This window comes from Pseudomonas lini (assembly GCF_001042905.1).
GTDB classification, from domain to species: Bacteria; Pseudomonadota; Gammaproteobacteria; order Pseudomonadales; family Pseudomonadaceae; genus Aquipseudomonas; species Aquipseudomonas lini.
In genome coordinates, this window is the sequence record NZ_JYLB01000003.1 from 57672 (window position 1) to 115342 (window position 57671).

The window sequence follows — 57671 nt, forward strand, 5'->3', positions numbered from 1 at the left end:
AACGGGTCGGCCAGCGCTTCACTCCGCTGCAACACGAGAGCGAGCAACAGGCTGTCAGCCAAGTCCTGCGCGGCACCGGCCGCTCGCCAATCAGTCGCCGCCACACGCTAAAGAGCTTGCTGATACTCACCGCCGGCAGCCTGACGGGATGGGCGGCATGGCGCGGCACGCCGTTGCCGGAAACACTCGGCCGGCTCACTGCCGATCTCGCTACCGGCACCGGGGAAACCCGCGAAACCGTGCTCAACGATGGCAGCCGGATCTGGCTGAATGCACTCAGTGCGCTGAATGTCCGCTTCGATGCCACGCAACGCTTGCTGCAGTTGCAGTGCGGCGAAGTGTTGATCGACACCGACAAGGACCCCGGTCGACCGTTCCTGGTGGAAACCGCCCAAGGGCGACTGCGGGCGCTGGGTACCCGCTTCAGCGTTCGCCAAGAGGATCGACAGACCTTGCTGAACGTCTATGAAGGCGCTGTCGAAGTTCGCACCCGCCACGGCGCGGTACAGGTTGTCGAGGCCGGTCGGCAACTGGCGTTCAGCGACAGCACAATGGCGCTGAGCACCGCCGCCAGCCCCTCACGGGAAGCCTGGCGCCATGGCCTGCTGCTGGCAGACAACCTGCCACTGGGCCAGTTGATCGACGAATTGAACCGCTACCGTCCGGGGCATTTGCACTGCGATCCGAAAGTTGCCGAGCTGCCGGTCATGGGCTCGTTCCCGCTCAAGGACACCGATCAGGCATTGCGCCTGCTGGAAGCGGCATTGCCGATCCGGGTGCAAAAGACCTTCCCCTGGTGGGTCAGCGTCGGCCCGAAAGCCTGAGTGGAAAACTTTTTTCGGCAATCGGTTCCCTTTTGTCTTTCTCGTTCGGTTAACCCCTCAGAAGCACCTCACATTGCCGATCGAACTGATTCCAGGGAACGCCATGTCACGCAACGCCTTCACTCGCACTCGTTTTGCCCTGCGCCCCTTGGCGCTGGCCCTCCCGGCCGCATTCCTGAGTTTTTCAGCGCCGCTCGCTCAAGCAGACACCACGGGCGCCAGTGAACAGTCCAGCCACCGGACACGCCATTACTCGATAGCGGCGGGCCCCTTGGCAAGCGTACTCAATCGCTTCGCTGAGCAAAGCGGTGTCTTCCTCGCCGGTCACAACGACCTCGCCGCCGGCAAGCGCAGCCCCGGCCTCGACGGCGACTACACCGACTCGCAAGCGTTGCAGCGACTGTTGCAAGGCAGCGGCCTGCAAGCCAGCCCCCAAGGCAACGGCGGCTATGTGTTGCAAGCAGTGCCCGCCTCACAAGGCGCACTGGAACTGGACGCCACGAACATTTCCGGTCAGGGGCTGGGCGCCACCACTGAAGACACTCATTCCTACACCACCGGCTCGACGTCTTCGGCCACAGGCCTGTCGCTGTCCCTGCGCGAAACCCCACAGTCGGTGACCGTCATCACCCGTCAGCAAATGGACGACCAGGGTTCCACCAGCATCGCCGACACCTTGCGCCGCGCCCCCGGCATCAGCGTGCAGAACTACGACAGCGAACGCTGGGAGTTTTCCAGCCGTGGCCTGCCGATCACCAATTTCCAGTACGACGGCGTCAATACCGACTACGACGGCGTCTACGATTACGGCACCACCAGCACCGACATGGCGACCTTCGACCGCGTGGAAATCATCAAAGGCGCAACGGGCCTGATGACCGGTTCGGGCGATCCCTCGGCCACCGTCAACCTGATCCGCAAGCGCCCGACCAAAGAGTTCAAGGCATCGATTGCCGGCACGGTCGGCTCCTGGGACAACTATCGCAGCGAAGGCGACATTTCCGGCCCGCTGACTGAAAGCGGCAACGTGCGCGGGCGGTTCGTCGGGGTCTATCAGGATCGCAGCGCCTACATGGATCACTATCAGAACACCAAGGACATCGCCTACGGCATCCTCGAAGCGGACCTGACCCCGGACACCCTGCTGACCTTCGGCATGGACCAGCAAAATACCCGTTCGCGCGGCGCCAGCTGGACCGGTTTCCCGATGTACTTCAGCGACGGTTCGCGCACCAACTTCTCCCGTTCCTTCAACCCGGCCACCGACTGGAGCCGTCGCGACTTCACCAACCAGACAATTTTCGCCTCCGTGCAGCAACGACTGGCCAACGACTGGACGCTGAAAGTCAGCTACGACCGCAAACACCGCCAGCACGACACCCTGCTCGGCTCGGCCAGCGGCGGTAATCCGGACCCGGTCACCGGTAACGGCATGTTCATGTACATGGGTAAATTCAAGGGCGATCAGGTTCAGGACAACATCGACATCAACCTCACCGGCCCTTTCAGCCTGTTTGGTCGCGAGCACGAATTGATCGCCGGCTTCATGTCGATGAACGCCCGCCAGGACATCCCGGTGCACGGCTCGGTCTATCCGGCCCTAAACAGCAGCGTCTTCGACTGGCGCGGCGAGTTCCCCAAACCGGACATCCCGCGCATCGGCGATAACGACATCGTCCAGCGCCAGACCGGAGCCTACCTGGCGACCCGGCTCAAGCCCACCGATGATCTGTCGGTGATCCTCGGCGGCCGGGTCAGCGACTTCAAGGGCAGCGACCACCTCGACTACAACGACCCGAACACGCCCGACGTGCGCGACGGTTATCGCCAGACGGGAGTGGTCACCCCTTACGCCGGGCTGATCTACGACCTCAACGACACTTATTCGCTGTACACCAGTTACACCAGCATCTATCAGCCGCAAATGAGCAAGGACGCCGCGCGCCAACTGCTCGACCCGGTGGAAGGCGACAGCTACGAAGCCGGCATCAAGGCCGAATACTTTGGTGGGCGCCTGAACGCCAGTTTCGCGGTGTTCCGCATTGAACAGGACAACGTCGCCCAATACATCAGCGGCTTCGAGACCGAGTCGGTGTACAGCGCCGTTCAGGGCGCGACCACCAAAGGCTTCGAGTTCGAGCTGGCCGGTGAAGTGATGGAAGGCTGGAACCTGTCAGCCGGCTACACCTACAACCATACCCGCGATGCCAAAGGCGATTACGTCTACGGCTCGGTGCTGCAAACCACCGCCCCGGAACAAGTGGTGCGCGTGTTCAGCACCTATCGACTGCCCGGCGCATGGGAAAACCTGACCGTCGGCGGCGGTGTGAACTGGCAAAGCGAGTTTTTCGGCAACGTGTTCCAGCCCAACCCCTCCGACACCGTCAACTTCGGCCAGTACTCACGCATCACTCAGGACAGCTACTACCTGGTGGACCTGATGGCACGCTATCGCTTCAACGATCACTTGAGCGCAACCGTCAACGTCAAGAACCTGTTCGACAAGACCTATTACACCGGACTCGGCAACTTCGGCACCGGTTTCTACGGCGAACCGCGCAGCCTGCAACTGACGACCAAGTGGGATTTCTGATCCCTGCTCCAGGCGCTGCCGAGGGATCGGCAGCGGTTTTCTTGTGAGTTATCGATCTACGGTGCCACCGGGCGATCACAGGCTGACTACGCTGATAATCCAGAGTGATTAACCCGCAGAGGAGCGACGCCATGCACCGCGTTCAAAAACTCACGCCCTGCCTATGGTTCGACGATCAGGCCGAAGAAGCCGCGAAGTTTTACTGCGCGATCTTCGATCATTCAAAAATCACCGGCGTCACCCATTACGGCAAGGCCGGTCAGGAAATCCATGGCCGGCCGGAAGGTTCGGTGATGACCGTCAGTTTCGAACTCGATGGGCAGAGCTTCACCGGCCTTAACGGTGGCCCGGTGTTCAAGTTCAATGAGGCGATCTCATTCCAGGTCAATTGCCACACTCAGGAAGAAGTCGACCACTTCTGGGGGCGCCTGTCTGCGGGCGGCCCCGTTGAAGCCCAGCAATGCGGCTGGCTCAAGGATAAATTCGGCGTGTCGTGGCAGATCGTGCCGGTGGCGCTGATGCACATGATGCAAGATCCGGACACGGCAAAATCCCAGCGTGCCATGCAAGCGATGTTGCAGATGAAAAAGCTCGACATCGCCGAACTGGAACGAGCCTTTGCCGGCCAGAGCTAATACACTCAGGCGCTGGCCTGCCGAGGATCCCGAGATGAAGCACACCGTCGCCAAAGATGCAGACAAAGCCCCGCGCTTCTGGCGTGACGACGCCCTGCCCTTCATCGAAGCCCGTTCCATCGCCGACGGTCGCGAGGTCTGCTACAGCCGGCATTCCCACGCGCATTTTTCTATCGGGGCGATCACCGCCGGGCGCAGCACCTATATCCACGAGCAATCGGAGTTTCAGGTCAGTGCCGGCACCGTGGTGCTGATGAATCCGGGCGATGTGCATGCCTGCAATCCGATCGACGACCAGCCGTGGTCGTACCTGATGCTGTACGTCGAGACGCCCTGGCTGACCGATTTGCAGCATCAGCTCGGCTTCAGCCAGGACTTGGCATTTCGCCGGTTCTCCATCACCCACAATCGTGATGTCGAGCTGTTTGCCGGCCTGAAGAATTTGTACGAGATATTGGTCGATCAGCAGCAAGACGTGCTGTGCAAGCACAGCGCGGCGGTGGAGTTTTTCACCGAGGTGCAACAGCGGCTCAACCCCATCGATCAACCGCTGCGCGAACCCAATTTCAAGCTGGAACGGGCCGCCGACTATATCCGCGACAACTGCACACAGATGCTCAAGCTCGAGGACATTTGCGAAGCGGCGCAACTGTCGCCGTCCTACCTGATCCGCGCGTTCAAGCAGCATTACGGCATGACGCCTCATGCGTTTCTGGTCAACCAGCGCATCCAGTTCGCCCGGGATCGGTTACGCAGCGGCAAGTTGATCGCCGATGTGGCGCTGGAAGCGGGGTTTGCCGATCAGGCGCATTTTCAGCGCGCATTCAAACAGCATCTGGCGGCGACACCGGGGCAGTATCGCGGCTAACTCATCCTCCCCTCGCCACAAGCCTTGATGGGTGGAACTCCCACACAAATCCCTGTGGGAGCGGGCTTGCCCGCGATAGCGGTAGTCCATTCGACATCATTGTTGGCTGACCAGACGCCATCGCGGGCAAGCCCTAATGCCAGTCAGTTAAGGGAAAATCGGACCTGTAGGAGCCAGGCTTGCCGGCGAAGGCGTCCTTAAGAACGCCTTCGCCGGCAAGCCTGGCTCCTACAAAAAAGCGGCTTACTCGCTTAACTGACTGGCATTAGGGCAAGCCCGCTCCCACAGGGAAAGCATTGGCAATAAGAGTTGTACCGGGAACCACCATCGCAAACCTACGGCAACAGCAAATACCCCGCACTCACCGCCAGCAACAACGCCATGACCCGATTGAACAGGCGCATCCCCGCAGGGTTGCTCAGATAGCCGCGTAAAAACGTCCCGGCATACGCCCAGCAACCCACCGACAGATAGCAGATCACCAGATACACCGCCGCAAACTGCCACACCAGCCGCGCTTCGCCATCGGCGACAAACGCGCCCATCCCCGCGACACAGGCCAGCCAGGCTTTCGGGTTGAGCCATTGCATCACCGCGCCATACAGCATCGACGGCGCCCGACCTGACGCCTTGGCATCGAGTTGACCGTTATCAGTGGCCAATTTGAAAGCCATGAACAACAGAAACGCCACGCCGGCCAGTTGCACTACCCGGGTCATGAACGGCCACAGTTTCAGCAGTTCATGCAGCCCCAACCCCATCAGCACCAACAGCAGCACGAAGCCCAGGGTCGCCCCCGCCACATGCCGCTGGCTCGCGCGAAAACCGAACTGTGCCCCCGAACTCAACGCCACAATGTTCACCGGCCCCGGTGTAATGGATGCCGCCAGAGCAAACGCTGCCATCGAAACAATCAGACTCATCACACACCTGCTTCAATTCAGTTGAACCAGGCCTCAAGGTAATGAGGCGCCTGAACGCCGTATTGAAGAAAACACCCCTTTGCGTCGTTGCAAGCCTGTGACGATGCGCCTTGTGGCGGGCCTATACTCTAAGAGTTGGCACACTCGAAGCGACCTGAAATCGTGTTTGATGTATGGGGTGGCGTGTCGAGTGATCGTTCACGCAGGCCACGGCCTGCCTTCATCGTAGGGAGGAGAAGATCATGGCGCGTAAATACATCGACTGCCGCGAGTTTCCAAGCGATTCCAAATGCTCGGTCGCGCTGTCCGCAGACTCTGAAAACGAACTGCTCGAGGCCGCCGCACAGCATGCGGTCAGTGTTCACAAGCACACCGATTCACCGGAACTGCGTGCTCAACTGAAGACGATGTTTCACGACGGCACCCCGCCTGTTGAAGCACCGCGTCCCGCTTGACATAAAAAGGGACAGACCACGATTTCAGGCATATGCCGAACAATCGTGGCCTGTCCCCTGTTTTCCCTGCAAATGCCAGCAGATGACGATTCGCTGTCCGGTTCTGAAATCCTCTTCGACGAAGCTGATTGTGGCTTACTGCTTACCGCAGAAAATGGCCAGATCGCACAGGTCAACCTTACCTTCTGCCGCTGGATTGGCTACTGCTGGATTTCACCTTGACGCAGGTCGGGCGAGGTATCGAAGTCCTGCCCAAACCAGTCGACCTACACGAACTGGTGGCCGACTGCCTGGACGAGTTGAGTCTGGCGTTCCCCGGGCATGAGTTGACCCAGCTGCGTTTTGGACAAGGTGACTTTACTGCCGACAGTGATCGGCTCTATCAGCTCATCGGCAACCTGGTCGCCAATGCAGTAGCCTACGGTGCTGCCGATAGCGAAGTCACCGTTTCTTCGAGCTTCGAAGATCAAACTGTCGTTATTACGGTGCACAACCTTGGCACCCCCATACCACCGGAGCATCTTCTCTAACGAGCGGAACGACATTCACTGCAACCTTTCCTCGCACTTTAAATTAGACTGGATTGACGTTCACTGAGCCCGGCGCCAGCTGCTGCGACGGTCGCAATCCTGTATTCAGGTTCTTTCTAAAAACCCACATCCAGTACCACACTGTCCAGATAGGTTCCCGGTGGGGGCGTGCTCTGGTCGGTGTAGATTTTGGCGTTGTAGTTGAATATCTGGCTGCCGGTTCCCAGGCCGTTGCCGGGGTTGACCTCGGCATCGGAACTGGCGCGGCGGGCCGTGCTGACGCTGCCCCAACGAGTGGTTCCGGCGCTTTTTAAGAGGTCGTAAGCGAGGTAATTGCTGCCCGAGATCATCCGCCTGCGCCCGCCCACGCCAACAGCATGCTGACCATCGTCCAGCCCCACCGTGTAGGCACTGCCCTTGGTGCAGGCCAGGTTGATCGTCTGGCCAGTGACGGTGGCGAAGGAACTGATTACCGAGGCGCTGCCAAAGCTGATGTTCGGCGCAGTGATCGTGCAATCGTTGTCCACGGTCATATTGACAGTCAGACTGGTGGAACCGCTGTTGATGTCTCGCCCCTGACAACTGCCGCCACCATAGTCATGGCAATAATCCCAGCTCCAGAAAATGTTCAGGGTTTCAGAGTAAATCCCGGCAGCCACGTTGCTGCCGATAATCGTATTCAGGTAGATCGGCACGGCCTTGGCAACCGCTGGATTGGAAAGCAGGTCGAGGTCATCGATGATCGAGTGTCGGGCGAAGTCGAACGCTACGCCGCGAGTGATTGGATAGCTGGTGCTGTTGTTGGCAAACAGCGTGTAACCAATCACATCACCGGTTGGCCCGACCGCCCCTGCGGTTGCCGACGTAATGGTGGCGTAAAAATGATCATCGCTGGCCAACGACGATGCCAACGAACCGGTGCAACTCAAACCGGCATGGGTGGTGGAACTGGTTTGCAAAGTGGTACGCACCGCGATCGAACTCATCGAGCCAAAGCCGGCCGGTGAAGTGCTGACCACCTCGCACAAGGCATAAGCCTGACATGGCAGAAAAATCGCCATCAGCCCAACCGCGTTACCTGGCCATCGATCAGAAAACTGCACAGCCCATCTCCCTGCTCTGTTCATTTCATTGGCGTTTTCATTGACACAGCAGCGGTCCGATCAACGGCACCTGGTCCTGCTGCATGTCCAGCGTGAACTGCGCCTGGCAGGTTCGGCCATCGGCCAGGGTCACGTGCAAACCGTTGTGCTCTTCCAGATTTTCCAGATAGACCAGCCCGTCCCAACCGACCACCGCATACGCCCCGCTCTGCTCGTGTCGCACGCGGCTGCCCAAGGGCAATTCGTGTTGCTGCGCATCCATCAGTACAACACTCGCGGCAATGATCCGGCTCAGAGGAAACTCCAGCAGGTAACCACTGCCACGGCGCACCGAGACCCGTTGTTCGACATTCGAGCTCTGCACATTGGTTGGCAGGTTCAGTGGATCGATTTCATATTTGCCGCGATAGTAGGCGCTGCTCCACGGCACCAGCAGATGGCCATTTTTATCCGTCTGGCCCACCCGTTGATTCTCGTAACGCACCGGAATATCGGCAAATCCGCCGGTGCTGACCACGACGAAGGCATCATCGATACGATTGGCGACGAACACTTGGTGGTCCATCCACACCAGCGAACCGCTGGCATCGGCCCAGCGGGTTTCGGCATCACTGCTGCCATAAACCCCGGCCTGCAATTGCACCGATTGCAGGCGCCAGGTCAGGTCGGCCTGACGATAATCCGGGCCTTCGTCGTGGGCATAACCGAGGTTGAAGCCTACGCCGCCTGCGCTGGGCACAGCGCGACTGTAATTGATGCGCTGGCGGCTTTCGCCGGTCTTGCTGCGCTCGCCACTCACACTCAGGGTGCCACGCAGGTCGAAGGGGATGATCAGTTGCGCCTGCATCGCCCAGTCGCTATCGCCGATCTCGCGATTGGCCGACAAGTAAAAACTGGTATTGCGCCACAGTGGCTTGCTCCAGGTCAGATTGAGTAACCGGGTGCGCGAATCATCCGCCGCCCGCACATCGAAATAGCCCGCGCCGAGGCTGCCCCAGCCGTTGAGACTGACGCTCAGGGTCAACTGCTCGCTACGCTGGCTGAGGCTGAGATAGGGGCTGTCGACAACGGTCAGGTCAGCGTACTGGTCGCGGCGCTGCATACGCTGATAAGAAACGCTGTAGTGCTGGCTGCTGTATTGATAACCGAGGCTGACTTGCTGACCGCTATTGCCATCGAACCGGCTTTGACTGACCGCCGTGTTGAGCACGCCGAAGTTGCCCAGGCGCAGGTTGCCGCCAACGCCGCCAAGGGACAGCGCGTCCGAGGCCTCGGCATGGCTTTCGAGGGTCAGACTGTCGTTCAGACCGTAACGCAGGCTGCCGGAGGTCACGCCCGGACCGTAACCGAAATCGCGAATTCCGAAGTCACGGCGCAGGGTACCGGCGGCCACCGAGAAGTCCATCAGGCCTTTTTGCAGCAGGTTGCTGGTGACATAAAACGGCACGGTGGTCGAGACCTGTCGACCGAGGGCATCGGTCGTGACCACCACCGCTTCACCGGCCCCGTTGATGAACGGAATGTTGGTCAACGTGTAGGGACCGGGTTGCAACTCGGCGCTGCTGGATTTGTAGCCGTTGATGAACAAATCCACCGAGGATGGCACCGCCGCCTCTCCGGCGAACTGCGGCAACGGGTAGGTCACCAGGTCCGGGCGCACACCGAAGTCGCGCGACACTTGCACACCGCCCAGGCGAACCGAACTGCTCCAGGGCAAGGCGCCGCTGATCAGGTCGCCCGCCTCATAGGTCAGCAGACGTTCGTCATCGGAGTAACGCCAGGTGGTGTCGTAACGCCGATATCCATTGTTCAATGTGCCGTTGCTGATTCCGGAAATCGTGCGCCGGTATTGCCCGGTGTTGGACAGCGTGCCCCAACTGTCGAATAGCCGCACCTCGTTCCAGGCCGCGAGGTAGGTGCCGCTGTCATCGGTGTCGTTGAGGTACAGGTCGTAATTGAGCAAGGCGCCGAAACTGCTCAACGCCGAGGTACGCGGGTAGGCCTGGCTACCGACAAGCTGCTCCGGCAACCAGCCTGGCGGGACGTTCAACAACAGCCGCTGCCCCTGGCTGTCATAGTCGCTATGCAGGCCTGGCAGACTGTCGAGGGCGATCTCGGCGCTGAGGTCTTGCGGCAACTTCATACCGGTTTCGCGCAATACCGCGACCGGTACAAAGAGGCGTCCGCCGCGCTGCTCCACCGCTATCACACGCCCGGTGTTCATTTGGTTGACTACCAGTTCCAGAAACAATTGCGCGTCGACAATCGCCTCCACGCCGCTGGGGGCTGGCGGCAGGTCTCCCGCCAGGCCGTGGTGGACAAATACCAGACAGCACAGGCCAATCGCGGCCCACAGCGGACGCTTGATACTGTGAGCCCGATCCTGGCTCATCGCCGCTTTACGTCCGTCAATGGACATTTCCTTACTGTTGCGAGCGGGCTTGACCTGATGTCCATCAGCTGTGGCGATCAAGAGGCGCGCACAACACTTGTGGCGAGGGGGCTTGCCCCCGTTGGGTCGCGGAGCGGCCCTAAAATCGGTGACATCATTTTGTCAGGTAGAACGCATCTGCAGATTTTACGACTGCTTCGCAGCCGAACGGGGGCAAGCCCCCTCGCCACAGCGGCCCTCTCACCACAACAAGCTCCCTCGCCACACTGTTTCCATCGCCAGGCTGTCAACGCCCCGGCGCAATGCTCTGAGCTTGCGGCGCGCCATTGACCCGTACTTGCAATACTTGATCCGCGGTGATCGGTTCCGGTGTCGGCCAACGCATGATCGCTCCCGGCAACACATAACCGAGCAATCCCTCAACCAGTAGCCGTGTCTGACCGCCCTGCTTGAACGCGACATCGGTCAGCCGGGCATGCACCGCGCCCTGATTGCGTACTTCCATGTAGGAACGCCCATCGACCGCCACTTTACGCCAACTCAGATCAGGCACGCCGACGCCCTTGGGGTCGCGTTTACGGGTCATGTCTTCCTTGCTCCACAGACCGGCGCCATAGGCAAACAGCGGCACCGAGTAACGCATCTGAAACCGAATGGCGGCAGCGGTTTTTCCGTCTTCAGCCGCCACAGGTCTGGCCGAGGGGATCTCATCGATAATGATGCGATAGGCCAACTCCTGCCCCGGCGGTATATCGCGGGTACGGGTCAGGCGCACGAGTTGCTTCTGCCCGGGTTCGATCTTCGCTACCGGCGGGCTGCCAATGACATCGCGCTGGTTCTGATACTGATCGCTGAAACCACTCTGGCTCCAGGCAAACACCCGGATCTGTAGATTCGCCGTCTCGTTGCCGCGATTTTCCAGCCACAGCGCACTCGCCTGCTGATCAGCCTCCAGCACCGGATCGATCGGCCAGATCAGCACCGAACTGGCCGCCTGCACCTTGACCGCGCCCAGCAAGACCATCGCCAGCACAGCGCAACGCGCGGCCGGTGACCTGCGGGAAGGTGAACACATATGCCTACTCCTTATGCTCGAACTACCGAGCTACCACGACAGCTGCACCTGCAGCACATCGCTATAAATCCCCCCGGGCTGATTACCCGGTAACTGCACTTGTCCGTAAATAGGTAATCTGATGTCGTTCGCATCGCTGTAGGCCACGGCCACGTTCTGCCCGATGCCCAAGCGCTCACTGAACGCCGCGTCGCTGAACAACTGATAGGCCACTCGGGCACTGCCGCCATCGAGCTGCAAGTGCCGTCCGTTGCTGTTGTACTGGCCGCCATCGATGCTCATGCTCAGGGTCACGCCCGGCGTGCATTGCAACTGCACGCCGCCGCTCAATTGCACTTGCACGGTATTGGTCGCCAGCGCCGATTGAGAGCCGAAATCGAGGTTGCCGTAATTGGAATTCCCGCCCATCACCAGACATGTCGCTGTCACTGTCGCGCTGACCTGAAAACTCTGACTGGTCACCGCCGACAGCGGCAGTGGCAAACCGGTCGCGCAGATCAGAATTGGCACGGCAGAACGGCATCGCACTAGAAGATCAATTCAATGGCGACAGAGTCGGCGTACAGGTCGTAAGGCACCAGAACGAGAAAATCCAATCCTTGGTGCAGCATGTGCATGATGTCCATCCTCTGAGTTTTACCAATCCAGCGTGATCGTCAGGCTGTCGGTATAGACCCCCGCCACGATCGCGCGAGTATTCGCCATCGCCATGTCAATGCCTTGTTACCAGCTCACGGTCACTTTCAAGAGGTCGGAATAACGGCTGACGCGGGGAATCTCGGCCAGTCGTTCGATACGGGCATACAGAGGCAAATCCACCGTACCTGAATCCGGCACCCGTCCGCTCAAGAGCACATTCACCGGCAGCGGAATCTGCCGTGCAGCGTCTTGATAGAGGCGATAAGGAATGGGTTTGCTGCGCTCTGCGCTGGCCGCCAGATAGCGGACCTCGCCTACGCCACCATGCAGGCCGCCGTCGACTTGTAATTGGTAAGGGGTATCGGGATTGCATTCCAGGCGTGGCACACGTGCGTCAAGCAGTGCTGCACTCAATGCCCCAGCCGGATCGTCCAGGCGGGCGGTGGTGCCGAAGTCGAGGACGCCCAATTGCTCGACACCCGCCTCGCGCTGTTGGCCAACCAACTGACAACCGCGCTGCACATTGACCCGGACCTCAACCTGAAGCTGTGCGGCCAATACAGTTGCACTGAACATCGTGCTCAAGACCGCTAAAACCCCAAGCCCATTCAAATTCCCATTCCCTTTAAGGGGTTATTCGCAGGCTGAGGTTAGCATCCAAGGGGGAAACAACCAGTCAAGGTGGCATTTAACACGTCAAATCCGCACCTTTGCGACGAAGGGGCACATTTCGCCGATAGGCTTTCTGGGGAAAGAAGCAGGCTTGACCACAGCTTTGAAGGTCAGAAGGTGACGGTAGCCGTCATTGTGTCGGCATACGTGCCCGGTGGACTAAGCTGCCCCGCCACTATCCGTCCATAGACCGGGATCACCTGGGCGGAGCCACTGCCGGTTCCGGTTATGAGGCCAGTGCCGCCGGTGTCACCCCAATTGATCGCCCGCGTGACGTCCGAGTACAGCGCATAGAACAGGATACCTGCGGGAGTGCCGGACATCTGCCGGGCTGTCGCGGTCCCGCCGCTCGTCCCGGCGCCGAGGCCGACACTGTAGGCCGTCGTGTTGGTGCAGTTGACCGAGAGGCTGGATTCGGCATCGGCTTGCACGCCTGTATAGGCGCCGAAGGCCAAGGGAGAAGCCGTGATCCCGCAACCGGCCACGATGCTCGCGGAGACGGCGAACGTTGCGGTGGCGGTGGCAGAAATGGCCTGAGTGGGCAGTAGGCTGAGTGCGAAAATCCCCAGGATGCTGACACCGGCAAGAACGCCCCTATTGCGCCGCATCCGAGTCTCCTTGCCTACCAGAGTATCGCTACCATCCCAACGGGGATGTGAGGAGGATTGCGTGCAATGCAAGAACGTCATGGCGATAACTCCCTGTAGTACTTAGGGAACGGTCAGGTTTTTTCAGTACCCTGAAAGAACCTGACCGTCCAGCCTGGAATCCGAAGTCTAGTCCACATCTGAACCTCACACGTGCGTTTCGGGCAATACCTGCGGAGATAGACACATGTTGAACGGGCGAACGCAGGTTCGCTTTCGACCTAAAGTGGCCGGTGGTCGTTGCATTTCGCTCGCCGCCGGGCGTTTGGCTAAGCTGAATGAATCGGGACGAACTGAAACCTGAGTGATAGCGGCCATTAGCGGATCTGGATTGGCATCAAGACGGTAACTCCTAAAGGAGACGACCATGTATGCGGTTATAAGAACCTACCTGGGTGCTGGAGCAAAGCAGCTTTTCGATCTTTTGGAACAGCGCAAGGCCGACGTCGAAGCGACCCTGCGGACAGTGCCTGGCCTGGTAAGTTACACACTGCTGAATACGGGTGATGGCGGTACGGCGGTGACTGTTTGCACGGACAAGGCTGGCAGCGATGCGAGCTTGAAAGTTGCGCGCGACTGGATTCAGAAAAACGCATCGAATATCCAAGCGAACCCGCCGATCGTGACGGAAGGTCCGGTCATTGTGCAGATCAAATAGCGCGTCTTTTATCCCAACCTGAATGACGAAGGAGATCCCCTGTAGGAGCTGCCGAAGGCTGCGATCTTTTGATCTTGATCTTCACCCGGACCGCTGAAAATCAAGATCAAAAGATCGCAGCCTTCGGCAGCTCCTACGGGGGGATTTTGGGTGTTTAGGGGAACTTGTTTAATATGGCTGCGCGTTACTTCCTGAAAGCTACAGCGTCTTGCGTCATTGCCTACGACTACGCCAGAATCCGCCGGCTTGTGCGCTTTGGCCCTGGCCTCTATCGTTTCCCTGCCACTGCCTATCAGTGGTCGGGTTTAGTCGCTCGGTGGTAATTGAAGTTGCACAGGTCTCCGTCAGACAGGTATTTCCTACCTGTACTTGATGGTGGCTGTGCGCAGGGCACCTTCGGGTGCGCCGGCTTCTTCAGTTCCCCGGTCGACTAACCTGCGTACAGCCGCCACCCCCTCGTTTAGTCGCGATGAGGTGTCAGCATTACTTAAGGAACTGAAGATTATGTTCAAGATCACACCTAATCCACCGGAAACCGACGACGACGTTTCCCCCTACGAATCCATCGACTCAAAAAAGCTCCACGACGCGGCTGAACGCGCGCTCGATCATTACCTCAAGCCCCCCAAAGAACCTACTGCTGCCCGTAAACCCAGCAGAATGTTCATCGTCGCCCCCGACATGGATACCGAAAGTTTGCTGGCCCATGCCTGCGAATCACTGGCATCAGCCAGTGTCATGCTCAGTGATTTTGCAAACCTTCTGGAAAACCCGCATCGCAACACCATGCTGGGGATTCAGCAGAACATCATGCTGGGCGAGCTGGCGGTGAACCGGGCGCTGGACAATATCGATCCGCAGAATTAGTCGCTTAGTCCGTTGAAAAAACGGCCTTAACCAAGCAATGCCAGTCAGCTAAGGCGCAGAACCTGTGGGAGCGGGCTTGCTCGCGAAGAGGGAGTATCTGCCAACATTAATGTTGCCTGACACACCGCTTTCGCGAGCAAGCCCGCTCCCACATGGATTGCGCTAACCGACTGGCATTTGTCTTGACCAACCCGGCACAAGTGTACGGCGATTTGCGTCCATCGCTGTATGGGCCGGCCCACTCGTCACTCATGATAAAAATATGTCTCTCGTTACTGGAGACGTCGTCATGGACCTCGCCACCCTCACCCTGTTTCTCCCGGCCTGCTTCGCCCTGAACATGGCCCCCGGCCCGAACAATCTGCTGTCGGTCAGCAACGCCACCCGCTATGGCTATCGTCGCGCCTGTGTGGCCGGCGTCGGTCGCTTGCTGGCGTTTGCCGGGATGATCGCCCTGGCCGCCGCCGGGTTGTCGGTGTTGCTGCAAACCTCGGAATGGCTGTTCTATGCGATAAAGATCATCGGCGCGGCTTACTTGTTGTACCTGGCGTGGCAACTGTGGCGTGCCAATCCGGAGACCGAGCAGCTTGTGACCGGCGCGCCGATTGGCATTGTCGCTCTGGCGCGGCAGGAGTTTCTGGTGGCGGCGGGCAATCCCAAGGCTATCTTGCTATTCACCGCATTCCTGCCGCAGTTCGTCGACCCGACTCGACCAATTGCTGCGCAATTCGTCGTGCTCGGCGCGTTGTTTCTGCTGCTGGAGTGGATCGCCATCAGCGCCTACGCCTACATGGGCCTGCACATGCGCCGCTGGTTCGCCGAACCACGGGGCAAGCGGATTTTCAACCGTTGCTGCGCGGGATTGTTGTCGGCAGCGGCTTCGGTGCTGTTGATGGCGAAACGGGCGTGATCTTTACCCTTGGGACGGCCCTTTCAGTTCGACCTGATTGCCGTCCGGATCAAAGCAATAGATCGACAACCCTTTACCTTCAGCGCCGAAACGCACGGCGGCTTTCTCGGGCGTCAGGCCGAAGGACTGCAAGTGACTGACCAGCGCTTGTTCGTCGAACGGTTCGATGCGCAGGCAGAAGTGATCGACGTTGCGCCGTTCGTGGCCAGCGGCAGCACCGCCCTTGCGGCCGAGTTCGCCCTGGATGTCGACGAGGTCGATCATCGAGGTGCCCGCACGCAAATGCACCATGCCCAGGTCGTCACGGCGCTTGACCAGTTCGGCGCCGAATACCTCTCCGTAAAAAGTGATGCTTCGTTCGAGATCCTTGACGCGCAGGACGATGTGATCGATGTGTTTGATCGTGAACGGTTGCATTAGGATGATTCCTGAAAATATCGTTTACAGGATTATCGGTGACCCGATGACTGTAGCTCAGGGCTACAAAAATTCACTGTCGATTTTCCGGTGGAGGCGCCGGGCAACGCGGCATATGCTCAGCCCATGAACCTACAAAACGCTGTGCTTCCGCCCCACGCCGAGATGGTTCGCGCCATGCTCGAACGCGACACCGCCTACGAGGGGGTGTTCTTTACCGCGGTCAAAACCACTGGCATTTTCTGCCGCCCCGGCTGCACGGCGCGCAAACCGAAGCCGGAAAATGTCGAGTTCTTCGCTCATGCCGATGAGGCGATGTCGGCGGGCTATCGCGCCTGCCTGCGTTGCAAGCCGCTGGACGCCGCGGCCATCGCGCCAGACTGGGTGCAGCGACTGCTCAAATCAGTGGACGCCGACCCTGACCTGCGCTGGACTGATGCCCAGTTGCTCGCCGAGGGCATCGAGCCGCTGAAACTGCGCCGCTGGTTCAAGCAACATTTCGGCATGACCTTTCACGCCTGGCTGCGCAGCCGACGCCTGGGCATCGCCCTCGGTGGCATCAAACAAGGCGGATCCATCGACAACGCTGCGTTCGACTCCGGCTATGAATCCCTGAGCGGCTTTCGCGATGCGTTTCAAAAATCGTTCCACATCACACCCGGCCGCGTCGCCCACAGCGAGCCACTGCTGTTCACTCGACTGACCACACCGCTGGGGCCGATGATCGCCATGGCCGAACAGCGAGGGCTGGTGCTGCTGGAGTTTCTCGATCGACCGGCACTGACCAAGGAAATCGAAGAACTGCAAAACCGTTATGGCTACGCCGTGGCCCCCGGTCACAACGGGCATTTGCAACAGATCGAAGAAGAGCTGGCGCAATACTTCGCCGGCAAACGGACCGAATTCAACGTGCCACTGCACCTGCCCGGCAGCGCTTTCGCCCGACAAGTGTGGGCTGAACTGATGAAAATCCCCTACGGCCAGACCACTACTTATGGCGCGATCGCCGCGCTACTGGGCAAGTCCGGCGCCAGTCGCGCCGTGGGCCTGGCCAACGGACAAAACCGCTTGGCGATTATCCTGCCCTGTCACCGGGTGATCGGTGCAGACGGCTCATTGACCGGCTATGGTGGAGGACAACCGCGCAAGGCGTTTCTGCTCAGGCTGGAAAGCGCTGCGGTGCAAATCACTCAACAACTCGCGTTCTGATTAATCCACCGTTTATTCAAAAAAAAGAATCATAAGGAAGGACATTCGATGGACACACTCGACAACCAATTCCATCAACTGCACCAGAGCGGCCTGCTGATTCTGACCAACGTCGCCGATGCCACCGGGGCGCGATTGGTGGAACAGCTGGGCAGCAAGGCCGTCGCCACCAGCAGCGCGGCGGTGGCTTGGGTTCACGGTTACCCGGATGGCAACACCCTGCCACTTGAACGCCTCGTTTCCACCGTCGAATCCATCGCCCGGGTTATCACGGTGCCGTTGACCGTGGACATTGAGGCCGGTTATTCCGATGACCTGGGGCGGGTTGCGGAAGTGATCGACGCTGTCATCGCCACCGGTGCCGTGGGGATCAATATCGAGGACGGTGCTTCGCCGCCCGAGCTGCTGGCGCGCAAGATCGAAATCGCTCGCCAGGTCGCCGATCGCCGGGACGTGAAGCTGTTTATCAACGCTCGCACCGACGTGTACCTCAGGGGCCTGGTGCCGGCCGAAGATCGCGTGGCAGAGACACTCAAGCGTGCCGCGTTGTATCAGGCCGCCGGTGCCGACGGGCTGTTCGCGGCTGGCGTCACGGCGGCGTATGAGATCGAAGCGCTGTGCCGTGGCACGACGCTGCCGGTGAACGTGCTCGGTTTCGCGGGCCTGCCTTCGCCTGAAGAACTGCAAGCCCTCGGCGTGCGCCGTTTGAGCGCCGGCTCGAGCATCGCCGAATTCCTCTACGGCGCCATGGCGTCGGTGGCGAAAAGCTTTCTGGAAACCGGAAAACTCGATAGCAGCGACCTCAAGCCCTTCACGTATGGCCAAGTGAACGCGCTGCTGGCCCCCACCGGCAAAGTTTGACCGCAAGCAATGGAGTGCGGCGCTGCGGGGTGAGGTCTAATCTTCCCGCAGTCACCCGCGCTTCAGGATGCTCCATGCCCGACACCTATCAACTGGCCAGCGAATTCCTCTCGGCCCTGGATGCCGACTGGCAACGCCACATCAGTGCCATCGGCCCCTGCCTGCATCAGCCCCATGCAGCTCGCGATCCTTATGAGTCGCTGGTGCGGGCGATTGCCTATCAGCAACTGCATGCAAAGGCTGGCGATGCGATTGTCGGCCGGCTGCTGGCGCTGTTTCCGGCGAGCACCTTCCCAAGACCCGAGCAGATTCTGGCGACAGACTTCGAACAGATGCGCGGTTGCGGATTTTCCGCCAGCAAGATCGCGACCATTCAAGGCATCGCTCAAGCGGCTCTGGACGGCGTGGTGCCGGATTACGCCACGGCCCTGGCGATGGACGATGAAGCGTTGATCGAACGCTTGATTACCTTGCGCGGGGTGGGTCGCTGGACGGTGGACGGTGGAAATGCTGCTGATCTACAGCCTGGAGCGGCCGGACATTTTGCCGGCCGATGACTTTGGGGTGCGCGAAGGTTATCGGCGGCTAAAGGGGTTGGAGGTACAGCCGACGCGTAAGCAGATGATTGAAATCGGGTTGGCGTGGCACCCTTATCGGACGGTGGCGGCGTGGTATTTGTGGCGGGTGCCCAGCCGGTAGACCGCGTTATCGTTCTTCGCGAGCAAGCCCGCTCCCACATTAGATATTCAGTGAGCACGGATTTTGTGTACGACAACGATCAAGTGTGGGAGCGGGCTTGCTCGCGAAGAGGCCCGCACATCCAGCACAAATTCAACTACCCGGAAACCCTGACGGTCTAGGCTGTCTTGAGTCATCCCAAGACCCGTCGGAGGTTCCCATGCAGCTCGAAGGCTCCTGCCATTGCGGCGCAGTGTCGTTCAGCCTGACCAGCGCCCACCCCTACCCTTATCAACGCTGCTATTGCTCGATCTGTCGCAAGACTCAGGGCGGTGGCGGTTATGCGATCAACATCGCTGGCGATGCCGCCACCCTCAAGGTACGCGGTCGCAAGCACATCTCGATTTACCATGCGCGGCTCAAGGAAGAAAGCGACAAACGTGCCCACCGCAGCACCGCCGAGCGGCATTTCTGCTCCGTTTGCGGCTCGGGATTATGGGTGTTCAGTCCTGAATGGCCAGACCTTGTTCACCCATTCGCCTCGGTCATCGACACGGCGCTGCCGGTGCCACCCGAGTACACGCACGTGATGCTCGGTTCGAAAGCATCATGGGTGCAAGTCCAGACGCAGCCCGCTGATCGACAGTGTGATGTCTGGCCTGAAGAATCCATCGCCCAATGGCATGAGCGCCTGGGTTTGAGCCGCTAAGGCCGTTCACAGTCTTTGACAGTTTCCCGACAAAGCTGTCAAAGATTGCTGGCCGGCACCCGCCTAGCATGGGCGCATCCAACCTCCCTTCGGGTGCTCCCATGTTCCGTTCGTTGTGTCTGCCGTTGACTTCATGCTGCCTGCTCATCTCTTCCGACTCATTGCACGCCGAAGACTGGCGCTACAGCCTGCGAGCCGGTGCCGCCAGCGTGCCGCGTTACAGCGGCAGTGATGAGCGCGTAGTCGCGCCGTTGTTGGGGGCAGAGATCATCAGCCCTTATGGCTTTTTTCTCGATACCCAAAAGGGTCTGGGCTGGGCGTTTGATGAAGACGATTTCGGCCTGAGCGTATACATCGGCGCCAGTGATGTGCGCAAGGATCGCAAGAGCGGGTTCAAAGGCTCGGATGAGCTCGACGGCATGGGCTCGATCAAGTCGCGCCCGCTGCTGGGGCTGGACGGAACCTACAACATGGGGCCGATCATCCTCGGCGCGACCTTCGAACATGCGCTGGAAAAAGACGATGACGATCACGACACCAGCGCGGCCTGGTACCGGCTGAAGCTGAGCATCAGCGCACCGTTTTATGAGGGCGACTACGGCAAGCTTGTGGGCAGCCTCAACAGTCAGTTCGGCGACAGCAATTACGTGCGCACCTGGTATGGCGTCAGCGCGGCTCAGGCCTCACGCAGTCAGTTCCGGGCTCATGACACTCATGGCGGGCTGTTCAGTCGCGGGGCTGATTTGACGTGGTCATTGCCGATCGATGATCAGTGGAGCGTTTCGACGGTGCTGGCCGTGCAGTACCTGGCCAATGATGCGGCGGACAGCCCGATTGTGGAGCGGCGGATGCAGACGTCGTTGGCTGGGCAGGCGGTTTATGCCTTTTGAGAGGGGGTGTTGTTAATGGCCCCTTCGCGGGCAAGCCTCGCTCCCACGGAAGATTTGTAAACGACACAGATCAAATGTGGGAGCGGGCTTGCTCGCGAAGGGGCCAGTAAGCGCAATAAAAATCTAATCGACATGCGCCCAGGTCATTCGAAACGACGCCCCGCCCCATGGCGAATCCGTCACTTCCACTTGCCCGCCATGGGATTGCGACACCCGTCGCACCAGCGCCAGCCCCAAGCCAAACCCACCGGTGCGGCGGTCGCGGCTGGCGTCCAGGCGCGAGAACGGCTCGAAGATTTTCTCCCGCCCGTCCAGCGGCACGCCCGGCCCGTCGTCGTTGACCCGTACTTCGTAATGATCACCGGTGCGCACCAACGACACTTCCACCCGCTCGTCGGCGTAGCGAATGGCATTGCGCAGTAAATTGATCACCGCGCGGGCCATGAAGCGCGGTTCGATGCGAACTTCGTCGACCTGACATTCGACAATCAACAACTGCACCCCGGCGGCCTCAGCCTCCAGCGCAACGCTGCCAACCACGCTGTCGAGCCAGTTGCTGGCCTGAATATTCTCCCGCGTGATCACCGTGGCACCGCGCTCAAGGCTGGCGTACGTCAGCAGCTCGGAAACCATCTCTTCCAGCTCGCCGAGGTCGGCGTACATGTCGGCAATCAGTTCGAGATTCTGGGTCGCATCGGGTTGTTGCTTGAGCTGATCAAGTTCAAACGACAACCGCGCAATCGGCGTGCGCAGTTCATGGGACACCGCGTTGGTCAGCTCGCGCTGATTGGCGATCAGACCTTCGATGCGTGCCGCCATCAGGTTGAAGTGTTCGGCCAGATCGCGAATGTTCGAACGCTTGGACAACTGGATGCGCGACGACAGGTCGTTATCGCCGAATCGCTCGGCGGCCAGGCGCAGTTTTTCCAGATCGCGCCAGTGCGGGCGCACCCAGAATAACAACACGAAACCGATCATCACCGCGATCATCAGATAGGCCGCGGCAATGTAGAACGACATCAGGCTCGGCTCGGCCGGCAGTTTGATGCTGAGCAGCTGCGAGCCGTCGTCAATGCGCGAGATGAATTGCGTGTACGCGTCGCGAAACACCAGCAGGCCCTGGGCCAACTCGGCTTTTTCCTGATCGGTCAGGGACAGTTGATCGGTCTCGACCAGGGTCAGGCCCAAGCCGTAATGGGGGCGCACGGCTTCCAGTTGGCGCTCCCGGGCCGAACTGTCCAGGCCGCGCAACTGCTCGACCAGCGACCAGGCCTGGCCACGCCCCGCCTCTCGGTTGTAGCTCTGCATCTGACCGTCGAGAAGCGCATCGAACGTGCGCTCGACGGTTTGCAGGCCCAGTACCAGGCCAACCGTCATCACCAGAAACAGCCCCAAAAATAACCGCAGCATTTACAGCTCCCACGCAAACGGATTGAACAGGTAACCCTTGCCCCAGATGGTCTTGATGCACACCGGCTCGCGCGGATTGTCCTTGAGCTTGCCGCGCAATTTGCTGATGTAGACGTCGACGCTGCGGTTGAGGCCGTCGAAGGCGATACCGCGCATGCGGTTGAGGATGTCGTCGCGGGACAGAGTCTTGCCGGCGGCGCTGGCCAGCAACCACAGCAGTTCGAATTCCATGGTGGTGAGGTCAATGCCCTCACCCGCCAATCGTACTTCGCGGCAGCTGCGGTCGATGCTCAGATGGCCAAATTCCAGCGAGCTGCACACGCTGCTGTCTGGCACCTGACGGCGTTGCAAGGCGCGCAAACGGGCCAGCAGCACCGGTGGCTTGATCGGTTTGATCACGTAGTCGTCGGCACCGGATTCCAGGCCGAGGATGTGATCGAGGTCGTCTTCCTTGGCGGTGAGGATGACGATCGGCGTGTCGGATACGCTGCGGATTTCGCGACACACGTGCAGGCCGCTCTGGCCCGGCAGCATCAGGTCGAGCACCACGATTTTCGGTTTGAAGTCGAGGAAAGCGGCCAACGCGAGATCACCGCGGTGCACCTGTCGGACCTCGAAACCGTGTTGGGACAGGAAATGCGCGATCAGCCCGGCAAGCTTTTCGTCGTCTTCCACCAGCAGTACTTTGCCAAAACCCAGGTTATCCATAACGACCCGTTTGCCAACCCTTGAGTGAAGTGGCCGGCATTATGGCGCCAATCAAGGGCGGGACGGTTATCGCAGGCAGTAAAAACCGGCCACGGGGGCCGGTTTTTGGCGATGTTTCATTCTTTTAAGAGTTTTTAACATTTCAGACGCAAAAGATCGCAACGTGCGGGCGAAAGCGTCCTTGAGATCGCCTTCGCGGGCAAGCCTCGCTCCTACAAGGTTATGCAGCGGCTGGGACACCACTGTGAAAACGAAACTCCACATCCGGCGACTCGATCAACGCCTGCTCGGCGTCACGAACCTTGTCGATCACCTGGGCGATGTCCTTGGCGTCACCGTACTGGTAGGCCAGTTTCAGGTAACCCTGAAAGTGCCGGGCCTCGCTTTTCAGCAGTCCGAAGTAGAACTTGCCCAGTTCTTCATCCAGATGCGGCACCAACGCCTCGAAACGCTCGCAGCTGCGGGCTTCGATGAAGGCGCCAACCACCAGCGTATCCACCAGCTTCACCGGCTCGTGGCTGCGCACCACTTTGCGCAGCCCCGAGGCATAACGTCCGGCAGACAACTGACGCAGCTCGATCTTGCGCTTCTTCATCAGGCGCATGACCTGTTCGTGGTGCACCAGCTCTTCCCGGGCCAGACGCGACATCAGGTTGATCAGATCGACGTGGGAGTGGTATTTGGCAATCAGGCTCAGTGCCGTGCTGGCCGCCTTGAATTCGCAGTTTTTGTGGTCGATCAGCAAGGTTTCCTGATCGGCCAGCGCGGCCTGGACCCAGCCATCAGGCGTGCGGCAGCCGAGGAACTCGTGAATTTCGGGAAGGATCATGGGGCTCACGGATAAAAGGTACAGAACGAAGGGCGCCGATTATACCGGCCTGCCGACAGACCACCAGACGCCAACCGTTGATATGCATCAAGTCGCCGAATGCCGACCAGCAACTATAGTTGTCCAACGCAGTGTTTTTTACCTTCCAGGGAGATTCCGATCATGCAAGCCATTCGCAGCATTCTGGTGGTCATCGAACCCGAACATTCGGAGAGCCTGGCGCTCAAACGGGCCAAACTGATCGCTGGCGTGACCCAGGCCCATTTGCACCTGCTGGTCTGCGATAAAAAGCATGACCACGCCGGCATGCTGGGCGTGCTCAAGGCAGCGCTGTTGGAGGATGGTTACAGCGTCACCACCGAACAGGCCTGGAACGAAAGCCTGCAAGAAACCATCGTCGATGTGCAGCAAGCCGAAGGCTGCGGGCTGGTGATCAAGCAGCACTTCCCCGACAGTGCGTTGAAAAAGGCCCTGCTGACCCCGGCGGACTGGAAACTACTGCGCTCCTGCCCTACTCCAGTGTTACTGGTGAAAACCTCGAAACCCTGGACCGGCGGCGTGATCCTGGCGGCCATCGATGTCGGCAATATCGACGGCGAACACCGCACCTTGCATGCCAGCATCATCGATCATGGCTACGACATCGCCAGTCTGGCCAAGGCCCATTTACACGTGATCAGCGCTCACCCGTCGCCGATGCTGTCGGCGGCCGACCCGACGTTTCAACTAAAAGAAACCATCGAGGCCAGTTACCGCGAGCAGTGCAAGGCGTTCCAGGCCGAATTCGACATTGATGATGACCACTTGCATATCGAGGAAGGTCCGGCGGATGTGTTGATTCCGTACATGGCCCATAAATTGGGGGCATCGGTGACGGTGATCGGCACCGTGGCGCGGACCGGATTGTCCGGGGCGTTGATCGGTAATACGGCGGAAGTGGTGCTGGATGCGCTGGAAAGCGATGTGTTGGTGCTCAAGCCGGATACGGTCATGGATCATCTGGAGGAGATCGTGACCCAGCATTGAGATTTTCGGCGTCAGATAAATAGCCTTCGCGAGCAAGCCCGCTCCCACATGGGATCTCCATTGGTCATGAAATTTGTGAACGACACAGATCCAATGTGGGAGCGGGCTTGCTCGCGAAGCTTTTAAGATTTAACCGCCAAAGGCATCCTTGAGAAACCCCGGCGCAATGTAGCGCTGGTAATGCGCCTCAGACAGCAGGAAAAATTCCCGATCAATGGCATCGCGCAGTTCCGGCAGGTTCCAGTCGCGAAACTCCGGCAGCAGCACCATCCCGTAGGCTTCCAGATTGTTGATGACCCGCGCACCACGGGCGATCAGCTGGTATGCCCAGCAATACTCCGACTGATGCGGCACAAAACGGATCTTGCGCTGCTCCAGCTGCAGACGCAGCAACGCAGGATCGAAAATCTCTACCTTGCTGGCCATCACCTGCGACAACAGTTGCTCAAGACGCAGCCACACCGCGCGTTTTTCTTCCTCGTTGTAACCGTTCCAGTGAATCACTTCATGGTGGAAACGCTTGCAGCCACGGCACACCAAATCACCGTAAACAGTGGAGCAGAGGCCGACGCAAGGGGTCTTGATGGTCTGATTGGGCATAGGTAGGCAAAACACGGGAAAGCAGAACAGGTCGGCATGTTAGCCCTTTGTCTAAGAATCATCACCCCTCAAAGTTCAGGGGCTAACTTACGTTTATTTTTTTTTTGCCGTAGAATCAGCCAGCCTTTTAAGGCGCCAATGTCCGTTAGAAGCTGTTTTCAAAGCGTCACGAGCACAGTCGTTCCTTCAGAGCGGTGTTGGCGAAGGGTTTTTCAGCGGTGAAAAACCTGACGCCAACCCTCATCAGCTCCCCGTTCTGCAGGCGTAAAACTTTGAAAGCAGCTTCTGTAAGGAATTGCCGGTAATTCTGGCTAAGCGGCCCACAACGCCACGCAGCGCATGAGTACGGCCATTTCGGGATGAGCGTCCCGGACACCCATTTGGGACCACTGATGAGGGTAATAACTGTGCTTGAAGCCTACCGCAAACATATCGAAGAGCGTGCAGCACTGGGTATCGTTCCCCAGCCGCTTAACGCCGAACAAACTGCAGGCCTGGTCGAGCTGCTGAAGAATCCCCCGGCTGGCGAAGAAGCCTTCCTCGTTGACCTGATCACCAATCGCGTTCCGCCAGGCGTGGACGAAGCTGCCTATGTAAAGGCCGGTTTCCTCTCTGCCCTCGCCAAAGGCGAAGCCAAATCCCCTCTGATCGACAAGAAACGCGCTGTTGAACTGCTCGGCACCATGCAGGGTGGCTACAACATCGTGACGCTGGTCAATCTGCTGGACGACGCCGAACTGGCACCAGTCGCCGCCGAAGAACTCAAGCACACCCTGCTGATGTTCGATGCCTTCCACGACGTCGCTGAACGCGCCAAGAACGGCAACGTTCACGCCAAAGGCGTGCTGCAATCCTGGGCCGACGGCGAGTGGTTCAAGAACCGCCCTGTGCTGGCCGACAAGATCAGCCTGCGCGTGTTCAAGGTGACTGGCGAAACCAACACCGACGACCTGTCCCCTGCTCCTGATGCCTGGTCCCGCCCGGACATCCCGCTGCACGCCCTGGCCATGCTGAAAATGGCTCGCGACGGCATCGTGCCGGACGTGCAAGGCTCCATCGGTCCGATGAAGCAGATCGAAGAAATGCGCAACAGCGGCTTCCCGATCGCCTACGTCGGTGACGTGGTCGGTACCGGTTCGTCGCGTAAATCGGCCACCAACTCGGTGCTGTGGTTCTTCGGCGACGACGTTCCTTTCGTGCCGAACAAGCGCGCTGGCGGCTTCTGCTTCGGCAGCAAGATCGCTCCAATCTTCTACAACACCATGGAAGATGCCGGCGCTCTGCCAATCGAATTTGATGTGACCAACATCAACATGGGCGACGTGATCGACCTGTACCCGCACGCTGGCAAAGTCTGCAAGCACGGTACCGACGAAGTCATCACCACCTTCGAAATGAAGACCCCTGTGCTGTTGGACGAAGTCCGTGCCGGCGGTCGTATTCCGCTGATCATCGGCCGTGGCCTGACCGACAAGGCTCGCGCCGAACTGGGTCTGCCAGCGTTCGACCTGTTCAAGAAACCGGATGCCCCGATCGAAAGCACCAAGGGTTTCACCCTGGCGCAGAAAATGGTCGGCAAGGCATGCGGCGTAGCCGGTGTGCGTCCAGGCACCTACTGCGAACCGAAGATGACCACCGTGGGTTCTCAGGACACCACCGGTCCAATGACCCGTGACGAACTGAAAGACCTGGCGTGCCTGGGCTTCTCCGCTGATCTGGTGATGCAGTCGTTCTGCCACACCGCGGCTTATCCAAAGCCGATCGACGTGACCACCCACCACACCCTGCCTGACTTCATCATGACCCGCGGCGGCGTTTCCCTGCGTCCGGGCGACGGCATCATCCACAGCTGGCTGAACCGCATGCTGCTGCCGGACACCGTCGGTACCGGTGGTGACTCACACACCCGTTTCCCGATGGGCATTTCGTTCCCGGCCGGTTCCGGTCTGGTCGCATTCGCCGCTGCCACTGGCGTGATGCCGCTGGACATGCCGGAATCGATCCTGGTGCGCTTCAAAGGCAAAATGCAACCGGGCGTCACTCTGCGTGACCTGGTTCACGCCATTCCTTACTTCGCGATTCAGGCTGGCCTGCTGACCGTCGAGAAGAAAGGCAAGAAGAACGCCTTCTCCGGCCGCATCCTGGAAATCGAAGGCCTGGACAACCTGAGCATCGAACAGGCTTTCGAGCTGTCCGACGCCTCGGCCGAACGTTCGGCTGCCGGTTGCACCATCAAGCTGTCGAAAGAGTCGATCACCGAATACCTGAGCTCCAACATCACCCTGCTGCGCTGGATGATCGGTGAAGGCTACGGTGATGTGCGTACCCTGGAACGTCGTGCTCAAGCGATGGAAGCCTGGATCGCCAACCCTGAGTTGATGGTTGCCGATGCTGACGCCGAATACGCTGAAATCATCGAAATCGACCTGGCCGACATCAAAGAGCCTGTGCTCTGCGCGCCAAACGATCCGGACGACGCCCGTCTGCTGTCCAGCGTTGCTGGCGAGAAGATCGACGAAGTGTTCATCGGTTCGTGCATGACCAACATCGGTCACTTCCGCGCTGCCGGCAAGTTGCTGGAACAGGTCAAAGGTCAGCTGCCAACCCGTCTGTGGCTGTCGCCGCCGACCAAAATGGACGCTCACCAGCTGACCGAAGAAGGCTACTACGGCATCTACGGCAAGGCCGGCGCACGCATGGAAATGCCAGGCTGCTCGCTGTGCATGGGTAACCAGGCACGTGTAGAGCCGAACTCGACTGTTGTGTCGACATCGACCCGTAACTTCCCGAACCGTCTGGGTGACGGCGCGAACGTCTACCTGGCTTCGGCCGAGCTGGCGTCCGTTGCGTCCATCCTGGGTCGCCTGCCGACCGTCGAGGAGTACATGGAATACGCTGGCAAGATCGACAGCATGGCGGCCGATGTTTACCGCTACCTGTCCTTCGACCAGATCGCCGAGTTCCGTGAAGCTGCTGCGAACGCCAACATCCCGGTCGTTCAAGCCTAACGTTACAACGCAATAAAAAACGCCGCCCATCGTGAGATGAGCGGCGTTTTTTTTTGCCTTCAGGAAGACCGCGTTATCGTTCATCGCGGGCAAGCCACGCTCCCACAGGGTATTCAGAGTGCCCGGAAGATTGGCACTCAAGCAGTCAGGGAGTAGATCAACGCCGAAATCGCCACCAGGCCCACCGCCGTCACGAAGACGTTAGAGGCTTGACCACGAAAGCGCGCCATCGCCGGAACCTTGCGGATCGCGTACATCGGCATCAGGAACAGGATCGCCGCGATGATCGGGCCACCGAGGGTTTCGATCATGCCGAGAATGCTCGGGTTCAGCGTGGCAACGATCCAGCAGACCACCAGCATGAACGCCGCAGTCATGCGGTCCAGCGTCTTCGGTGCCGGGCGTTTGCCGCTCTTGACGATCAGGCCCTTCAAACCTTCGCTAGCACCGATGTAGTGGCCGAGGAACGACTTGGAAATGGCCACGAAAGCAATCAACGGCGCCGCGAAGGCGATGGTCGGGTTGCTGAAGTGGTTGGCCAGGTACGACAAGATCGACAGGTTCTGCGCCTTGGCTTCCGCCAGTTGTGCCGGCGACAGGGTCAGCACGCAGCTGAAGACGAAGAACAGCACCATCACCACCATCAAGATGTGGGCGCGGGACAGGATCTGCGAGCTGCGCTCTTCGGCATGCGCGCCGTAGCGACGCTTCTGATCCACCGCGAACGCCGAGATGATCGGCGAATGGTTGAACGAGAACACCATCACCGGAATCGCCAGCCACAGGGTGTGCAGCAGCGCCGACGACTCCGGCAATGTGGTTGCGGTGCTGAGGATGCCGCCATTCCAGTGCGGAACCAGGAACACCGCCAGGAACAGCAGCGCGACGATAAACGGATACACCATCAGGCTCATGGCCTTGACGATCGCCTGCTCACCGCAACGCACCACGGCCAGCAGGCCGAGAATCAATACGAACGACAGCACGGCGCGCGGTGGCGGCATGATGTGCAGTTGATGTTCGAGGAAACTGCCCACCGTGTTGGTCAGGGCCACGCTGTAGATCAGCAGGATCGGGAAGATCGCGAAGAAGTACAACAAAGTGATCAACGCGCCGGCCTTGATGCCGAAATGTTCTTCCACCACCTCAGTGATGTCGGCGCCTTCGCGGCCGGACAACACAAAACGGGTCAGGCCACGGTGGGCGTAAAACGTCATGGGGAATGCCAGCACTGCCAGGATCAGCAGCGGCCAGAAACCGCCCAGCCCCGCGTTGATCGGCAAAAACAGGGTACCGGCCCCGATTGCCGTGCCAAACAGGCCCAGCATCCAGGTGGTGTCATGGCGATTCCAGCTTTCTAGGCTCGCTGGTGTTGCCGCTACATAGCGTTCGTCGACGCTATTGGCCTGATCATTCATCGGGTCGGATCTCCGCTTTCCGGTCACTTGCCACCCGGTCAGGACGAGTCGGAAAACCCGACAGGCAGCGCCCTGGCCGAAACAGGGGCGCGATTGTCCGGGATTAATCAACAGAAGCAAAGGCTTAGCTGAGGAATGGTTATGCGGATCAGATGCAGCTGGTGCCTGCGTTCTCCTGTAGGAGCGAGGCTTGCCCGCGAACCAGTCGCCTCGGTCCATCAGGAATACCGCGTTATCGTTCTTCGCGGGCAAGCCTCGCTCCTACGGGATCGTGGACAAACTCCCACCATCTGCCTCGCACTGATCTAGTGTTGTCATTAGAAGGATCGCAGGCTTCGCCAGCTCCGACACCGGGAGCCAAAAACCCTGGCCATTGCCAAACCGCTCTGGAATCAGCAATCTGAAGCGACGTTCGAGCCCCCGACATTCCGCTGCCCCACAGGAGCCCAGCATGACCGCAACTGTTCTGGTACTGGTTGAAACCATCAATGAATACCTGCCGATCCTCGAACGCCAGGGGTTTCATCTGATCCTGGCCCCGACCCCGGCCGAGCGCGCCGCCGCCATTGCCCGACAGGGCAGTCAGATCGATGCGGTGCTGACGCGCGGTCCATTGGGCCTGCACGCCAATGAAATTGCCGCCCTGCCCAATCTCAAAATCATCTGCGTGATCGGCGCCGGCTACGAGCACGTCGACCTGCAAGCCGCCGCCGACCACGGTATCACCGTCACCAACGGGGCCGGCGTCAATGCCTCTTCCGTCGCCGACCACGCCATGGCGTTGCTGCTGGCGCTGGTGCGCGATATTCCTCGGGCCGATGCTGCCGTGCGTCGGGGCGAGTGGCCGAAAATCATGCGCCCTTCCCTGGCGGGCAAACGCCTGGGCATCCTCGGCCTGGGTGCCGTCGGCATCGCTATCGCCAAACGTGCGGCCAACGGCTTCGACATGAGCGTGAGTTATCACAATCGTCAGCATCGCAGCGACGTGCCCTATAGCTTCTGCTCGACACCGACCGAACTGGCGCGCCACTCGGATTTCCTGATCGTTGCCGCACCCGGCGGGCTCGGCACCCAGCACTTGATCAACAGGCAGGTACTCGACGCCTTGGGCCCCCAAGGCTTCATCGTCAACATCGCACGGGCCAGTGTGATCGTCACGGCAGACTTGATCAGCGCGCTGGAACAGCGACGGATCGCCGGTGCCGCGCTGGATGTCTTCGATAACGAACCCCAGGTGCCGGACGCCTTCAAGGGACTGGCCAACGTGATTCTGACCCCGCATGTCGCCGGCTTGTCCCCGGAGGCCACCCAAGGCACCGTGGAACTGGTCGGCAAAAACCTGACGGCGTTTTTTTCCGGTCAACCGGTCCTGACCCCGATTGCTTTACCGCCGCCAACGGCAGCCACCCTGCACAATCACTAAAGGACGCCCAACAGCGTCCACAGTCGCCGGGATTCGGCATCGGCGCTGATTAGCTCCCCAAGCAGCTCGCTCAGAGGCTTGTTGCCCCACTCCACGCCCCGTTTGATCAAATAGGGAACCGGGCTGTGGGGTTCGGTGCGTGCCAGGTACTCGGCGATCAACAGCAATTGCCGGTACGCCTCCTCACGATTCGCCGGCTCACTGAACGTCTGGGGCGTCGGGGTGATGTCCGGCACGGCGGCCGGGCTCGATGCCGCTACCGCAGGCGTTTCGACAGGCGCCGGGGTTGGTTTTCGTGGATGCATGGCGATGAACTCCTGAACCAGCGTCAACAACGCTTCGATCACATCCTGCAGCGCTTTGAACCCTGGGGCCTGATTGCCGAGATAAGCGTCGCTCCATACCTCCAGGCGTTGCAGGTGCTGCTGGCTGAGCAGCAGCGTGCCCTGGCTGCGCAACCAGAATGACAACGGGGTGGCGCGAATCTGTTCGGTGAGTTTCTTCTGTTCGTTGCGCGCGTTCTCGGCCGAGGTCTTGGCCGTTTTACTGTCGCTGGCCTGTACCTGTTGCAGCTGTAACCGACGCCAGGCATCCAGACAGAAACTATCGAATTCATTGTTGCGCGGCTCGAACAGCGGCACTCGGGTCAGCAGCACTTCAGCGTAGCGTCGAGCCAGCCATTCGAGCGGTATCACCCGCCATGACTGATCGCCGTCCTCAGCCTGGGGGTGCAGGTGCTCGGGATAGCGCTCGCATAACCCGGCCACCAGCGCCAGGCTGCCCGGCAAACCTTCGAGTCCGTCCTGATGCAACCAGGCCTCACCCAGCCAGGCGCTGAGCATCAAATCCTTGCTGCGTTCGAGCAGCAGGCTGGTGGTCAGTTTTTCCAGTTCCGGCCATTGGCCGCGCTTGATCGACGCCTGCCACACCCCCGTGGGCAAACTGGTGTCGTCCTCACGGCGCAGTTCGCGCAACCGGTCGAACTCAGGCTCATAACGCAGGTCCTGGCCACAGGGGGCCTCCAGGCTGATCGGTCCGAGCAGTTGGGTAATCAGTTCCGGCAACGGCGTTGAAGGTTGATTCACAGGCCCTCCTTTTGGGATTCGATGTCATGGGTTTCAATGCCCGCGGTCGATCTCGTCACCATGAACGGTGAGCGTGGGGCCCGAGTTGGCAAGGGCTGAATGGACAGCGGCAATTTCGAGCCCTGGGTCATCAACGACAAGCGCACAAACATCAGGGTTTGCTCGGCGGTGGTGGTGCTGGCCTGCGTCGTCACGGGCAGGCGCAAGGTCAACGGAAAGTCCGTGTAATCCATGTTCGGCTGGCGCTGCACCGACACGTGCGAGCGCATCAAGCGCAATAACGACCACGGACCGCTGTACTCCCAGCCGGCTTCCAGATCTCGCACCACCAGGCTCGGCTGTAACGGATCGTTGGCCGGACGCTGGTAGCCATTTCGAGCCCAACGCAAGGTCAGACGGACCGGTTGACCGACCATCCAGCGCAGGTTCGGCTGGGCCTCACCGGGGTAGCTGAGCTGTTGATTGCCGGCATTCAAGCCCCAGGCAATCACCTGATCGGCGCCGCGCTCTTCCTCTCGATCGGTGCGCCAGCGCACGTCCATCTCCAGCCCCAACACACCGCTCTTGTCGCGTACAAACATCGGGCCCAGCCAGGTGCTGGCTTGCTTCAGACGATTGAGAAAGTCTTCGGCGGCCAGGCGTTCCGGGGTCTGGCTCAGCAGTAGTCCGGCCTGTGCCACCGGCAAACGCTTGTCGATCAGTTCCAGCAGATGCTGGACTCGAGCTGGATCGGCGTCGGCGGCTTGAAGGCCATTGGCAAACGGAAAGCGCTCCGCCAGGTACTGATTGAAATAATTGGCCAGGTCGTTCCACGCTGCCGCGGCCTGTTGCTGTTGCAGGAACTGGCAGCGTTGCATGGCGGTTTGTTGCAGATCCACCGCCCGCAACGCCAGTGTTCCGCGCCCGCCAGACAGGTTGGCGGTTTGCAGAATCTGGCCACAGGACGTGGCGTCCATTTCGATGAAGTCGCGGCTCACCAACTGCTCTATCTGCGCCGGCGAACTGGCGGGGTTCTGCTCCTTGTACTTGAGCAGTTCGTCGTTGAGCGCATTGAACTGCGTCACGCGTTCATAATCCAGCGCCGAGAGGTTCTGTTGCTGGACTTTCAGCCATTCCAGCGCCGATGTGCGGCGCTCGGTGATGCCGAGCATGGTGTTGAATTGCTGCTTGAGGCTCAGTTTCAAATCCTGCACGTCGTTGGCGCCATACAGGTGCAGGCCGAGGTTCTTCGAGCCGTCCCACTGGCTGATTTCGGTACGCCCGCTGAACAGCGGCTGGGCGACGATTTCGTCGAGGCCGCTGACGATTTCGGCCAAGGCGCGGCGGTTCAAGGCAGTTTGCAAACGCGTGGCCAGATCACTGCGACGCACCTCGATAAAGGCTTTCTGCAAGGCAATCGCCTGGGAGGCCTGCACATTGAAAACGCCGCTATGGACCTGAGCATTGTGCTCACGCAGGCTCGACAACATGGCCTTGACCACTGCGCCTTCGGCCGCTTGCAGCAAGGCACCGCGATACACCGGAGGAATGCGTGGCAACTCTTCGGCGGCGTAACTTTTGTAGCTGGCGAAATAGTTCAGCGCACTGTCGAGGTCGTCGCCATCAACGCCCTGCCCTTGCCCATTCGGGGCTTCGGAGCGATCCGCGTGTAAGGCGATGGCCACAAAGTCACGCTTGAACAACGCCTGTACCGCGTTGTTGAGCTGCACCACATGTTCCTGCAAGACCAGTTGCCCGCTGCCTTGCTGAATCAATAAATTATCCCGGGAGCCGGCCTGGACGATCCATTGATCGCGAAAGCTCTGCTGCAGCTTGGCCGCCTGCATTTCCAACTGTTGTTCCAGTTGCGGTCCGAGCAAGGCGCTTTTGCGCACGTTGTCCAGCAACTCGCGATAACCAGGTACCAGATCCTGCCCTTTGCCGCGGCCCCACGCCGAATTGGTCAAGCCGATCACGGTTTGCAGATCATCGACCAGTGCTCGCAAATCTTCGAGCTCGGTGAGGGAGTTGCCACTGCCGGCTTCCAGCCGTTCCAGATGCAGCTTGAGATAACCGGCCTGGCGCACGAAATTGTCGGCCAGGAAATACTGGTCCAGCCAGCGCTCCATGAGGCCGAGGAAATTTTCCTCGATCACCGGGCGCTCGACGGTCAGATCCAGCGGTCGCAAGTCGCTGCCATCAGCATCGAACAACGCCCGGTTGTAAAAACCGGCGCGGTGCAACGTGCCAACGTTGAGGTTCAGCGACAACGCGTTGTTACTCAGCAACACCAGATCTTCGAGGGGAGCCTTGGGGTTGTTCAGCGCCTGATTGAACCACTGGTTCTGCTGTTCCAGATTCACCGCGCGCTCCACCAGATCCTTGGCCTTGACGTAGTTTTGCCATTGGGCTGGATCTTCGCTTTCGACGTTGCCCCGGCGTTCGGTGTTGCGAATGGTCTTGAGTTGCGCCAGTTCCGCGCTCAACAGATCACGCAACGGCAGCATCAAATGGCTGTGGGCAGTCAGGCGCAACTCGCTTGCCAGCTGCGCATCCAGCGAAGAGAACCAGGAAGTCGGAAATACCACTGAGGTGAAGCTCCAGCCCGGCGCCTTTTCCAGCACTCGCCAGAAGCTCTGGACGTTGCGCCGGGTCGACTCCAGCCGATGAGATTCATCGGTGACCGCCGCGTAGTTTTTCTGCGCCCCTTGCAGCAGCCGCGACAGTTCATGGGCCTCCTTGACCGAATCCTGCCAGACCCACAGCATGCCCGCGCCCCAGACCAACGCAACCACCAGCGCCACCCCGCCGGTCACGCGTTGCCAGCGCTGACGCAGGCGTAACAGACGCGGCACCACCTGGGCCAGACCGCGCTCGGCGACCACCCGCCGCTGCCACAATTGCCGGGCGAAGGCGCTCTGCTGCAACCCGGTGTCGTAGGCAGAGAATCCGTCGACGCTGTCTTCCGAGGGCTGATTGGCAGTGAAATAAATACCGCGAAAACGCGGCGCCTCGCCTTGAGCATTGCCCTGGAAGACTGGTTCCAGCAAAGATTGCAGATGGCGCCGCATAGCTTCGAATCGTTCCGGCAAGCCATACAGCTCGCTGCTCAACTGCCCGGACAAGGCGCCGATTTCGATGATCGATTCCGCCAAGGCCCGAGTAACTTGATCCAGCGCCTGATCGCTCCATTGCGCCTGCCAGACCGCATCGGTCCCGTGGGGCGAAGACCAGCCCAATGTGCGTTCGCGAGCCTCGACCGGCAGCGCGGTGATCAATTCCTGAAAGCCCGGCAACTCTTCCATGCCGGTAATGACCACGTACACCGGCAGGCTCAGCCCGAACCGTTGCAGCAGATCGATGAAGCGTCGACGCGCCGCCAACCCGAGAGTCGTGGCTTGCTCGACGTTGCCCAGCCGGCTGACCGGCACCGTCCAGATCACTCCGTCCAGCGGACGTTGACTGCGCAAGCGCAGGATCAATCCCAGCAAGCGCCACCAACCGCCGCGTTGCAAGTGCATGCCTTCATCCGGCAAAAACAGCGCCTGAGGCACCACCAGCACCGCACCTTCAGGGTCCGACCACCAGCGACCGAACCAGGCCGGTTTGTCGGTGGGCTGCAAACGCCACTGAGTACACAACTGCGTGCCCTGGGTTTCGTTGCCGAGCATCAGCAGCCATGGAATCTGGTATCGGTCCTGGGCGCCCTGCTCCTGCTCCATGTGCCGCACCGCCAGGTAAAAACTGCGAATCGCCGCACCGCTTTGCGTGCGCAACCACCAGACCGCCACCCCGACAATCGCCAGCACCAACAGCACAGCGATGATGAGGCCGATAATCCCCAGCGTGCTCATGAGTCTTGCTCCGAGGCGGTCACGGAATCGGTCATCTGCAAGACCGGTTCGAGCTCCAGACGAATGTCACGCCAGAACAACTGCCCCAGCCCGGTCAGCAGCAGGACCATGGCGAGAATCCCCAGGCCCAGGCGAAAACCGTCGGGCAACGAAAGACGCACCGGCAATTGCATCGGCGGCACCGCCGAAGGCTGTTCGAGCCGGGCACTGACGTCGGCATAATCCGCCTCGTGCTGCCAGGCAAAGGTGAACAGCGCCAGGCGCCATTTTTCATGCTGGGTCTGATTCTGTTCGCCGCGCAGGCGTCCCTGAAACCCCAGCACCAGACACTGCAAATAGACATTGGCCAGATCGCGAGTGGTGGGGATTTGCTCGTCCAGCAATTCCTTGATCGCCAGCGGTATCCGCTCACCGGCCTGACGGCTGGCGTACAGCCGCGATTCCAAAGGTTTTTCCTGCCAGGCCGATTGGCCGGGCCACGGCGTAAACAGCAAGGTTTCATCGACCAGCGCGACAAAGGCATAGACCAGCGCCTTGACTTGCTCGGTGGCGGCGTCACCGACTTTGGCGAATGCGGTTCGCCACAGTCGTTGGGAGATTTGCGTGGACAGTTCGACCACCGCATCCACCAGCGCTTCGTCTTCGCTGTCCTTGGGCAACTGGTTCCAGTCCTGGGACCATTGCTGCCAGGCCTGACGAAAAGCACTGCTCAGCGGCGCTTCGTGGAGGCCTCGTGTACCTGTCCCGACATTGCCCTCAGACATATGACGTTCCTTCCTTGATCAAGCACTTTCACTCGCCTGGGCCACAAACAACACCACTTGCCATGGACTGCTGGCCAGCCTGGAAGCCGGTGCGGCAATCAGCAACGGCAACTGCCCGTCGAACCATTGGCCTTCGGCCGTCACCACAAACAACCGCGTATCGTCGCCAACGCTGTAGGCCACTTGTTCATTGCGACTCATGGCCTGATGGGACAAACCGCTCATGCGCTGGCGACTGAGCAGTGCGATGTGCGGCTGCGACGCAATGATCGCCCCGCGCAACCATTCGCTAGCGGCCTGCTCGCTGGCACCGTTGGGCATGCGCAAACCGATGACCAGCCGTTGGCTCGGCTGGTCATCGGGCAATTGAATCGAGAAGGTCTGTTCACTGCGTTCGAACGCCAGGCTGCGGTAACCGGCGCGGATCAGTTCCAGGGTCTTTTCAAGCCAGTCGAGCACCGCTTCATAGCCGCGCTGCAATTCAAGAAAATCCAAAGGAGCGAACGCCGGAACACCGGCCAATGGATCGAGCGCCGACCAGGCGCCGGCCAATCCGAGCAGCAATCCATACAGCGCCTGAGGTGTCGCCACCCGACTGTTCAGCAGGCCTTCGACTTCCGGCAGCCGCGCCCAGAGCGCCGTCAACTGACGGCGAATTTCCATCGCGTCGTCTTGATTGCCGGCCTGCTGCGCCTGACGCAAACGACCGGCGAGGAACATGCACTTCTCCCGCGCCCTGGCACACAGCCCCGCCACGCGCCGACCCACTACCGACTCAGGCAACAGGCACGGCGTCGGCGGTGTGTAAGGCAATTGAAGAAAGCCACCGCCCTCCTTGCGAATTCTCAGCAGCGGCAGGCAGACGGAATCCGCCTTGTTCAACTGCGTACACAAACGTGGGTTCGGACGCCAGACCGTGATCGATTCGGGGTACTCGCCGCTCGTGAGGTCCGGCAACGCATCGCCGACCACCGATTGCAATCGACCCTTGAGCGGCAGCAATTGCCCGGCGCGCCACAGCGGACTGATCGCCAGGTAAACGGTGACGGTGGCGTTGTCCGTGGCGTCGATCGCTTCACTGACGTCGAGCTCCAGCATCGGCCCGACACCGGCCTGCAGATTGATCGGCAAACCGTCCGGCAAGGTCGCCTGTAGATTGATCAGTCGTACCAGCCCGGCGCTCAATGCCGAGGGATCGAACTCGACGCGAGTCACGCCCCAGAACCACGGATTACAGGCCTGGGCAAAATGCGCCACCAGCGCCTCGGCCCGCAGCCCTTGCAACTGAAAATGCTGGGGCAATAACTGCATGCCCTCATGCCAGCAAACCGCGTCAGGTAGCAGACTCATACGATTCCCTTCGACCTCTGGTGGGGCCTAACTCTGTCAGTTAAGCGAGTGAACCGCTTTTGTAGGAGCCAAGTTTGCCGGCGAAGGCGCTCTCAAGGACCCCTTCGCCGGCAAGCCTGGCTCCTACAGGTGTTCAGTTCGGGTGATCGCTGACCAGCGTCATCTCGCGACTGTCGAACTTGAGCCAAGCGTTGCTCTGATCGTCCAGCCGTAACCGGTGTGCTCCGGGAGTGTTATAGCTGGCGAAGACTAAAAGTCCAGCCGCCCGCTGGCCCCCCAGCGGGAAGGGTTGTTTGTCGATGAATTGACCGGGCACCAGCTCCAGTCCCCAGACCGTCATCAGCTGTCGGTAGTCGCGCTGGAACTGCTCGCGTTCGGCGAACCATTGCCGGGCGGTGATGCCCGACAACTGCTTGAGCAGGTCCGCGTCGTTCACCGCAATGAAGTCCACCGCAATCGGCGTGTCATCGTTGGCGCGAGGCGCGACGTCCAGCGTCAGGTTATCGAGGTCGACACGAGGCCCGAACAACGAACACCCGGCGAGTGACAGGATTAGAACCAAAGAAAATAAACGTGCGTACAAAATGAATTTTCCTTTTCTCGACACGGTCCAAAATTGCTTTTTGTTTGCTTTTTTATAGACCTGTTCTAGCGTCTTGGGTAGTTCGGTCGGCACGACGAATGTGGAAGGTTCGTCAAAGGAATGACAGGTCCTCTGCCCTCCCTTTCTAACCTACGGTCCAGTAAGGGAATGCGATGAAACGGGCCTCCCGATGCATTGCACCCGCCTCATGCATCGGAGTCAGCCACCATGGCAGAAAGTACTCAGCACAAGCTCGACAGGGTTCGCCCGCCCCGGGTGCAAATCACCTACGACGTCGAAATCGGCAACGCAATCGAGAAGAAAGAATTGCCATTGGTCGTCGGCATTCTTGCCGACCTCTCCGGCAAACCTCTCGAGCCACTCCCGAAACTGAATGAACGGCGCTTCACCGAAATCGACCGCGACAACTTCAACGAAGTCCTCGCCTCGATCGGCCCACGCGCCACCTTGCAGGTCACCAACACCCTCAGCGGCGACGACAGCAAACTCAACATCGAGCTCAACTTCAAACACATCGATGACTTTGATCCGGTCAAGGTGGTCGAGCAAGTCACTCCGCTGCGGCGTCTGTTCGAAGCCCGTCAGCGTCTGCGCGATCTGCTGACCAAGCTCGACGGCAACGATGATCTGGACAAGCTGTTGCGCGACGTCATCGCCAACACCGAGGGCCTGCAAGAGATCAAGTCGGCCCGCCCGGAAACCGCCGCCGCCCCCGCAGGCGATGCAGAAGTACCGGCCGAACCGCAGGCCTGATCGTCCATCCACTTAGGGAGAATTCGCCATGCCCGCCTCATCCGCCGCCCAGAGCCAAGCCAGCGACAGCACAGCCCAGACCTTGTCCCTGCTCGATGAAATAATCGCCAAAGGCCGCATGGCCCATGACGACAGCCAGCAAGATTACGCCCGCGACATGCTCGCGGAATTTGCTACCCAGGTACTTGACGAAGGCATGGCCATCGACAAGGACACCGTGGCGATGATCAACGACCGCATCAGTCAGATAGACGAACTGATCAGCGCTCAACTCAACGAAGTGTTGCACCACCCAGACCTGCAGAAACTCGAAGCCTCCTGGCGCGGCCTGCACATGCTGGTGCAGAACACCGAAACCAGCACCCGGTTGAAACTGCGTTTGCTCAATGTGACCCAGAAAGAGCTGCAGAACGATCTGGAAAAAGCTGTCGAGTTCGACCAGAGCGCGCTGTTCAAGAAGATCTACGAAGAGGAATACGGCACCTTCGGCGGCCACCCGTTCAGCCTGCTGGTGGGTGACTACACCTTCGGCCGGCACCCGCAGGACATCGGCCTGCTGGAGAAACTCTCGAACGTCGCCGCGGCTGCTCACGCGCCGTTCATTGCTGCCGCCAGCCCTCGGCTGTTCGACATGAACAGCTTCACCGAACTGGCGGTGCCACGTGACCTGTCGAAAGTCTTCGAAAGCCAGGAGCTGATCAAGTGGCGCTCGTTCCGCGAAAGCGAAGACTCGCGTTATGTGTCGCTGGTGCTGCCGCACTTCCTGCTGCGTCTGCCCTATGGTCCTGACACGTCGCCGGTGGAAGGCATCAACTACGTCGAAGACGTCAATGGCAGCGACCACGGAAAATACCTGTGGGGCAATGCCGCGTGGGCCTTGTCGCAACGAATCACCGAAGCCTTCGCCAAGTACGGCTGGTGCGCGGCGATTCGCGGTGCCGAAGGTGGTGGCGCGGTAGAAGGCCTGCCGGCCCATACCTTCCGTACTACCTCTGGTGATCTGTCGCTCAAATGCCCGACCGAAGTGGCGATCACCGACCGGCGTGAGAAAGAGCTCAACGACCTCGGTTTCATCGCCCTGTGCCACAAGAAAAACAGCGACGTGGCGGTGTTCTTCGGTGGCCAGACCACCAACAAATCCAAGCTCTACAACACCAATGAGGCGAACGCCAACGCGCGAATTTCGGCGATGTTGCCGTACGTGCTCGCAGCCTCGCGTTTTGCGCACTATCTGAAGGTAATCATGCGCGACAAGGTCGGCAGCTTCATGACCCGCGACAACGTGCAGACCTACCTCAACAACTGGATCGCCGACTACGTGCTGATCAACGACAACGCGCCGCAAGAGATCAAGGCGCAGTACCCGTTGCGTGAAGCCCGGGTGGATGTGACCGAGGTCGCCGGCAAACCGGGTGCCTACAAGGCCACGGTGTTCCTGCGGCCGCACTTCCAGCTCGAAGAACTGACCGCGTCGATCCGCCTGGTCGCAACCCTGCCGCCACCGGTAGCCGCCTGACCTGCCTCCCGCCGGCCAACCCGGCGGGATTCCCCCTGCTTATCTAGCACGATTACTTTCAGGAGTTTCATGCGATGGATGCAATCATTCTCGACCTCGGCGGCGACATCAAAGGCGATAGCCTGCTCGAGGGTTACAAGGACAAGATCGAAGTCATGTCCTACAGCCACAACGTGGCCATGCAGGTGACCAACGACGTCAGCAACTCGGAGCGGACCTCCGGCAAGCCGCACATCGGCGAGTTCACCCTGACCAAATTCGTCGACAGTTCGACGCCATCCCTCAACGAATATTGCTGCGCCGGCAAACCGATCCCCGAAGCCAAAATCACCATCGGCCGTAACGCCGCCGAAGGCAGCGGTCAGCTGATGCCATTCATCATCTACACCCTGACCAATGTCGTGCTGTCCAACGTCAGCGTCAGTGGCGGTACCGGTGGCAAACCGGTGGAAACCCTGTCGCTGAACTTCACCAAAATCAAATGGGAACTCACCGCACAGAAAGACGACGGCACCAAGGAAGGCACGGCCGCCTCGACCTGGGACATGGCCGCCAACAAACTCATCAAAGCCAAGTAAGCGGACGCGTCGGCCATGACAGGTACCGGCATGCTCCCACCGTTGTTCGAGCGCCTCGCCGCAAGCGAGGTCGACACCGTGCAGGTGTTCGATCGCCAGGGGCTGCTCGACTCGGTGCACACGGAGTTGCTGCGCCTATTCAACACCCGACGCGGCCAACGTCCACTGACCTCCCCACCGAGCATTCTCGACTACGGCATCGCTGACTGGACCGCCTTGCAACAGCAGCGCAGCGATGACCGTCGTCAGTTGGCGCGGGAAGTCCGCGAGGCCATTACCCATTTCGAACCGCGCCTGCAACTGGGCGAGGTTCAGGTCAATCCGGTCCCCGGCCATCCGCAGCAACTGAGCATTCGGCTACTGGGCGAGTTGCGCAGCGGCCAGCAGCACTGGCCCGTGGCATTTGTCATCGAGAAGGCCAGCGATGGCCTTGAGGTGCGTCATGAGCGACTCGATTGACCCGCAACTGCTCGATTACTACCAGCGCGAACTGACCTGGCTGCGACACGCCGGGAGCATTTTTGCCGAGCGTTATCCCAAGGTTGCCAGGCGTCTGGAATTGTCCCCCGGTGAATGCCCCGACCCGCATGTCGAACGACTGCTCGAAGGTTTCGCCTTGCTCGCGGCACGCCTGCAACGGCGGCTCGACGACGACTACGCCGAATTCAGCGACGCCTTGCTCGAACACCTTTACCCATTGGCGATGCGACCGTTACCGTCCTGTGCGATCGTGCAGTTCGAGCCGGACCCGAGCAAAGGCAACCTCGCCGGCGGATACCCGTTGCCCAGAGACACGCCGCTGTTCGTCACCACCAGCAAAGGCGAAAGCATCCATTTTCGCACCAGCGCCGCGGTTCGATTGTGGCCGGTGGAAATCAATGAAGCGCTGCTACTGGGCAGCGACGAAGCCCAGGCGCTGACCGGCGTTGCGCAAGCACGCTCGGCCCTGCGCCTGAGCCTGCGTTGCCTCGGTGAAAGCCAGTGGTCGGAGTTGGCGATCAAACAGTTGCGCATGCACCTGGCCGCCTCTCCGGTGATCAACGCCTGCCTGTATGACCTGCTCGGCGCCCACGCCGTGAAGGTGCTGGCCGGCCCCGTCGGCAGCGTACCGAAAGTGCTGGCGGGGCTGCCAGATATCGTCGGTTTCGCCAGCGACGAAGTGCTGTTGCCGGACGAGGACGGCGTGCACCCGGGCATGCGCCTGCTCGCCGAGTATTTCGCCTTTCCGGACAAATTCAATTTCTTCGATATCCCGCTGGCCGGTGCCACCAGCGACAGCCAGACGCTGTACCTGTACATCGTCTTCGACCGCGCCCCGGCCAACCGTCTGCACCTTCAAGCCAGCGACTTCGCCTTGGGCTGTGCGCCGGTGATCAATCTGTTTCCACGCACTTCGGAGCCCCTGCGCCCGGACGGCACCCGCAGCGAGTACCGCCTGGTCGCCGACAGCCACCGGGAAAACAGCGTCGAGATCCACAGCATCCGCGCGATGCGTGCCAGTTCCAGTCAGGGTGTGTTGCGCGTTCCTGCTTATTACGGCAGCCAACATATCGGCGGTGAAAAGCAATGCTACTGGCACGCGCGACGGGTCAGCGGCATGACCCCGAATCGTCTGGGCACCGACCTGATGGTGAGCCTGGTGGACACCCGGCTCGATCCATTGTCCGAGGCCACCGAATACAGCCTCACCGCCGAACTGCTGTGCACCAACCGACACTTGGCCCAGAGCCTGCCGGCCGGAACGCCACTGGGCTTCGAACGACCGGGGCCAGTGGCTTGGGCCCGCCTGCGCAACCCACCCAGCCCGCAGAGTTTGCCGCGACTGGATGGCGAATCACGTTGGCGGCTGGTGTCGCAACTGACCCTCAATCATTTGTCACTGGTCGAAGGGCCGCAGGCGCTGGATGCCCTCAAGGAAATCCTCCAGTTGCACAACCTGCGCGACGAGGCCAGCGCCCTGCGACAGATTGAAGGCTTGCTCGGCCTTGGTTGTGAGCGGGTGATCGCCCATGTCGGCGAAGACGCGTGGCGCGGCTGGCGCAATGGGCTGGAAGTTCAGTTGCAACTCGATCCGCAGCATTTCGTCGGCAGCAGCGCCGTGTTGTTTTCAGCGGTGCTGGCGCAGTTCTTTTCCCTCTATGCCACGGCCAATCGCTTTGTGCGCACGGTCCTGGTCCAGTCAGACAAGGAGGTCAAGGCATGGCAACCCCAAGCCGGCATGCCGCTGTCCCTCTGAGCCTGAGTCAGAAGCTGCGGCGCGACCCGCAGGCGTTCGAATTATTGCAGGCGTTGCTGCTGCTGGAGCGCGAACACCCGCAAGCCGAATCCCTCGGCAGCGGCACTGCGCCTCAAGCGGAAGCCCTGCGTCTGCGCGGGCCGTTGACGCCGCTTTTTTCCGCCAGCGAAATCGAAAGCCTGACCCAGGAAGCGGGCCAGCAACCGACACTCAGTACCCCGGTGTTTGGCCTCGGCGGGCCCGACGGCCCCCTGCCCTACGCCTATCAGGAATGGCTGCAGCAACGGGCCCGCGCCAAGGATCATGCACCGGCCGAGTTCCTCGATCTGTTCCAGCATCGCTTGCTCAGCCTGCTGTACAAGGTGATGCGCAAACACCGGATTGCCGTCGGCTTCACGGCCCCCGGCGCGTCCCCGGTGCAGGCGCAACTGCGGGCGCTGACCGGGTTGTTGCCCAAAGCCTTGCAGGAACGTCAGGCCGTTCCCGACTCCGCCGTACTGGCGTGCAGCGCGCTGTTTGCCGACGGGCGTCGCTCCCTCGCCGGCTTCGCCGCGATCGTGCGCGAGCACTTCGAACTGCCGGTCGCGCTCAGCGCCTATGAAGGTGCCTGGCGGGAAATCCCACCCGCCAGTCGCAGCCGCCTGCAACCGGGTGGGCGCAATCTGCAACTGGGCCGCAGCGCCGTGGCCGGCACCCGGGTCTGGGATGAACACGCCGGCATCCGCCTGACCCTCGGCCCGCTCAGCTCGGCGCAGGCGGCGCGATTTCTGCCGGACGGTGAATCCCATCCAGCACTGGCCAGCCTCAGCGCGCTGTATTTCGGCCCCGATCTGGATTGCACGCTGGTGCTGTTGGTACGCGGTGCCAGTCCGATAAAACTCGGTCGCCAAACACCGCCCTTGCTCAGTTGGAACGGCGGCCTGCAACGCCAGACCAGCCTCGCCGTGCAACAGATCGAAACCCGCCTTCGTCAGCTGGAGATCACCTGAACATGGAACTGGCCAGCCTGATCGGACGCCTCAACCCGGACAACCGCCGCGCCCTCGAACGGGCCGCGCAACGCTGCCTGCAACGGGGTCATCATTACGTCGAAATCGAGCACCTGCTGCTTGAGCTGCTGGACATCGAGGGCGGTGATTTCGCCTACCTGCTGCCGCGCTTTGGCCTGGAACGCGATGCCCTCACGGCGGAAATCAACAAGGCCCTGGAACTGTTCAAATCCGGCAGCACCCGCACCCCGGCGCTCTCGGCGCAAACCATCGGCCTGCTCGAAGACGCGGTGGTTCAGGCCAGTGTGCTCGGTCTCGACAGCATCCGTTCCGGCTTGCTGCTGCTGGCCTTGCTCGATCGCGATGAACGCCGCAGCCTGCTGCTCAACAGCGCCTCGTCGCTGTTGAAAATTCCCCGGGAAGCATTGCGCAGCAATCTGCTGGAGTGGACCGAAAACTCACGCGAACACGTCGGCGGCACACGACCTGTTAATGCCGGCAAACCGCAGCCGAAACAGGATACGGTGCTCGATCAGTTCACCCAAGACCTGACCGCCGACGCCCATGCCGGGCGCATCGACCCCATCGTCGGCCGCGACGGCGAGATTCGTCAGTGCATCGACATCCTGCTCAGGCGTCGGCAGAACAATCCCATTCTGGTTGGCGCGCCGGGCGTGGGCAAGACGGCAGTGGTCGAAGGCCTGGCCCTGCGCATTGCCGCTGGCGATGTACCGCCGTCGCTGCAGGAAGTCAGCCTGCGGGTACTCGACCTCGGGTTGTTGCAGGCCGGTGCCGGGGTTAAAGGCGAGTTCGAGCAGCGGCTCAAAGGTGTGATCGACGCGGTACGCAGCGCCGACAAACCGATCATTCTATTCATCGACGAAGCCCACACCCTGATTGGCGCTGGCGGCGCGGAAGGCGGCAGCGACGCGGCCAACCTGCTCAAACCGGCGCTGGCCCGTGGCGAGTTGCGCACCCTCGCCGCCACCACGTGGCTTGAGTACAAAAAATACTTTGAGAAAGACCCGGCACTGGCGAGGCGTTTTCAACTGGTGCAAGTCGAGGAACCGGACGAAACCACTGCCGTGGAAATGCTCCGTGGCGTGGCCGCGAAACTGGAACAGCATCATGGTGTGCAGGTGCTGGACGCGGCGATCCACGAAGCAGTGAAGCTGTCCCACCGCTACATCTCCGGGCGTCAGTTGCCGGACAAAGCTATCAGCGTGCTCGACACCGCTTGTGCCCGGGTCGCCCTCGGCCAGCACGACGTGCCGCCACCGCTGGAAAGCCTGCGCCATCGCCAACAAAGCCTCAAAGACGAAGTCGAACGCCTGCGTCGCGAACAAGCCACCGGGCTCGATCACCGTGAACGCATCACCCTGCTGGAAACCGAATCCGTCGGTAACGTGCAAGCCATTCGCGACCTGGAAATCCGCTGGAACGAAGAGCGGATCGCCGTGCGCGAACTGCTGGAAACCCGCCGCGAGCTACTCACCTTGAGCGAACGCGCCGACAACGACAAACCGGACGAAGCCACCGACAGTCGCATCGATCATCTGGCCGCCGAACTGGTACGACTCGAGGCCGGTCTGGACGCCATTCGCCAAGACGATCCACTGGTGCCGGAACAGGTCGACGCCAAAACCGTGGCCGCCGTGATCGCCGGCTGGACCGGCATCCCGGTGGGCAAGATGCTCGCCGACGAAGCCCACGCCGTACGCACCCTCGGCCAGCGCATGGGCCAGCGGGTCATGGGCCAAAGCACCGCGCTGAACACCATCGCCCAACGCCTGCAAGCCTACCGCGCCGGCCTCACCGACCCGCAAAAACCGGTCGGCGTATTCCTGCTGGTCGGCCCCACCGGCGTGGGCAAAACCGAGACTGCCTACGCCCTGGCCGACGCGCTCTACGGCGGCGAACGCAACCTGATCAGCATCAACCTCTCGGAATACCAGGAAGCCCACACCGTCAGCCAACTCAAAGGCGCCCCGCCCGGCTACGTCGGCTACGGCAGCGGTGGCGTGCTCACCGAAGCGGTGCGGCGCAAACCTTATTCGGTGGTGTTGTTGGATGAAATCGAAAAGGCTCACCCGGATGTGCTCGAAGCCTTTTACAACGTCTTCGACAAAGGCGTCATGGAAGACGGCACCGGGTTGGTGGTGGATTTCAAAAACACTGTGATGTTGGCCACCAGCAACGTCGGGGCTGAGTTGCTGCTCGACACACCGACCGCGCACCTGGGCACTGATGCGGTCAATGAAGCGCTGCATAAAGTGCTACTGAAAGCGTTTCGGCCAGCGTTTCTGGCGCGTATGACGGTGGTGGCGTATCGGCCGCTGGATGAGGTGACGCTGGAAGGGATTGTGTTGGCGAAGCTGGAGAAATTGCGCGGACGGTATAAGGCCGCGACCGGGAAGCAGTTTGAGTTCGATGCAGGGATTGTGCAGGCGGTGTTGGCCAAGTGCAGTGCGGCGGGTGCGAGGGATGTTGAGAATGTGTTGATGACCCAAGTGACGGGGAAACTGGCGGAGTGGGTGTTGGAGTAACGCCCTTGCTCACTCCAGGGATTTGGCTTTCGAAATCAAGGACGTATCAGTCGTGATAAAAATCGCAGCAGTTTCATATACAACCTCCGAAGTTATTAACATGATCAAAGTTGACCCAACCAATAAGTGGAGTAAAGAATATGCCTACTACCTCACAAAAATCAGCAACTCGGGAGGTGGAAATTTCCTGACCTACACCGCACTCATCGCCAAACTCGGGGAATATTGCGAAGCTGGAAAGTCCGACCACAAGTACAGCCAGTTTTTTATCACCGGCCCCACTGCAAACTCTGCTCTGCATCAGGCTGCCGTCAGCAGAGGCAGTATTGCTGCCACCGATCGCGCGCCCGTCAACCTTCTGATGACGACCGGAGCTGTCGGCGTTGGTGTCACCAACAAATCGGTCCATTCCACCGACCCGGAAACAGGGCGTGCAAAAGGTCGTGGAGTCGTTGTTCATGAGTACTACATAAACGGTGCCTCTGGACGAAGAGTTACTGCGAGAACAGAGTCCGGAAAAACAACTTATTACTACTCCAGCAGCCATGCGGAAAACACATACAAATATGCACTGCTGACGTAGCCAACCACCTCCACTTACAGAAACTGAATGACAGGAGGAACAATGGGAAACGTACATTTCAATTTGAACAACTCCGCGCATCTTGGAGGGATGGCGCCGCCCCCTGTGCCCGGCGGAGGTTTTGGCAACGCACTTTTGCCAGGTGCGATGTTTGGTATGGCGGGAACTTACATTATTGTCAATTCCAACTCCAACAACCGCTACATCGGTATCGCCAACGATATAGGGACACGCTTTAACACCCGTCTGGCCACCATAACGGAGACAGGTTTTTTACCAGCCGAAATGGCCAGAATCGGCGTCACTTGGGGGACAACCACCTGCCAGAATACCCCTCCAGTATTTGGAGTCGCCCCGGCTCCGGTGATTGCAGTGCCTGCCCCTCCTGCTGCGTTCAACGCATTGATTGATGGTGCCGCAGTCAATCTGGAGCGTTTGCTCATTCGTTTTGTCATTACACAGCTAGGCGCTGGCGGCACCGTTTCCAACAACGCCATGGCCGTGGCTCCGTATGCCAACCCCACCGCCAATCCAATTACCGTTCGCCTGACTTGGGGCGCCATGGGTGGCCTGTATATGGCCGGCTTTCATCAGGCGGTATGGAATGTCGGGATGTTCAACGCATGGTGACAGCGCAAAACCACACCCTATCTCTCTGACTCATTGATCGCTAACCAAGGCCGTTTCGATGACCCGCACCACCGACAGCAACACTACCCTTTCCCTCACCGCCGCCTCGTTGTCGGCGTTATACCCTGAGTCGCTGTCCGGCGAAGAAACCCTCAATACACTGGGCACGCAAACCCTCAACGGCCTCAACGACGGTGCAGCCTTCACCCTGTCCATCGCCATTGCCACTCACGTCACGACCACCCTGCACAACGATGCCCTGACCCGCCCGTTCGACGCGCTGGTCGCGGAAATCCGCCAACTCCCGGCCGATGCCACCGCTGAACGCTATCAACTGGTGTTACGCCCGTGGCTCTGGTGGCTGACCCTGGCCAGCAACAACCGCGTGTTCCAAAACCTCAGCACCTCAGACATCGTCACCACGATTTTCAAGGCTCATGGTTTTACCGATTTCCTGCTGAAGCTCAGCGGCAGTTACACCCCACGCGAATACTGCGTGCAGTACGGCGAAACCGATTTCGTTTTCGTTTCGCGGTTGCTGGAAGAAGAAGGAATCTTCTGGTTTTTCACCCACGAGGCTGGCAAGCACACGCTGGTGCTGGGAGACAGCAACGATGCTTTCGTGCCGATCCCCAATGGGCCAAAAGTGAGCTACCTCGGCCAGCAGTTGGGTGAGCGAGAACTGCACGGTATTCGCTCCGGACAGGTCTGCGTGCAAGCGGTGGCCGGGGTGTATCAGGCGACGGATTACGAGTTCACCACGCCGACCACTTCACTCTACAGCCAGGCCGAAGCAGTCGCCGGGCCGCGGTCGATGTACGAGCACCCGGGCAGCTACAACGCCAAAGCGCGGGGCGATGCGCTGACCAAGCAGCGAGTCGATGGATTGCGCAGTCAGGAGAAGCGCTTTGTCGGTGAAAGCGATTGCCGCTGGCTGGTGCCGGGGCACTGGTTCACTCTCGCAGGGCACGATGATTCGACGTTAAATATCGATTGGGTGGTGACGGCGGTGACTCACGAAGCCAGCCATGACAGTTATCGCAATCGCTTCGAAGCCATCCCCAAGACCACACCTTACCGCCCGGCGAGAACCACACTGAAGCCGCGAATGCACACGCAAACGGCGATTGTGGTCGGCAAATCGGGCGAAGAAATCTGGACCGACGAATACGGCCGGATCAAGTTGCAGTTCCCGTGGGATCGCGATGGCAAGAACGACGAAGCCAGTTCCTGCTGGGTGCGGGTCGTGTTGCCCTGGAGCGGCAAGGGTTTCGGCATGCAGTTCGTACCGCGCATCGGCCAGGAAGTCATCGTGACGTTTATCGATGGTGATCCCGATCGGCCGCTGGTGACCGGTTGCGTCTACAACGGTGACAACGCCCTGCCCTATGCGCTGCCGGCGAATCAGACCCAATCCGGGATCAAGACCCAATCGTCCAAGGGCGGCGGTGGTTTCAACGAGCTGCGCTTCGAGGACAAGAAGGACGCCGAAGAGGTGTTTCTCCAGGCGCAGAAAGATCTGAAGATCAACGTGCTCAACGACACCACCGCCACTGTCGGCCACGACGAAACCCTGACCGTACAGAACGCCCGTACGCGCACGGTGAAAGAAGGCGACGAGACCGTGACCCTGGAGAAAGGCAAACGCAGCGTGACCATCCAGACTGGCAGTGACAATCTCGATGTGAAGGACAGTCGCACGGTGACCGTCGGCGCAGACCAGACCCACAGCACCGGTGGCAACTACACGCACAAGGTCACCGGTGATTACAGCCTGACGGTGGACGGCAATCTGACCATCAAAGTGACTGGCACCCTGACCCTGCAAAGTGGCGGCAGTTTCACAATCAAGAGTGGCGCGGATCTGGCGGCCGAGGCCAGCACCTCGATCAGCCAGAAGGCCGGCACCTCCCTGAGCAATCAGGCCGGTACCTCGTTGGAGAACAAGGCCGGCACGACAATGACCAACGATGCCGGGATCAGCCTGACCAACAAGGCCGCCGCTTCACAGACCGTGGATGGCGGCGGCATGCTGACCATCAAGGGTGGTCTGGTGCAGGTCAACTGACACAAGGAGAACCCATGCCCATCACGCCGCTGGACTTGCAGCAGAACGATAAACAGCTCAAAGGTCGCTTGCTCGATGGCCAACTCGACGGTGCGTTGCACATCAAGGATGACGGGCGCGCGCAGGCTGATTTGCACTACAGCCAGGGCGAGCTGCAAGGCACTACCCTGCTCTATCACCCTAACGGCAAGGTCTCGGCGCAGCTGCCGTTTGTTCGTGACAAGCTGCAGGGGATCGCCAGTTTTTATGCGCCGCAAGGCTGGCTGCAGCGCAAGGCGACTTACCGCCGAGGGCTGCTGCATGGCGAGGCGTTCAATTACTTTCCCGATGGGCAACTGGCGGAGGCCGAGTTCTACCGCGATGGCGTGCGCGAGGGCCGGTATCAGCGCTTTCATCCCAACGGCAAACCCGCCGTCGAGGCTCGATATCTCAATGGTCAGTTGCTGGAGCCGGAACAGGGTTTTGCTGCCGATGGTCGACCGCTGGATACCGAGGGCAAGCCGATTTCGAGGGTGCGCTGGTGGTTCAGGCGCTGGAGTGATCCCGAGCAGGCCTGAGATTGCTTTGTTCCCTGCGTCGGCATCGTGCCGAAAAAAACCGCGACGGATGCGATCCCCTGTAGGAGCTGCCGCAGGCTGCGATCTTTTGATTTTGTTTTTTAAGATCAAGATCAAAAGATCGCAGCCTGCGGCAGCTCCTACGGGGGTTGCGTACACCGCAAATCACGGGTGTACATGGACGGAGAGGATGTTCCGATCAGCCGTCAGGGAATCAGCATCTGCATTTGTCCAGGCATCACAATCTTGATCACTCCGGCCCAATTGCACATCAGGGTGCTGTTGGCGTCGATGGCCGGCATACCGCCCAGCAGCAGGGTCGGTGCACCGCCGGGAATCCACGGGGTGGCGGTGGCCGGGATGCATGGCATCGGCGTGAGCACGCCAAGCGCGGCGGCGGTGGCGGCCGCGACCATCGGGTTGGCCATGCTCATGCACGTGCCGAACGGCATGACGTTCACTAGCGGAATGTGGTCCATGATGTTCGCCGCCGGCATGCCCCCGGTCATTGTACGGTTCACCGGCAGCACGTTGAGTACCGCTGGCGCGGCACCGAAACTGCATTGCAGGGTCGCGGTGGCGCAAACTTGCGGACAGCCCATGTCGAATCTCCTTCCTGGGAGCGGCGCTCCCCTGAAACCATAGTCCGCCGAGCCTGTTCGTGCACATCAGGAACGCTGATTATCCGGCAACACGCTAACCTATAAGACCGTGCCGCGCTTGTGGCCACCCCGGCGCACCATTAGATTAGCCAATGATGTCTGGCCTCCAAAATAAGCAGAAGGGATAAGCATGGCGCTTACTGACCAGTCCACCCGTATCCGCTCCGGCGAAGAACTCGATGCCAGCCTGATCGATCCGTACCTCAAGGCGCACATTCCGGGCCTGAGCGGCTTACCGAAAATCAGCCAGTTTCCGGGCGGTGCGTCGAACCTGACATACCTGCTGGAATACCCCGAACAGGAATTCGTCCTGCGTCGACCACCGTTCGGCCACAAGGCCAAGTCTGCCCATGACATGGGCCGCGAATTTCGTATCCTCAATCAGCTGCGGGACGGCTTTCCCTATTGCCCCAAAGCCTATGTGCACTGCACCGACGAGTCAGTGATCGGCGCCGAGTTCTATGTGATGGAACGGGTCAAGGGCATCATCCTGCGCTCCGAACTGCCGCCAGAACTGGGCCTTGATTCAGCGAAGACCGAAAGCCTGTGCAAAAGCTTCATCGACAAGTTCGTGGAACTGCACCAGGTCGACTACAAGGCCTATGGCCTGGGCGACCTCGGCAAACCCGAAGGTTATGTCGCGCGGCAAATCAAAGGCTGGAGCGAGCGCTACGAAAAAGCCCTGACCCCGGATGCGCCGAAGTGGGAAGTGGTCAAGGCCTGGCTCAACGACAAGATGCCGGCCGATCACCCGACGTCAAGCATCGTCCATAACGATTACCGCTTCGACAACGTGATCCTCGACCCCGAGAATCCGATGCAGATCATCGGCGTGCTCGATTGGGAACTGACCACCCTCGGCGACCCGCTGATGGACTTGGGCAACACCCTAGCCTACTGGATCGAAGCCGACGACCCGGCGCCGGTGCAACTGATGCGCCGCCAGCCAAGCCACGCTCCCGGCATGCTGACCCGCCGTGAATTCGTCGATTACTACGCCGAGCGCGCCGGCATCCAGATCGACAACTTCGACTTCTACTACACCTACGGCCTGTTCCGTCTGGCCGGCATCGTGCAGCAGATCTACTACCGATTCTTCCATGGTCAGACCCAGGACAAACGCTTCGCGCAGTTCATTCACATGAACAAACTGCTGGAGCAGATGAGCCTGCAAGTCATCCAGAAATCCACCCTCTGATCGCGGCCCCATAACTAGGAAAAATCATGTCCAAGACTCAGTTGTTCGACCTCGACGGCAAGATCGCTTTCGTCTCCGGCGCCAGCCGTGGCATCGGTGAAGCCATCGCCAAACTGCTGGCGCAGCAAGGTGCCCACGTCATCGTTTCGAGCCGCAAACTTGATGGCTGCCAGCACGTCGCCGACGCGATCATCGCCGCTGGCGGCAAGGCCACCGCCGTCGCCTGCCACATCGGTGAGATGGAGCAGATCACCCAAGTCTTCGCCGGCATCCGCGAACAGTTCGGGCGCCTGGACATTCTGGTCAATAACGCGGCGACCAACCCGCAGTTCTGCAACGTACTGGATACCGACCTCAGCGCCTTCCAGAAAACCGTCGACGTGAACATTCGCGGCTATTTCTTCATGTCGGTGGAAGCCGGCAAGCTGATGCGCGAACACGGTGGCGGCAGCATCATCAACGTCGCCTCGATCAATGGTATTTCGCCGGGGATTTTCCAGGGCATCTACTCGGTGACCAAGGCAGCGGTGATCAACATGACCAAAGTCTTCGCCAAGGAATGTGCGCAGTTTGGGATCCGCTGCAACGCCCTGCTGCCGGGCCTGACCGACACCAAGTTTGCTTCGGCGCTGGTGAAAAACGACGCTATCCTGAAAACCGCGCTGCAGCAGATTCCGCTCAAGCGTGTGGCGGATCCGAGCGAAATGGCCGGTGCGGTGTTGTATCTGGCGAGTGATGCGTCGAGCTACACGACTGGGGTTTCGTTGAATGTGGATGGTGGTTTTCTGTCCTGATTCGATTCACCAGAGACACAAAAGGCAGCCTCAGGGCTGCCTTTGGTAACGACACTATTCACTCCGCACAAACTCAACCGGCTTCCCGGTCAAATCCAGAACTCTGAAATAGCCCTTGATGCTCTTTACGTTACGGATCGCCAGCTGAACATGAGTTTCATGCATAAAGTCCGTACCTGGATAAAGTCGTTCGCCCTCCCAGAATGGTGAACGAACAGAATCATATGCAGGTGCCTCCGTAAATTCCCGGAAGGTATGCAAGGCATCAATGACTTGGCAATCCAAACGACGTAGGTACGGATTATTCGTCTTAAGAAGTTGACCGCCCTCTTCTTTTGAGGCGGCTTCAAGCCAGAGGTAGGTCTGACGGATTTCACGCAATGCACTCTCCGTTGTGAAATCCAGGCAACGACCCAAGTCAATCACGGCCCCAATCACAAATGGATTTTTGATAGAGCTCCGCTTTTGTGCATTAGTCGCAAAGCTCAGCGCGCGCTGTGGGTTGTTTTCCCAAAAATAGGCGCCACGACCAAGCCAATCATAGTCATTAGTGCTATCGAGGAGCGTTGCTTCGCCAGCCAGTACACGCTCGCCAATTTCTCGCTCGCACCCATGGAAACCAAGAACAAACGAAGGAGAAATGCAATACATCAGCGAGCCTTGCCTTCCCCATTCACACGTTTGAAAAACTCCCGAACCTTGTTGGGATCCTTGAGCATTTCAGTGGCATATTCATCGATACGCACCGAAGCACAAGTGGCGGCTGATATCTTGGTGCCGTTAGAACCGACCATTACCCAGCCAGTCTCAGTCGATGTTTTGTTTCCTTCGCTATGCATACTGAGCATCACTCCTGATCCACTTTTTGCAACCGCTGCTGCGATAAGTCCGTATGTCTTCTCGGAATTTACAGTACTGGCACGACCGCTAACGATTTTGCCGTTCGTTAGCCGGACGATGCCGCCGTGCTGGAATCCCGCAAAATCGCGCACAGCCTTAGCTTCGTGACGATCACCATCAACGAAAACATAGGTCGTTTTTTCGAAATCCTTCGACATAGCCACCTCTATTTGAGCTTTGTTGCATTGCTCAAATTTGATTAGTTAGTGGCCAATATAGTCTGCGGTGTACATCCCGTCATCAAAGCCCGCGATTTGTCGTTGATCTGCGCACATGGAAACGATAGAGACAGGGAGCAAGACGCGCAAGCCAGCGGATTCCGGCGTGGTTGTAGGTAATGTCGTAAGGCGTTGTAGCCATTCCCGCTGCTTCCTGACATCGCACCGAAAGAGAATATTTATTCCATACGATTGCAATTAGCGAATATTTATTCCATAAATAGCCCTCCTGAAAATAAAATCCAAAGGACCCCGGCTATGCGCGAACTCGGTATCGGACTCATCGGCACAGGTTTCATGGGCCGCGCCCATGCCTTGGCCTTTCGCAACGTCAGCGCCGTTTTTGAATTGCCGCTGAAGCTCAAACTCGCCGCCCTAGCCGACGCCGACCCGCAGCGCGCCCGACATTGCGCCGATGCCTGGGGTTTCGAAACAGCCCACAGTGACTGGCAACAGTTGATCAATGACCCCAAGGTCAACCTGATCGCCATCACCACCCCCAACCATTTGCACTACCCCATGGCCATGGCCGCCCTCGCCGCCGGTAAACCGGTGTACTGCGAAAAACCCCTGGCGGTGGATCTGGAACAGGCCAACGCCATGCGTATGGCGGCCAAAGCAGCAGGCGTGGTGACGCGGGTGGGTTACAACTATCAGCACAACCCGATCATCGGCCTGGCCCGTGAACTGATCGAAAATGGTGAGTTGGGGCACATCATCAGTTTCCAGGGTGAATTCAGCGAAGACTTCATGGCCGACTCCGCATCACCCTGGTCATGGCGTTGCGACGCCAATCATGCCGGCGGTGCGTTGGCGGATCTGGGCAGCCATCTGCTGGCCATGGCCCGTTATCTGCTGGGCGATATCGAGTCGGTGTGCGCCGACACCCAGACCGTCCACCGGCAGCGCCCCGCTACCGCTGGCAGTCAGGAGCAACGCACGATCGCGGTGGACGATCAGGTGCATGCACTGCTGCGCTTCGCCAACGGCGCCCGGGGAACGTTCAGCAGCAGTTGGCTCAAGCACGGTTACAAAAATCACCTGAGTTTTGAAATCAGCGGCACTCGCGGCACCCTGGCGTTCGATCAGGAGCGTTTAAATGAACTGCGGATATATCGTGCAGGGCAAGGCGGTTTCCAGCGCCTGCTGGCGGGGCCGGACTTGCCGGGTTATGCCGCTTTCAGCCCGGCACCGGGGCACCAGTTGGGTTACAACGAACTCAAGACGCTAGAAGTGCATGACCTGGTGATGGCACTGACCGGGATCAGTCAGGGGGGAACGGACTTCGAACAGGCGTGGGAAGTCGAACGGCTCGCGACCGCGATTCGCCTGGCGGCCAGGGAATCACGTTGGGTCGGGATCGAGGAAGTCTGAGCCGACCACACCCGCCAGTGGCACAGAGGGCCACTGGCGGTATACCGAAACGCCATTACGTTGCAGCCTTGTCAGGCCTACTGAGTCACGCAACGGGTCAGGGTCGTGGTCCGGGTCACCTGCCCTTCCGCCCTCATATCCCCCAGCACATCGGTATTTTCGGAGGTCTGACAGGTACGAACCGGCGGCGGTGGCGGCTCAGCAGGGGGCGGAGGCGGCGGACTGGCGCAACCACCGAGAATCGCTGCACAGAGTGCGAACGACAGTGGCGAAAAAACGCGCTTCCCAAGAGTGTTCATAGGCTGACCCGCGATAAGTGATCGACACCTATGTGTGACAACAAAACATCCGCACAAAATCCATGGACCGGTTGCGTACAGCGAAAATCACGGTGATGACCCATTGCTGGCAAGCCAGCGCCTACAAAGCATTGGACCGATTCAGACCAATGCTCTCAAGCTCATACCGCAACTCTTCAATCAACGCCGCCATTGCCTCTGGCGTCCTGAGCATCGCCACGCTCAACCCACTGACCACCAGATCCACCTGCCCCGTCGCCGGGTGATAAAGCTTCACCGTCAACGAATTATCCCCCGTGAGCGCACACTCACAGGCCAACGGCGAAAAACTCCGTTCCAGTTGCATACGCAATTGCGTCAGATGAATCATCCCGATTCACCTTGGCGACGACGCAAAATCGACCCCATGCTTGATCTGTTCGCACCCATGTGACTGTTCCTTCTAGCTGCATCGAAGTGGACGCGATACCGACCCGAAGCCACGTATCGCACCCTGACAGCCTAGAAAAACCAGCACCCGGGCAACACATCAAATTGCACCATCTCAACTAGTGCATTTGCATCTTAACGTTGCCCCTTGGGCCGCCTCTCGCTGGAGAACAGACCCCGCTCGCGAGCCCATACAATCGCCTCACTGCGGCTGTGCACGTCGAGCTTGGAATACACCGTCGAGACATGATTGCGCACCGTATTAGGCGCCAGTTTCAGGCGCGCGGCGATGTCCTTGTCGGCGAGGCCTTCACAAATCAGGCCAAGCACATCGCGCTCCCGGGCGGTCAGGTCGGTGAATGACACACTAGGCAATTGCGGCGAATTGACGTTCTTCACGTTGGCGAGTTTTTCGATCAGCGTGCGGCTAAACCAGGAAGCGTCTTTCATCACCTCTTCAATCGCCGACACCAATTCCAGCTCGGTGCGTTTGCGCTCCGTGATGTCCATCAACACCAGCAGATAACAAGCGCCGTCCTGAATGTTCACAGTGTCCGCCGAGACGGCGCAATCGATCAGCCCGGCATCCTTCCTGCGCACCCGGACATCGATGCGATCCACGCGCCCGGTTTTCTCCAAGGCCGCAAACAGCTGCATGCGAGCGCCCGCGTCATCGATGAAACCCAGTTGCGCCACCGTCTTGCCGAGCACCTCTTCCGAACTGGGGC

53 protein-coding genes and 1 pseudogene (2 of these 54 cut by a window edge) are annotated in these 57671 nt (G+C 59.8%); 31 read left to right on the top strand and 23 right to left on the bottom strand.

Annotation, left to right across the window (positions count from 1 at the left end; genetic code table 11):
- The 4 genes from TU81_RS08940 to TU81_RS08955 all read left to right on the top strand — a co-directional run.
- A protein-coding gene (locus TU81_RS08940; protein WP_048394555.1) for a FecR domain-containing protein crosses the window boundary here: on the top strand, positions 1–824 show its 3' portion. The gene continues 163 nt to the left of window position 1, outside the view; 824 of the gene's 987 nt are visible here — the last part of the coding sequence; the start codon falls outside the window, past its left edge; its stop codon occupies positions 822–824.
- A 103-nt stretch (positions 825–927) separates the two neighbouring features.
- Positions 928–3417 carry a TonB-dependent siderophore receptor gene (locus TU81_RS08945; protein ID WP_048394558.1) on the top strand — a complete coding sequence of 830 codons (2490 nt, stop codon included), beginning with the start codon at positions 928–930 and terminating at the stop codon, positions 3415–3417.
- Positions 3418–3548: 131 nt separating this feature from the next.
- Entirely contained in the window at positions 3549–4052 is a 504-nt protein-coding gene (locus TU81_RS08950; protein ID WP_048394560.1) for a VOC family protein, read from the top strand.
- A 34-nt stretch (positions 4053–4086) separates the two neighbouring features.
- Positions 4087–4920: an AraC family transcriptional regulator gene (locus TU81_RS08955; RefSeq protein WP_048394562.1), complete on the top strand. Its 834-nt coding sequence runs from the start codon at positions 4087–4089 to the stop codon at positions 4918–4920.
- 335 nt (positions 4921–5255) lie between these two features.
- On the opposite strand, the gene TU81_RS08960 is transcribed toward TU81_RS08955, so the two are convergent.
- A complete protein-coding gene (locus TU81_RS08960; protein WP_038984117.1) occupies positions 5256–5843 on the bottom strand; it encodes a LysE family translocator in 588 nt (195 codons plus the stop codon).
- 242 nt (positions 5844–6085) lie between these two features.
- On the opposite strand from TU81_RS08960, the gene TU81_RS08965 reads away from it, so the two are divergent.
- Positions 6086–6298, top strand: a complete 213-nt coding sequence (locus TU81_RS08965; RefSeq protein ID WP_008074349.1) for a DUF1059 domain-containing protein — start codon at positions 6086–6088, stop codon at positions 6296–6298.
- Positions 6299–6426: 128 nt separating this feature from the next.
- Positions 6427–6828, top strand: coding sequence for an ATP-binding protein (locus TU81_RS08970; RefSeq protein ID WP_048394564.1), 402 nt, complete (start codon positions 6427–6429; stop codon positions 6826–6828).
- Positions 6829–6944: 116 nt separating this feature from the next.
- On the opposite strand, the gene TU81_RS08975 is transcribed toward TU81_RS08970, so the two are convergent.
- From TU81_RS08975 to TU81_RS09000, 6 genes are all read right to left on the bottom strand, one after another.
- Positions 6945–7889, bottom strand: coding sequence for a Csu type fimbrial protein (locus TU81_RS08975; RefSeq protein ID WP_048395302.1), 945 nt, complete (start codon positions 7887–7889; stop codon positions 6945–6947).
- Between the two features lie 79 nt (positions 7890–7968).
- Positions 7969–10323, bottom strand: a complete 2355-nt coding sequence (locus TU81_RS08980; RefSeq protein ID WP_048394566.1) for a fimbria/pilus outer membrane usher protein — start codon at positions 10321–10323, stop codon at positions 7969–7971.
- A 286-nt stretch (positions 10324–10609) separates the two neighbouring features.
- Positions 10610–11398, bottom strand: a complete 789-nt coding sequence (locus TU81_RS08985; protein ID WP_038984120.1) for a fimbrial biogenesis chaperone — start codon at positions 11396–11398, stop codon at positions 10610–10612.
- A 30-nt stretch (positions 11399–11428) separates the two neighbouring features.
- Positions 11429–11908, bottom strand: a complete 480-nt coding sequence (locus TU81_RS08990) for a Csu type fimbrial protein (RefSeq protein WP_231983797.1) — start codon at positions 11906–11908, stop codon at positions 11429–11431.
- Positions 11909–12121: 213 nt separating this feature from the next.
- Positions 12122–12613, bottom strand: a complete 492-nt coding sequence (locus tag TU81_RS08995; RefSeq protein WP_390176081.1) for a Csu type fimbrial protein — start codon at positions 12611–12613, stop codon at positions 12122–12124.
- A gap of 206 nt (positions 12614–12819) precedes the next feature.
- The gene (locus TU81_RS09000) at positions 12820–13317 is read right to left on the bottom strand and encodes a Csu type fimbrial protein (RefSeq protein ID WP_038984123.1); all 498 of its coding nucleotides are present in this window, start codon (positions 13315–13317) and stop codon (positions 12820–12822) included.
- A 406-nt stretch (positions 13318–13723) separates the two neighbouring features.
- On the opposite strand from TU81_RS09000, the gene TU81_RS09005 reads away from it, so the two are divergent.
- The 3 genes from TU81_RS09005 (at position 13724) to TU81_RS09015 (ending at position 15791) form a co-directional block, all read left to right on the top strand.
- The gene (locus TU81_RS09005) at positions 13724–14014 is read left to right on the top strand and encodes a hypothetical protein (protein ID WP_038984124.1); all 291 of its coding nucleotides are present in this window, start codon (positions 13724–13726) and stop codon (positions 14012–14014) included.
- 504 nt (positions 14015–14518) lie between these two features.
- Positions 14519–14881, top strand: a complete 363-nt coding sequence (locus tag TU81_RS09010) for a DUF6124 family protein (protein WP_048394573.1) — start codon at positions 14519–14521, stop codon at positions 14879–14881.
- Between the two features lie 289 nt (positions 14882–15170).
- Entirely contained in the window at positions 15171–15791 is a 621-nt protein-coding gene (locus tag TU81_RS09015; protein ID WP_048394574.1) for a LysE family translocator, read from the top strand.
- 3 nt (positions 15792–15794) lie between these two features.
- Here TU81_RS09015 and TU81_RS09020 read toward each other — a convergent pair whose 3' ends face one another.
- Complete coding sequence (locus TU81_RS09020; protein WP_038984127.1) at positions 15795–16208, bottom strand: VOC family protein; 414 nt, start codon at positions 16206–16208, stop codon at positions 15795–15797.
- Positions 16209–16334: 126 nt separating this feature from the next.
- On the opposite strand from TU81_RS09020, the gene TU81_RS09025 reads away from it, so the two are divergent.
- The 5 genes and pseudogenes from TU81_RS09025 (at position 16335) to TU81_RS09045 (ending at position 20555) form a co-directional block, all read left to right on the top strand.
- A complete protein-coding gene (locus TU81_RS09025; protein WP_048394577.1) occupies positions 16335–17417 on the top strand; it encodes a bifunctional transcriptional activator/DNA repair enzyme AdaA in 1083 nt (360 codons plus the stop codon).
- 48 nt (positions 17418–17465) lie between these two features.
- Positions 17466–18278 carry an isocitrate lyase/PEP mutase family protein gene (locus TU81_RS09030; protein ID WP_048394579.1) on the top strand — a complete coding sequence of 271 codons (813 nt, stop codon included), beginning with the start codon at positions 17466–17468 and terminating at the stop codon, positions 18276–18278.
- Between the two features lie 74 nt (positions 18279–18352).
- A pseudogene (locus TU81_RS09035) lies at positions 18353–18977 on the top strand (DNA-3-methyladenine glycosylase family protein).
- A gap of 199 nt (positions 18978–19176) precedes the next feature.
- A complete protein-coding gene (locus TU81_RS09040; protein WP_048394581.1) occupies positions 19177–19665 on the top strand; it encodes a GFA family protein in 489 nt (162 codons plus the stop codon).
- A gap of 101 nt (positions 19666–19766) precedes the next feature.
- Positions 19767–20555 (top strand): MipA/OmpV family protein, encoded by a 789-nt coding sequence (locus tag TU81_RS09045; RefSeq protein WP_048394582.1) that lies wholly within the window; start codon positions 19767–19769, stop codon positions 20553–20555.
- Between the two features lie 123 nt (positions 20556–20678).
- Here the strand turns inward: TU81_RS09045 and TU81_RS09050 are convergent, their stop codons facing one another.
- The 3 genes from TU81_RS09050 to miaE form a co-directional block, all read right to left on the bottom strand.
- Positions 20679–21965: an ATP-binding protein gene (locus TU81_RS09050; protein ID WP_048394584.1), complete on the bottom strand. Its 1287-nt coding sequence runs from the start codon at positions 21963–21965 to the stop codon at positions 20679–20681.
- The gene (locus TU81_RS09055; protein WP_038984134.1) at positions 21966–22673 is read right to left on the bottom strand and encodes a winged helix-turn-helix domain-containing protein; all 708 of its coding nucleotides are present in this window, start codon (positions 22671–22673) and stop codon (positions 21966–21968) included.
- Positions 22674–22893: 220 nt separating this feature from the next.
- A complete protein-coding gene (miaE, locus tag TU81_RS09060; protein WP_007906324.1) occupies positions 22894–23502 on the bottom strand; it encodes a tRNA-(ms[2]io[6]A)-hydroxylase in 609 nt (202 codons plus the stop codon).
- A 162-nt stretch (positions 23503–23664) separates the two neighbouring features.
- On the opposite strand from miaE, the gene TU81_RS09065 reads away from it, so the two are divergent.
- Positions 23665–24528, top strand: coding sequence for a universal stress protein (locus TU81_RS09065; RefSeq protein WP_048394587.1), 864 nt, complete (start codon positions 23665–23667; stop codon positions 24526–24528).
- A gap of 129 nt (positions 24529–24657) precedes the next feature.
- Here TU81_RS09065 and TU81_RS09070 read toward each other — a convergent pair whose 3' ends face one another.
- Positions 24658–25128, bottom strand: coding sequence for a DUF1289 domain-containing protein (locus TU81_RS09070; RefSeq protein ID WP_048394589.1), 471 nt, complete (start codon positions 25126–25128; stop codon positions 24658–24660).
- Positions 25129–25535: 407 nt separating this feature from the next.
- On the opposite strand from TU81_RS09070, the gene acnB reads away from it, so the two are divergent.
- The gene (gene acnB / locus TU81_RS09075) at positions 25536–28136 is read left to right on the top strand and encodes a bifunctional aconitate hydratase 2/2-methylisocitrate dehydratase (RefSeq protein WP_048394592.1); all 2601 of its coding nucleotides are present in this window, start codon (positions 25536–25538) and stop codon (positions 28134–28136) included.
- A 137-nt stretch (positions 28137–28273) separates the two neighbouring features.
- Here the strand turns inward: acnB and TU81_RS09080 are convergent, their stop codons facing one another.
- Positions 28274–29554, bottom strand: coding sequence for a serine/threonine transporter (locus tag TU81_RS09080; protein ID WP_048394594.1), 1281 nt, complete (start codon positions 29552–29554; stop codon positions 28274–28276).
- 451 nt (positions 29555–30005) lie between these two features.
- On the opposite strand from TU81_RS09080, the gene TU81_RS09085 reads away from it, so the two are divergent.
- The gene (locus TU81_RS09085; protein WP_048394596.1) at positions 30006–30977 is read left to right on the top strand and encodes a 2-hydroxyacid dehydrogenase; all 972 of its coding nucleotides are present in this window, start codon (positions 30006–30008) and stop codon (positions 30975–30977) included.
- On the opposite strand, the gene tssA is transcribed toward TU81_RS09085, so the two are convergent.
- The 5 genes from tssA to TU81_RS09110 form a co-directional block, all read right to left on the bottom strand.
- Positions 30974–32062 (bottom strand): type VI secretion system protein TssA, encoded by a 1089-nt coding sequence (gene tssA, locus TU81_RS09090; RefSeq protein ID WP_048394597.1) that lies wholly within the window; start codon positions 32060–32062, stop codon positions 30974–30976. The genes TU81_RS09085 and tssA overlap by 4 nt on opposite strands.
- Entirely contained in the window at positions 32059–35895 is a 3837-nt protein-coding gene (locus TU81_RS09095; protein WP_048394599.1) for a type VI secretion system protein, read from the bottom strand. The genes tssA and TU81_RS09095 overlap by 4 nt, the downstream gene beginning before the upstream one ends.
- A complete protein-coding gene (locus TU81_RS09100; RefSeq protein WP_038984142.1) occupies positions 35892–36659 on the bottom strand; it encodes a DotU family type IV/VI secretion system protein in 768 nt (255 codons plus the stop codon). Before TU81_RS09100 ends, TU81_RS09095 begins: the two co-directional genes overlap by 4 nt.
- A gap of 18 nt (positions 36660–36677) precedes the next feature.
- A complete protein-coding gene (tssK, locus tag TU81_RS09105; RefSeq protein WP_048394601.1) occupies positions 36678–38009 on the bottom strand; it encodes a type VI secretion system baseplate subunit TssK in 1332 nt (443 codons plus the stop codon).
- 133 nt (positions 38010–38142) lie between these two features.
- Positions 38143–38592, bottom strand: coding sequence for a hypothetical protein (locus tag TU81_RS09110; RefSeq protein WP_038984144.1), 450 nt, complete (start codon positions 38590–38592; stop codon positions 38143–38145).
- Between the two features lie 228 nt (positions 38593–38820).
- Between TU81_RS09110 and tssB the strand changes: the two genes are divergently transcribed.
- The 11 genes from tssB (at position 38821) to TU81_RS09165 (ending at position 51069) form a co-directional block, all read left to right on the top strand.
- Positions 38821–39366, top strand: a complete 546-nt coding sequence (gene tssB / locus TU81_RS09115) for a type VI secretion system contractile sheath small subunit (RefSeq protein WP_048394603.1) — start codon at positions 38821–38823, stop codon at positions 39364–39366.
- A 28-nt stretch (positions 39367–39394) separates the two neighbouring features.
- Positions 39395–40882: a type VI secretion system contractile sheath large subunit gene (gene tssC, locus TU81_RS09120; RefSeq protein WP_038984146.1), complete on the top strand. Its 1488-nt coding sequence runs from the start codon at positions 39395–39397 to the stop codon at positions 40880–40882.
- Between the two features lie 74 nt (positions 40883–40956).
- On the top strand, positions 40957–41460 hold the full coding sequence (locus TU81_RS09125; protein WP_038984147.1) for an Hcp family type VI secretion system effector: 504 nt from the start codon (positions 40957–40959) through the stop codon (positions 41458–41460).
- Positions 41461–41475: 15 nt separating this feature from the next.
- Entirely contained in the window at positions 41476–41919 is a 444-nt protein-coding gene (gene tssE, locus TU81_RS09130) for a type VI secretion system baseplate subunit TssE (RefSeq protein ID WP_038984148.1), read from the top strand.
- On the top strand, positions 41903–43696 hold the full coding sequence (tssF, locus tag TU81_RS09135) for a type VI secretion system baseplate subunit TssF (protein ID WP_048394605.1): 1794 nt from the start codon (positions 41903–41905) through the stop codon (positions 43694–43696). Before tssE ends, tssF begins: the two co-directional genes overlap by 17 nt.
- A complete protein-coding gene (gene tssG, locus TU81_RS09140; RefSeq protein WP_048394607.1) occupies positions 43660–44685 on the top strand; it encodes a type VI secretion system baseplate subunit TssG in 1026 nt (341 codons plus the stop codon). Before tssF ends, tssG begins: the two co-directional genes overlap by 37 nt.
- Positions 44686–44687: 2 nt before the next feature.
- Positions 44688–47231, top strand: a complete 2544-nt coding sequence (tssH, locus tag TU81_RS09145; RefSeq protein ID WP_048394609.1) for a type VI secretion system ATPase TssH — start codon at positions 44688–44690, stop codon at positions 47229–47231.
- 100 nt (positions 47232–47331) lie between these two features.
- Positions 47332–47814, top strand: coding sequence for a hypothetical protein (locus tag TU81_RS09150; RefSeq protein ID WP_151152228.1), 483 nt, complete (start codon positions 47332–47334; stop codon positions 47812–47814).
- 42 nt (positions 47815–47856) lie between these two features.
- On the top strand, positions 47857–48444 hold the full coding sequence (locus tag TU81_RS09155) for a GIY-YIG nuclease family protein (protein WP_048394612.1): 588 nt from the start codon (positions 47857–47859) through the stop codon (positions 48442–48444).
- 58 nt (positions 48445–48502) lie between these two features.
- Positions 48503–50512 carry a type VI secretion system Vgr family protein gene (gene tssI / locus TU81_RS09160; RefSeq protein ID WP_048394614.1) on the top strand — a complete coding sequence of 670 codons (2010 nt, stop codon included), beginning with the start codon at positions 48503–48505 and terminating at the stop codon, positions 50510–50512.
- Positions 50513–50526: 14 nt separating this feature from the next.
- Positions 50527–51069 carry a toxin-antitoxin system YwqK family antitoxin gene (locus TU81_RS09165; protein WP_048394616.1) on the top strand — a complete coding sequence of 181 codons (543 nt, stop codon included), beginning with the start codon at positions 50527–50529 and terminating at the stop codon, positions 51067–51069.
- Between the two features lie 206 nt (positions 51070–51275).
- Here TU81_RS09165 and TU81_RS09170 read toward each other — a convergent pair whose 3' ends face one another.
- On the bottom strand, positions 51276–51671 hold the full coding sequence (locus tag TU81_RS09170; RefSeq protein WP_018929674.1) for a DUF4280 domain-containing protein: 396 nt from the start codon (positions 51669–51671) through the stop codon (positions 51276–51278).
- Between the two features lie 190 nt (positions 51672–51861).
- Here TU81_RS09170 and TU81_RS09175 point away from each other — a divergent pair, with 190 nt between their 5' ends.
- Together TU81_RS09175 and TU81_RS09180 are read left to right on the top strand one after the other, a co-directional pair.
- Positions 51862–52929 carry a phosphotransferase family protein gene (locus TU81_RS09175; RefSeq protein WP_048394620.1) on the top strand — a complete coding sequence of 356 codons (1068 nt, stop codon included), beginning with the start codon at positions 51862–51864 and terminating at the stop codon, positions 52927–52929.
- Positions 52930–52955: 26 nt separating this feature from the next.
- Entirely contained in the window at positions 52956–53723 is a 768-nt protein-coding gene (locus TU81_RS09180; protein WP_008009686.1) for an SDR family oxidoreductase, read from the top strand.
- Positions 53724–53777: 54 nt separating this feature from the next.
- Here TU81_RS09180 and TU81_RS09185 read toward each other — a convergent pair whose 3' ends face one another.
- Positions 53778–54374 carry a hypothetical protein gene (locus TU81_RS09185; RefSeq protein ID WP_038984157.1) on the bottom strand — a complete coding sequence of 199 codons (597 nt, stop codon included), beginning with the start codon at positions 54372–54374 and terminating at the stop codon, positions 53778–53780.
- Complete coding sequence (locus tag TU81_RS09190; RefSeq protein WP_038984158.1) at positions 54374–54781, bottom strand: hypothetical protein; 408 nt, start codon at positions 54779–54781, stop codon at positions 54374–54376. Before TU81_RS09190 ends, TU81_RS09185 begins: the two co-directional genes overlap by 1 nt.
- A 318-nt stretch (positions 54782–55099) precedes the next feature.
- Between TU81_RS09190 and TU81_RS09195 the strand changes: the two genes are divergently transcribed.
- Positions 55100–56215 carry a Gfo/Idh/MocA family protein gene (locus TU81_RS09195; RefSeq protein ID WP_038984159.1) on the top strand — a complete coding sequence of 372 codons (1116 nt, stop codon included), beginning with the start codon at positions 55100–55102 and terminating at the stop codon, positions 56213–56215.
- A gap of 420 nt (positions 56216–56635) precedes the next feature.
- Here the strand turns inward: TU81_RS09195 and TU81_RS09200 are convergent, their stop codons facing one another.
- Both TU81_RS09200 and TU81_RS09205 read right to left on the bottom strand, forming a co-directional pair.
- Complete coding sequence (locus tag TU81_RS09200; protein ID WP_038984160.1) at positions 56636–56884, bottom strand: DUF1652 domain-containing protein; 249 nt, start codon at positions 56882–56884, stop codon at positions 56636–56638.
- 194 nt (positions 56885–57078) lie between these two features.
- Positions 57079–57671 carry the 3' portion of a helix-turn-helix transcriptional regulator gene (locus tag TU81_RS09205; protein WP_048394622.1) on the bottom strand. The gene runs 907 nt beyond the window's last position, so only the last 593 of its 1500 coding nucleotides appear in the window; its start codon lies off the right edge, out of view — the gene reads right to left on this strand; the stop codon is at positions 57079–57081.

What these genes read in the sequence shown, in the direction of transcription:
- TU81_RS09070 (WP_048394589.1), bottom strand. Translation starts at nt 25,128, where the DNA reads ATGCCCAATCAGACCATCAAGACCCCTTGCGTCGGCCTCTGCTCCACT.
- tssE (WP_038984148.1), top strand. Translation starts at nt 41,476, where the DNA reads ATGACAGGTACCGGCATGCTCCCACCGTTGTTCGAGCGCCTCGCCGCA.
- TU81_RS09195 (WP_038984159.1), top strand. Translation starts at nt 55,100, where the DNA reads ATGCGCGAACTCGGTATCGGACTCATCGGCACAGGTTTCATGGGCCGC.
- TU81_RS08980 (WP_048394566.1), bottom strand. Translation starts at nt 10,323, where the DNA reads ATGAGCCAGGATCGGGCTCACAGTATCAAGCGTCCGCTGTGGGCCGCG.
- tssF (WP_048394605.1), top strand. Translation starts at nt 41,903, where the DNA reads ATGAGCGACTCGATTGACCCGCAACTGCTCGATTACTACCAGCGCGAA.
- TU81_RS08955 (WP_048394562.1), top strand. Translation starts at nt 4,087, where the DNA reads ATGAAGCACACCGTCGCCAAAGATGCAGACAAAGCCCCGCGCTTCTGG.
- TU81_RS08965 (WP_008074349.1), top strand. Translation starts at nt 6,086, where the DNA reads ATGGCGCGTAAATACATCGACTGCCGCGAGTTTCCAAGCGATTCCAAA.
- TU81_RS09050 (WP_048394584.1), bottom strand. Translation starts at nt 21,965, where the DNA reads ATGCTGCGGTTATTTTTGGGGCTGTTTCTGGTGATGACGGTTGGCCTG.
- TU81_RS09015 (WP_048394574.1), top strand. Translation starts at nt 15,171, where the DNA reads ATGGACCTCGCCACCCTCACCCTGTTTCTCCCGGCCTGCTTCGCCCTG.
- tssC (WP_038984146.1), top strand. Translation starts at nt 39,395, where the DNA reads ATGCCCGCCTCATCCGCCGCCCAGAGCCAAGCCAGCGACAGCACAGCC.
- TU81_RS08975 (WP_048395302.1), bottom strand. Translation starts at nt 7,889, where the DNA reads ATGGCGATTTTTCTGCCATGTCAGGCTTATGCCTTGTGCGAGGTGGTC.
- tssB (WP_048394603.1), top strand. Translation starts at nt 38,821, where the DNA reads ATGGCAGAAAGTACTCAGCACAAGCTCGACAGGGTTCGCCCGCCCCGG.
- TU81_RS09165 (WP_048394616.1), top strand. Translation starts at nt 50,527, where the DNA reads ATGCCCATCACGCCGCTGGACTTGCAGCAGAACGATAAACAGCTCAAA.
- TU81_RS09200 (WP_038984160.1), bottom strand. Translation starts at nt 56,884, where the DNA reads ATGATTCATCTGACGCAATTGCGTATGCAACTGGAACGGAGTTTTTCG.
- TU81_RS09020 (WP_038984127.1), bottom strand. Translation starts at nt 16,208, where the DNA reads ATGCAACCGTTCACGATCAAACACATCGATCACATCGTCCTGCGCGTC.
- tssI (WP_048394614.1), top strand. Translation starts at nt 48,503, where the DNA reads ATGACCCGCACCACCGACAGCAACACTACCCTTTCCCTCACCGCCGCC.
- tssH (WP_048394609.1), top strand. Translation starts at nt 44,688, where the DNA reads ATGGAACTGGCCAGCCTGATCGGACGCCTCAACCCGGACAACCGCCGC.
- TU81_RS09000 (WP_038984123.1), bottom strand. Translation starts at nt 13,317, where the DNA reads ATGCGGCGCAATAGGGGCGTTCTTGCCGGTGTCAGCATCCTGGGGATT.
- TU81_RS08945 (WP_048394558.1), top strand. Translation starts at nt 928, where the DNA reads ATGTCACGCAACGCCTTCACTCGCACTCGTTTTGCCCTGCGCCCCTTG.
- TU81_RS09045 (WP_048394582.1), top strand. Translation starts at nt 19,767, where the DNA reads ATGTTCCGTTCGTTGTGTCTGCCGTTGACTTCATGCTGCCTGCTCATC.
- TU81_RS09170 (WP_018929674.1), bottom strand. Translation starts at nt 51,671, where the DNA reads ATGGGCTGTCCGCAAGTTTGCGCCACCGCGACCCTGCAATGCAGTTTC.
- TU81_RS09005 (WP_038984124.1), top strand. Translation starts at nt 13,724, where the DNA reads ATGTATGCGGTTATAAGAACCTACCTGGGTGCTGGAGCAAAGCAGCTT.
- TU81_RS09055 (WP_038984134.1), bottom strand. Translation starts at nt 22,673, where the DNA reads ATGGATAACCTGGGTTTTGGCAAAGTACTGCTGGTGGAAGACGACGAA.
- tssG (WP_048394607.1), top strand. Translation starts at nt 43,660, where the DNA reads ATGGCAACCCCAAGCCGGCATGCCGCTGTCCCTCTGAGCCTGAGTCAG.
- TU81_RS08950 (WP_048394560.1), top strand. Translation starts at nt 3,549, where the DNA reads ATGCACCGCGTTCAAAAACTCACGCCCTGCCTATGGTTCGACGATCAG.
- TU81_RS09085 (WP_048394596.1), top strand. Translation starts at nt 30,006, where the DNA reads ATGACCGCAACTGTTCTGGTACTGGTTGAAACCATCAATGAATACCTG.
- TU81_RS08995 (WP_390176081.1), bottom strand. Translation starts at nt 12,613, where the DNA reads ATGTTCAGTGCAACTGTATTGGCCGCACAGCTTCAGGTTGAGGTCCGG.
- TU81_RS09095 (WP_048394599.1), bottom strand. Translation starts at nt 35,895, where the DNA reads ATGAGCACGCTGGGGATTATCGGCCTCATCATCGCTGTGCTGTTGGTG.
- TU81_RS08985 (WP_038984120.1), bottom strand. Translation starts at nt 11,398, where the DNA reads ATGTGTTCACCTTCCCGCAGGTCACCGGCCGCGCGTTGCGCTGTGCTG.
- TU81_RS09030 (WP_048394579.1), top strand. Translation starts at nt 17,466, where the DNA reads ATGGACACACTCGACAACCAATTCCATCAACTGCACCAGAGCGGCCTG.
- TU81_RS09150 (WP_151152228.1), top strand. Translation starts at nt 47,332, where the DNA reads ATGATCAAAGTTGACCCAACCAATAAGTGGAGTAAAGAATATGCCTAC.
- tssK (WP_048394601.1), bottom strand. Translation starts at nt 38,009, where the DNA reads ATGAGTCTGCTACCTGACGCGGTTTGCTGGCATGAGGGCATGCAGTTA.
- TU81_RS09010 (WP_048394573.1), top strand. Translation starts at nt 14,519, where the DNA reads ATGTTCAAGATCACACCTAATCCACCGGAAACCGACGACGACGTTTCC.
- TU81_RS09080 (WP_048394594.1), bottom strand. Translation starts at nt 29,554, where the DNA reads ATGAATGATCAGGCCAATAGCGTCGACGAACGCTATGTAGCGGCAACA.
- TU81_RS09025 (WP_048394577.1), top strand. Translation starts at nt 16,335, where the DNA reads ATGAACCTACAAAACGCTGTGCTTCCGCCCCACGCCGAGATGGTTCGC.
- TU81_RS09125 (WP_038984147.1), top strand. Translation starts at nt 40,957, where the DNA reads ATGGATGCAATCATTCTCGACCTCGGCGGCGACATCAAAGGCGATAGC.
- TU81_RS09065 (WP_048394587.1), top strand. Translation starts at nt 23,665, where the DNA reads ATGCAAGCCATTCGCAGCATTCTGGTGGTCATCGAACCCGAACATTCG.
- TU81_RS09175 (WP_048394620.1), top strand. Translation starts at nt 51,862, where the DNA reads ATGGCGCTTACTGACCAGTCCACCCGTATCCGCTCCGGCGAAGAACTC.
- TU81_RS09180 (WP_008009686.1), top strand. Translation starts at nt 52,956, where the DNA reads ATGTCCAAGACTCAGTTGTTCGACCTCGACGGCAAGATCGCTTTCGTC.
- TU81_RS09190 (WP_038984158.1), bottom strand. Translation starts at nt 54,781, where the DNA reads ATGTCGAAGGATTTCGAAAAAACGACCTATGTTTTCGTTGATGGTGAT.
- TU81_RS08960 (WP_038984117.1), bottom strand. Translation starts at nt 5,843, where the DNA reads ATGAGTCTGATTGTTTCGATGGCAGCGTTTGCTCTGGCGGCATCCATT.
- TU81_RS09100 (WP_038984142.1), bottom strand. Translation starts at nt 36,659, where the DNA reads ATGTCTGAGGGCAATGTCGGGACAGGTACACGAGGCCTCCACGAAGCG.
- TU81_RS09040 (WP_048394581.1), top strand. Translation starts at nt 19,177, where the DNA reads ATGCAGCTCGAAGGCTCCTGCCATTGCGGCGCAGTGTCGTTCAGCCTG.
- TU81_RS09155 (WP_048394612.1), top strand. Translation starts at nt 47,857, where the DNA reads ATGGGAAACGTACATTTCAATTTGAACAACTCCGCGCATCTTGGAGGG.
- TU81_RS09185 (WP_038984157.1), bottom strand. Translation starts at nt 54,374, where the DNA reads ATGTATTGCATTTCTCCTTCGTTTGTTCTTGGTTTCCATGGGTGCGAG.
- miaE (WP_007906324.1), bottom strand. Translation starts at nt 23,502, where the DNA reads ATGATCCTTCCCGAAATTCACGAGTTCCTCGGCTGCCGCACGCCTGAT.